We start from the raw sequence: 56,594 nt of genomic DNA on the forward strand, positions 1-56,594 counted from the left end.
GGCGGCGCTGAGCCGCGGCGCGTTTTACAAGTCCAAGGTCACCATGAAGAGCGGAGCCATTTACGTCGCGGTCATTCCTCCGTCGTCCGGGAAGGTGCGGGTCATCAGTCAGTGGTTCTCGCCGTTCAGCATCAACGGATCATGAATTCAGCGCTTCGATCAGCCACCCGCGCAGGATTTCCAGCGCGGCGATCTTCTCCTCCACAACGGTGAGCTTCCGGGCGATGACCCGCGCGCTGTCGGCACAGATGGGCCCGTCGGGGAGGCCCTCACCCCCAGCAGGTTCGTGGCGAGCTGCTCCTCGGCGACCTTCCTGTCGATCGCCGCAAGTGCCGCCCGCGGCGGCGAAGCGCCGCGGCATGGCCCGGCCTATCCCAGTACCGCCACCAGTGATGAGCACGGCCCGGCCGTGAAGGGTGTCTACCATGTGCGGGACGCTGAACCCGGCCCCTGGGGTCAAGGTCAAGTGCGGAGCCCACTCGTACGGGTTTGCGGCTGCGCCAAAATGTGTGCTATGGTCTGAACGTTGCAGTTGTGGTACCCATAAAGACTTGTGCGCACCTGACCTAGCAAGATGTTCAGGTGCGTTTTTTGTTTGCCGGTCATCTCCGGATGGGCTCATCAAAGCGACACAGGGTCCGTAAAGTGCGGATCCCGTATCTGCAACCATCAGAAGGAGATCGATATGGCATCCGGAACCGTGAAGTGGTTCAACTCGGAAAAGGGCTTCGGCTTCATCGCGCAGGACGGCGGCGGCGCCGACGTCTTCGCCCACTACTCCAACATCATCGCCAATGGCGGCTACCGTGAGCTGACCGAGGGCCAGAAGGTGGCCTTCGACGTCGTCCAGGGCCAGAAGGGCCCGCAGGCGGAGAACATCGTTCCCGCCTAGTCACGGCGCATGCCTTAAGCCGGGGCCCGCATCCGCATGGATGCGGGCCCTGACTGCGTTCGGACGCCGTATCGTGCGACAATTGTCCTGGTCAGGCCGCTTCAATCTCCCCCCGTGAGCAGGACGATGGAGAGGGACGGCCATGGACATCAGGCCGCAGGCGGTGGTCATCCCGAAGGAGACCGACCGGCTGGAGCAGGGGAAGTACGGCCCCGTCTACCCGCGCACCCCGGCATGTCACGGGTTCACCGTCATCGCGAAGGTCAAACCCGGCCGGGCCGATGCCATCCGAGAGTACGGCTACACGCTCGCCAAGGCCCTGGAAGGCGATCCGTATCTCCTCGCGCCGCTCAAGCTGCACTACCTGCGCTGGGTCCTCTTCGACGACGACACGCGCTTCATGTACCAGGGGATCTTCGACACCGACTTCGACAAGTACACCGAAGACGCCATCGCGCTGTTCAGCAAGGCGGGCGTGAGTACGGCCTTCGAGAACCTCGAAGGCTTCCCCGAGGACTGGAAGACCAACCCCGAGGCGTTCATCACGTTCGTCCGCGAGCATCACTGCCCGAGCTTCATCGAGTACGGCGAGTATCCGTACGTCACCGCGGATGAGATCAAAAAGGCTCTGCGGATCAAGAGCGCCCTGTCGGAGATGCTCGACCAACTGCAGTGAGAGCCGCCGGCGCCACTCGGAGGCGAGATGAGCGAGTTCAGAACGGCGCGCACCTACAACCAGAACCACGTACCGCGTCCGTACACGCCCGGCCGGCGGCGGTTGAGCATCTACGTCGCATGGAGCTATCCAGCCGAGGCGGGCCGGAACCTGGCCGAGCTGGACAACCGGTTCTCCACGATGACCGAAGTGCGCCGCGTGACCTGGCCGGCCTACGAGGACCGGAAATGGTCGGATCCGCTGCGGTTCCAGCAAGGCATCGCGGGCGGGCTGGAGCTGTTCTTCTGGGGCTGGTTGCCTTTCCAGCAGTTCGTCCAGGAGACCACCGGACATCCCGTGCCCGTGTACCAACGCGTCGACCAGGCCGGATTCCACACCCCTCTGGACGAGCGGGTGCTGGCCGACACCGACACGATGTTCGTGTGGGGGCTGGACCACATGATCACCGGGCAGGACGCCACACCCGGCGAGATCGAGGCGGTGCGTGACTTCCTCACCCGCGAAGGGACCTGCCTGGCCCTGGGGCCGCATCATGACGTCGGCGCGTCGGACGACATGGCGGTGCGCGAGATCGAATATCGGCACCACGGTGACGCGCTGGTGCCCCGCCAGCAACGCTTCGGCAGGTACACCCGATCGCTGATCGCCGGTCTGGGAGTGCCCGTCGAGAACCGCTACGGCCTGCGTCCCGCGGTGACGGAAGGGAAGAAGAGCGCCCCTCTGTCCATCGCCCGGGATCTGGACACCAAGAGGTGGTTGGAGGGCGTGTCCAGCTTCAACTTCCACATGCACCTGCCCCACTACGCCGTGACCACCGACGACCCGAACGTCATCCACGTGCTGGGCAGACAGCCGATCGACCTGTCCAGACCGCATCCCTTCACGGAGGCCGGAAACACCGAGTTCAACATGTTCCTGTGGATGCCGCCCAGCGGTGACCGGGCCGGTGACGTGATCATGGCCGACACCACGATCTTCAGCTCGCTGTTCGGCGTCGACGAAAGCCTGCGCGCCTTCTGGAACAACATCGTCTCGGCCAAGTAGCGCGGGAAGAGCGAAGCAGCCGGAAGAGCGATGCAGCGGGAAAAGCGGAGCAGCGGGAAGGAGGCGAGGTCGCGGTGAGCGAGCGAACCCACGTCAGGCTCGAACTCGACGACATCCAGCGCGGGGTCCTCAGCCCCCGGCCGAGCCCGTACGCGGCCACCTACATCCTGTTCCGCATCGACGACCGCGGGCGCGGGCGCGAGCTGATGCGACGCGTCAGCGCCGTGGTGACCTCGGCCGCCGACACGGTGAGCCCGCTGGGTGAGACCTGGGTCAGTGTCGCGCTCACCTACCACGGCCTCAAGGCGCTCGGAGTGCCGCACGAGTCACTGGAGACGTTCGCCTGGGAGTTCCGGCAGGGCATGGCCGCACGCGCCAAGGCGCTGGGCGACGTCGGCGAGAGCGCCCCCGAGAACTGGGAGGCGCCGCTGGGCACGCCTGAGGTCCACATGGCGCTGGTGGCACTCGCTCCTGACAGTGGGCACCTGGAGGCCGCCATCGACCGCGCCCGACCGGCCTACGACGCCCTCCCCGGTGTGACGGCCATCTGGCGCCAGAACTGCCACGCGTTGCCCACCGAGACCGAACCCTTCGGCTACCGCGACGGCATCAGCCATCCGGCCGTCGAGGGCAGCGGCATCGCCGGATCCAACAGGCTGGAGGTGCCGCTCAAGGCCGGCGAATTCGTGCTCGGCTACCCTGACGAGCTCGGCGGCGTCCAGACGCCGAAGCCCGAGGTGCTCGGCCGCAACGGCACCTACGTGGTCTTCCGCAAGCTCCACCAGCGCGTCGCCCTGTTCCGGCGCTACCTGAAGGACAACGCCACCAGCCCCGAGGACGAGGAGCTCCTGGCAGCCAAGATCATGGGCCGCTGGCGCGGCGGCGCGCCCCTGGCGCTCAGCCCGCTGCACGACGATCCCGTCCTCGGCGCCGACCCGTACCGCAACAACAGCTTCCTGTACGAGCAGGACGATCCGACCGGCTTCACCACTCCCGGCGGCAGCCATATCCGACGGGGCAACCCCCGGGACGCGGCGGTGGCCGGAGTGCCGAGGCTGCACCGGATGATCAGACGCGGCACCGCCTACGGCCCGCTGCTGCCCGAGGGCGTCCTGGAAGACGACGGGGCCGACCGCGGGCTGATGTTCGCCTTCGTCGGGGCGCATCTGGGGCGGCAGTTCGAGTTCGCCCAGTCCGAATGGATGAACGACGGCGTCTTCTTCGGCGCGGGCGACGCGCGGGATCCCGTCATCGGCTCCCGCGACGGCTCCGGCGATTTCACCATCCCCCGGCGTCCCGTACGGCGACGCCTGGTCTCGCTGCCGCAGTTCGTCGTCACGCGCGGCGGCGAATACTGCTTCATGCCGGGACTGACCGCGCTGCGCCGGCTCGGCGACCTCACGGACTGAGCGCGGCGACGCCCGGTATCACCAGCATGACCGTCATGGTCTTCCTGGAGCGGCTCATCTGAACCGGCGGACGCCCCAACCGAGCAGGGCGAAACACCCGCCCCAGCCGCCGATGGCGAGCACGGCGGCGACCGGCCCCCACGCCACGAGGGAGGGCATGAGGACGACGAACACGTACAGGCCCGTGATGAGCGGCGCGAATCTCCCGACGCCCGGCCGGCCGCCGTGTCGCACTGTGGCGACGCCCGCCACCACCAAGCCGAGTCCGGACAGCGGCGTGGCCAATCCGAAGATCGTGCCGGCCACCACCGTCGACGCGAAGGCCATCAGCTCGGCCGGGACGAACGCGGCGACCGCCAGGGCGGTCACCCAGAAGCCGATCCTGGCGACCACGCCGGACGCCGATCGTGCCAGCAGGAAGAACCCGGCCGCCTGGGGCACGTGGATGAGAGACAGGACCACCGTCCACCAGAGCGGGGATCGGCTGTCAAAGCCCAGCGAGGGGATCAGGACCGCGACGAAGCCCGCCACGGCCTGCAGCCCGCCACCGGCGACCAGCCAGGGAGCCGGGCCTTTCATCGGCAGTTGTCGTCTGCCGGCGGGACACTGCTGAACGTGATCGCCTTCCGGAAGCTCAACCTGACCCGAAGAACGAGGCATCCGCGCTGGTCGTAGGCGTCGATGAGGTGCGTCCGGGCTTTGTCATAGAGGTAGGAGAAGCTCATGAGGCACGCGGCAGCGATGATCTTGTTTGGTACGCCTACACAGATCAGCTGAGCCACGGCCTGGGTGGTCCATTCCGTGCCCTCGAGCCTGGTCTTGATCGAAGCGGTTCGTACCCGGCTGAAGTAGTAGGCGCAGGTGGTTCCCGAGCACCTCAGCCCGGACGGCCGGGTTCCGCTCTGGTTCGCCGCACTGACCCGAGACGAGGCCGGTGCCGGCTGAGCCCGGACGTCGGTGCCGAGGAGCGTCAGGACGATGGCGGACGCGATGATCGTGGTGGTGAACATGTGGCGCACGAGACATGCCCTTTCTGGATGAGATTGGATGATGCGGTCTCGACGCTCGGCGTCCGACGACGTGTCCGGCAACGGCCACGGACACTTTCCCGAACGAGCCGTTGAACCCGCAGGTGGCGCCCTATGCTCGGGACGCGAGACATGTCCGGCACCGCCGGACACCTGGTGGAATCCGGGGGCTTGACTGGGGCGAGGTGCTCACGTGCGCGACGATGCGGATCCCCGTCTGCGATTCGCCGAACGGCTCCGGGCGTTGAAGGACGCGACCGAGGTCTCGGTCCGCGATCTGGAGGTCGCCAGTGCCCGAACCCCGCGCCGCCGCGCCGGGCAGCCACCGCTGCGGTTGAAACGCAGCACGATCGCCGGAATGATCAGCAGGACCCGCCCGGTGCGCCCGGAGCAGGAACATGTCGAGGTATTCGTCGACACCTGCCTGCGCATAGTCAGGGGATCCGGCCGGACCCTCCCCGACGAGCTGGGCGAACGCCAGGCCTGGGATGCGGCCTATTGGGAGTTGCTAGGACAGCTGGCCGAAATACGCAGCGGCAGGCGGCTGTCCCGCGAGCCGGCCAAGCGGCTACCGGCGGAAACCGGCGACCGCACGGGGCGACCCGACTCGGCGGGCTCGGCCTCCGAACGCCCGGCAGCCGAGCCGGCGCCGTCGTACGACACCCGGTCACACCCCTCGCCGCCACCCCGCCGGCGCAAGGCCGGTCCCGCGCCGGTGACACCGGATGCGATCGTGGTCGCCAAGGAGGTACTGGCCGGGCTGGTCGGCCAGCAGTGGCGCACGGAGGCGATGCTGCGGTCGCTGGACGACCCCGATCCCATCCCCGTACGCTGGCGACTGACCAGTGACGACCGGCTGATGGATCATCCGGCGAACCTCACCGCGGCCTCGCCGCCACTGACCGCCTCCAGCGACGACATCGCCACCATGATCCGGCACTTCCGCGCGATGCGCCGCCGTCGCCTGGTGATCCTGGGCGGGCCGGGCACCGGCAAGACCACCCTGGCGGTTCAACTACTGCGCGAGCTGCTGGTGACCCGTCAAAGCCATGGGGATGAGCCGGTTCCGGTGCTGCTGCCCGTGGCCGATTGGGACACTGGAACGTTCCCGCTCCTGCAGGATTGGCTGGCGGCGCGGCTGGCGCGAGACTATCCGGCGCTGCGCACCACGAGCCTGAGCTCCGAAGCACCTGCGGCCCTGGCGATGCGCGGACAGATCCTGCCAGTGTTGGACGGCCTGGACGAGCTGCCCACAACCGCCCAGTCCGCCATCATCGCCGCACTCAACCGATCCCTCAGCGGGACCGACCAGCTCATCATGACCAGCCGTACCCTCGAATACCGGAACGCCGTCGAGAGCGCCGGGGACGTGCTCACCTCGGCGGTGGTCATCGAGCCCGACCCCCTGAGCCCCGCCGCGGCCGCCGAATACCTGCGACGTTGCCTGCCCGTCCGGCCAGGACCGGCTTGGGAGCAGATCTTCACCGGCCTGTGCGCCGTCCCCGTCCCTGAGACCGGCCCGATCGGCGCGCTGGCGGAGATCACCGCCACTCCGCTCGGGCTGTGGCTGCTGCGCGCCGGCTACATCACCCCGCACGCCACCCCGGCGGTGCTGCTCGATGCCGCCCGCTTTCCCGATCTCCCCACCCTGCGCGCCCACCTCTTCGACCGGCTCATCCCAGCGCTGATCGACACCCGCCCGCCCAGCGTCCATGAGGCCGACCTGTTCCGGCCGCGCCACCACCATGACCCCGACCAGGTACGGCGCAGGCTCAGCTACCTTGCCCACCACCTCACTCACCCCCGCGACGCTGACGGCGCTCCCCGGACCCGCGACCTGGCCTGGTGGCGGCTGGCCCGCTCCGCTCATGCCGTAACGCGCCCGATCAGGTTCGCCATCGGCCTGATCATCGCGCTCGTGATCGCGATCGCTTCGACGGTCGCGATCGGGCTCACCGAGGGGCTCGAGACAGTTCTGACCGACGGCCTGGCCTATGGGTCGGCGTTCGGCCTCACCGCCGGGCTCGTGGTCGCTTTCGCGACGCGTTCCTGGTCGCTGCAGCCGCCGGGCTTCGCCGCCCTGAGCCTGCGCGGCCGCCGACCCAGACCCGCGTTCAGACCGGTGCGCGGGTTGGTTCTCGGCCTGGCCGCCGGGCTGGCGATGGTGGTCATGATGTGGCTCACTGTCGGTCCCGTCCTTTCCACCCTCGTCGCCGGGGCCGTCTCCGCGCTCGCGGTCGGCCTCGCCTACGGCACCGCGTCCGGGTTCGCCGCCTGGGCGGAGGCCCCGACCCCGGAAGGGCAGGCCAGCACGCCAATGACCAGTTGGCGAGCCGACCGGACGCTCAACCTCGTGCGCGCCGGCACGATCGGCTTCACCGGCGCCCTGACCGGCGGCCTGGCAGGAGGGCTCGGAGCCGGGCTCACCGACACCCCCGCGTTCGGGGTCTCGGTCGGGCTTGTGTACGCGCTCGCCTTCGGTCTCACCGCCGGGCTCGCGGCCGGGCATCACCACGCCTGGATGGCCTACCTGATCGCTACCAGCCGTCTTGCCCTGGCCGGCCGGCTTCCCCGCAAGCTGATGCTGTTCCTGGACGACGCGCACCGCCTCGGCCTGTTGCGCGCGGTCGGCCCGATCTACCAGTTCCGCCACGCCGAACTCCAGGACCATCTGGCCGCCGCTCACCACTCCGAAGGGGAGGAATAGGAGCCGGAGCTGAGCTGCGGAACCTGCGGGCTGAAGGCTCAGTAGCCGGCAGGCGCCGGCCAGTGGCGTTCAACCCCGATCTTGTCCAGTTCCCCGGTGAACTCCGCCAGCAACGCCTCCCGCTCCCTGACCTCCTGCGGTTCCACCCCCCGGCGCAGGCAGTACGCCGCCAGGTGGCCCGCGACCTCACCCACATTCCATTCCACCGGGTGCAGGCGGAAACACCCGTTGGAGATGTGCGTGGTGCCGAGGTTCTTCCCCGCGGGCAGCAGGTTGCGCATCCTGACAGGCAGCAACGCGCCGAGCGGGATCTCGAAGGGCACACTGGCGATGTCGATGTAGTTGTCCCCGCCGGTCGACGGGTGCAGGTCGATGCGATAGGCGCCGACCCCGACGGAGTCATGGTGCCGCACCGTGCCGCGGTCACCGACGATGGCCCTGGCGACGTGGTGCTCGGTGACGGTGGTGACCGCGCGGATGCGCCTCGACTCCCTGACGTAGGCGGACTTCGCCAGCCCGTCGGCGGTGCCGACCACGTCGTGGCGGAGCCGGAGCCCGGGGAAACCGGTGCCGCCGTCAGGACGGGGCGCTTCGGTCTGGAGCCAGTACAGCAAGGACAGCGACAGTTGCTTGGCCTCCCGGTGCGCCAGCGCGGCCGTGTCGGCATCCACCTCGATGATCGGGCGCAGCCAGTAGTCGTTCAGCGGCCAGTTGACCAAGGTGATGTCGGAAGCGGTGAACCCGGGCTCGAACAGGTCGCGGGCGAGGATCCTGCGGAACATCCACAGGTCCTTGTCCCCTGATTGGGCGCTCTGGTCGGCCAGCACCCCGCGGGGGTCACCGGGCGGGTTGGGGTCGAACCAGCGGGCTTCGGGCTCCAGGGTGCGCGGGTCCGGTGCGCTGAAGCCGAGCAGCGGCCCGGGCCAGAAGCCAGGCCGGTAGTCGCGCCAGAATCCGTAGTCCACCGGCCGGTCGATGACGTGGTTCTCGCCCTCGTGGTGGGAGACGGCGAAGCAGTAGGTGATGCCCTGCATGTTCAGCGGCTGGTACTCCTCCGGCGCGTGCGGCTCGTCGTGCTCGCTCCTGGCCTCCGCGCCCGTGACGTACTCCGTCTTCGCCAGCGGCAGCAACTCGCCGGTCTCCGTCGCGTCGAGGACATAGGCGGCGGCGATGGTGTGCGAGTCGCCGGAGCGGGTGTCCAGCAGCGTGACGGCCCGGACGCGGTCGCCGTCCACCTCGACGTCGACGGGGCGGTGTTCCAGGAGGACGCGCAGCCGCCCGGCGGCCAGGTGGGGGGCCAGCATGGCCTTGAGGATCGCCAGGGAGACGCGCGGCTCGTGGCACAACTTGCTGACATATCCGGCACCGGGGTTCAGCTCGCGCCAGCGCCGTGCGCCGCCGGTCATGGGGTACCAGTGCCGGTAGTAGTCGCGGATGGAGCCGCGCACCTCACGATAGGTGGCGGTGGCTCCGTAGCTCTCGATCCACGGATGCTCGTCAGGGGGTACGGCCTGCGCGGTGAGCTGGCCACCGAGCCAGTCCGTCTCTTCGGTGAGGACGACGTCGTGGCCCGCGCGGCAGGCGGCCAGGGCCGCGGCGACGCCGCCGAGCCCACCGCCGACGATGAGGATGTCGGTCATGGGTGGTGCCTTTCCAAGGGGCTAGCGGGGAGGTGCCGCGGTCTCGCCTGGCTCCAGCTCGCAGGCCATGAGCTGGTGCCTGAGGACCGTACGGTCTCCCGCGATGAGTTTCGTGAGCAGCCGGACAGCCGCGGCCCCCATCTCGCGACGGGGTACGGCGAAGCCGGTGAGACCCGCCGCGCGGTCGCGGGGGTCACCGAACGTGGCCAAGGAGAGGTCGTCGGGGAAGCGGAGACCCGCGCGCTCGGCGGCCACCAGGAGGGCGCGGTGGGCGGCGTCGGTGTCGGTGGCCTCGGTGACCATCGCGGTGACACCCTGCTCGCGCCAGGCGCGCAGCCGGTCGGGGGTCAGGTCGGTGCCGTCGGTGCGCACCACCTCGGCCGCCAGCCCGCATTCGTCCATGCCGCGCCGGAAGCCCGCCTCCCTGTCGACGGAGGTGATCGCCTCGTCGGCTTCGCGCACGTACAGGATGCGCTCATGGCCGAGCCCCGCCAGGTGCCGCACCACGGTGGCGCCGGCGGAGACGTAGTCGGCGCCGACGTAGGGCAGGCGGTCGCCGAATTCGTCGTGCCGCCCTATGTAGACGACGGGCAGATCGGTGGCCAGCAGGCGATCCATCTCCGGCACGGGCAGGTGCCTGCCCAGGAACAGGCAGCCGTCGGCCAGCCGTACCCGGTTGAGCACCTGGGCGTGCGGGCGCTCGCCCGTGACGCTGGAGGCGATGAACATCAGCAGGTCGTAGCCCTGCACCGCCGACTCCTCCTCGATGCCCACCAGGAACGGGTAGTAGGCGTGGGACATCTCGGTGGGGAAGGTCGAGGTGAAGGTGTAGAGACCGAGCAGATTGTTCTGCCCGGCCGCCAGGCGGGTGGCGATCGGGTCGGGCATGTACCCGAGTTGCTCGGCGGCCTCCATGACCTTGCGCTGGGTCTCCTCGGCGATGCCCAGGGCGGCGGCGCCGCCACCGAGGATCAGCGACACGGTCGGCTGCGAGACGCCGGCCAGCCGAGCGATGTCCGCCTGACGAGGGCGACCGCTCGATCTCATGACATACCCCCATAGAAATAGTCGATCACGGAGCCTCGATCCCGCCGTCCGGCCTGCGTACCCGCGCGGCCCACCGCTCGTGCAGGTGCGTCTCCGGCTGGTACCGCCTGGCGGCGCCCTCATCGAGGTCGATACCCCAGCCGGGCCGGTCGGAGGGGGTGATGTAGCCGTTGACCGTCCGCAGCGTTCCCGGGAACACCTCGTGCACGGTCTCCGGGTAGACGTGCGCCTCCTGGATCCCGAACGCGGGGCTGGTGACGTCGAGCGTGACGTTGGCCGCGGCGCCCACCGGCGACACGTCCGGCGGCCCGTGCCAGGCCGTCCGCACCCCGGTCAGCTCGCACAACGCGGCGAGCTTGCGCACGGGCGTCAGCCCGCCGACGGCCGAGACGTGCAGGCGCAGGTAGTCGACGCCACCGGAGGTGATGAGACGCGCCGCGTCGGTCACCGAGGAGACCAGCTCGCCGGAGGCGATCGGCATCGGCGCCGCCGCCCGCACCTCGGGCAGCCGGTCGAAGTGCTCGGGCGCGAGCGGATCCTCCAGGAAGAACAGCCGGTACGGCTCCAGCGACCGCGCGAGCACCACTGCCTCCTTCGGCGTGAGCCGGTTGTGCGCGTCGTGCAGCAGGCCGAGCTCCGCACCGAGGACCTCGCGGGCGCGCTCGAACAACCTCGGCGTGGTCCGCAGGTAGTGGCCGACGTCCCAGCCGTCGGGATAGGGGCTGCCCGGATATCCGCCGGGCGTGCCGACGCCGCCGTACGTGCCGAGCCCCGGCCCGCCCGCCTGCAGCCGCACGTAGCGGTAGCCCTGCTCGGCGAGCGCGGCGGCCCGCTCGATCGACTCCTCGATCTCGCCACCGCGAGCCCCGGTGTAGACGGCGGCTGCCGCCCTGACCCGCCCGCCCAGCAGCTCGTACACCGGCACGCCGAAACGTTTGCCCGCGATGTCCCACAACGCCTGGTCGATGCCGGACAGCGCGTTGTTGTGCACCGGCCCGCCCCGCCAGTACGAGGAGTAGTGCAGCATCCGGCCGATGTCCTCGATATCGGCCGGATGCCGGCCGATGACCATGGGCGCGACGTGCTGCTCGATCGCGGCGACCACGGCGTGGAAACGCTGGGTGAAGGTGGCGCAGCCCAGGCCGTACAGACCGGGCTCCGAGGTGTCGACCCGCACGACGACGAGCGGGACCCCGCCCGGGGCGGTGACGATCGTGCGCACACCGGTGATGCGCAGCCCGTCCCTGGCCTGCCACGGCGCCTGCGTCTCCGGCATGATCATGATTGTCGCTCCTCTGGAAACGGATGCGAGGCGGTGAACCCGAGCAGCCGCCTGGCCGGTTCGAGATCGATGGCCACCGTCCTGCCGGGCAACGCCGTGCGGCACGGCACGCCGGGGTGGTGTGTCGCGAGCAACTCCTCGGTGGGAGTCGTCACGAGCGTCTCGGGCGCGGCGACGAAGACGACCGGCGCGCCGTACAGCGGAGCCGTCAGCCCGAGCAGGCAGGCACGCGCGGCGTCGCGCAGGTCGAGGTAGCTCCACACCTCCGATGCCCCGGCCACGGGATCCCTGGCCAGCTGCTCCGCGCGCGCGGCGAGCCTGGCCTGGTCGCCGAGGAAGGGAAAGCGCAGCGCGACGACGGTCATGCCGTGCCGCCGGTGCATCATCGCCGCCGTGGCCTCGTCCACCTGCTTGGACAGCGCGTACGGATCCTCGATCTGCAACGGCACCCGCTCGTCCAGCGGCAGGTACGGCGGGCTCGGGCGCGACCTGGCGAAGGGCAGACCGGTGATCGACAGGCTGCTGGCGATCACGGCCCGCCGTACCCCTTGCTCTCCCGCCTCGTTCAGCACGACGAACGTCGCCAGCGTGTTGGCCGAGAACACCACCTCGGGCGCCCCCATCTCGGGCGAGGCGAGCGCCGCCGTGTGCACGACGGCGTCGGCCCCTTCGAGGGCCGAGCGGACGGCGGCCGGGTCACGGGCGTCGCCCACGACGACCCGCTCCGCCGGCAGCGGGCCGGGATCCTCCGCGACGAGCGCGGTCACGGCGATGTCCCGCGATGCGAGTTCTGTCAGTACGGCGGAGCCGAGGCGGCCGGCCGCACCGGTGACCAGGACCCTCATCCCTTCAGCCCCGTGAAGGCGATGCCCCGGATGATCTGCCGCTGGAACAGCAGGAACACCACGACGGGCGGGATGATCGCGATCAGCATCCCGGCGATGAGCAGGGCCTGGTCCGAGGTGTCCGCCAGCCGGGGCAGGGCCACCGCCAGCGGCTGGCTCTCGGTGTCGGTGAGGGCGATCATGGGCCAGAGGAAGTCCTTCCACGCGTTCATGACAGCCAGCAGTGATACCACGGCCAGGATCGGACGCGACATAGGCAGCACCAGCCGGGTGAAGATCCGCCACGGCCCGGCGCCGTCGAGGCGCGCCGCCTCGAACAGCTCCTTGGGGATACCGTCGAAGAACTGCTTGACCAGCAGGACGTTGAAGGCGTGCGCGCCAGCGGGCAACCACACCGACAGCGGGGTGTTGGCGATGGACAGATCCAGGACGGTCAGGTACAGCGAGACCATCGAGACCGTGCCAGGCAGGAACAACGTCGCCAGGACCGCGCCGTAGACGTACTTGCCGTAGGAGGGCCGCAGGACCGACAGCGCGTAGGCGCCTGTCGTCGCGACGAACAACTGCGTGAACCAGGAGCCGCCGACGAGTATGACAGTGTTCGTCAGGTAGTGGCCGACCTCCAGGGTCGTCCACGCCTCCGACAGGTTCGACCATCGCACGTCCGCCGGCCACAGGGCCAGCGGCCGGCGCAGCGACTCCTGGGTGGAGGAGATCGCGCCCTTGAAGATCCAGTAGATCGGCCCGGCGCCCTCCAGGACCAGGGCCACGATCAGGAGCACCTGGGTGGTGCCCAGTCCGAGGCGCATCCCGCGCCCACGCCTTTCGGTGTCGGAGATCACTCCCCTCACTTCGTCCCCCAGGTTCTGGTCATTCGCAGGTAGACGGCGGACAGCACCGCCAGCACCACGGCCAGGCTCACGCTCAACGCCGCCGCCGTGCCGTAGTCGCCGTTGACGAAGGCGTACCTGTAGATCAACAGCAGCACCGTGACCGTCGAGTCCTCCGGCCCGCCGTCGGTCAGCACGAACGGCTCGGTGAACACCTGGAAGGTGCTGATCACCTGGAGCAGCAGCATGATCAGCAGGATGGGCCGCAGTTGCGGCAGCGTCACGTGCCACAACCTGCGCCACACCGACGCCCCGTCCAGCTCGGCCGCCTCGTACAGCTCGGTGGGCACACCGGACAGCGCGGCCAGGTAGATGAGCACCGCGCCGCCGGCGCCCGCCCAGGTCGCCTCCAGGACCAGGCTCGGCATCGCCATGCCCGTGGACTGCAACCAGGGGTACGGTCCCAGCCCGGCCAGCCCGAGCAACTGGTTGAACAGGCCGGAGTCCGGGTCGTAGAACCACTTCCACATCAGCACGGCCACCACCGGCGGCACCACCACCGGCAGGTACACCAGCACCCGCAGCAACCCGGAGCCGCGCCGCAGCTCCGACATCAGCACCGCCAGGAAGATCGGCAGCGGGAAGCCGATCAGCAGGGCCAGGCCGGTGAACAGCAGCGTGTTGCGCACCGCCATGCCCAGCAGGGGGTCGGCGAGCAGGGTGCGGAAGTTGTCCAGGCCCGCGAACGTCGCCGCCTCGACCAGGTTGGTCCGCTGGAAGCCGAGCACCACGCTACGGATGATCGGCCACCACGAGAACAGGCCGAAGACCAGCACCGTCGGGATGAGGAACAGCGCGGCCGCGACGCCTTTACCCCGGGTCACTGTGCTTTCTCGAGCAGCGGCGCGACTCGCGCCGCCGCCTTGGTCAGCTCGTCGCGCGGGTCGGCGTCCTTGCGGGTCAGCACGGCCTGCACGGCGGTGTCGAGCGCGCCGTACAGGTCCTGGGCGGCGACCGGGGGCTCGACGACGTACTCCAGCTTGTCGGTGTCCTTCACGTAGGGAGCGAAGTTCGACACCGGGATGTTGGCGTGCTTGGCGATCGCGGCGTTCACCGGGCCCGCCACCGACGTGCCGTAGAACGGCAGCGTGGGCAGGGCGACGGCCAGCTTGTCCGCCGCGTTGGCCACGGCCAGTTGCTCGGCGGCCGCCGGGTCGTAGTTGGGCTTGAGGTAGTAGAAGTCGATCCACTTCACCGCGGCGGCTCGCTGCGCGGCTGTGGCTTTGGCGTTGACGGCCGCCACCAGGCCGCCCAGCAGCGTCGCCTTGCCCGCGCCCTGCTGCGGCAGCGCCGCGATGCCGAAGTCGTCCGGCTTGCCGGAGTAGAGGGTGGTGTAGCGGTTGTAGCTGTTCACGGTGCCGATCAGCATGCCGATCTTGCCGGCCGCGAAGTCGCGCTCCGCGTCCTGCTGGGTGCGCAGTTGGTTGGCGCCCATGGAGTCGTCCTGCCACCGCATCGCGGACAGGTGCCGCAGCGCCGCCTCCGCCGGGCCGTCCAGGAGAGAGGACACGTACTTGTCGCCCTCCTGCTTCTCCATCCGCCCGCCGAAGGAGTAGGTCATCGCGGTCAGGATCCAGCCGCCGGTGTTCTTGACCGTCATCTGCGTGTATCCGGTCGCACCCGTCCCGGCGATCTTCTTGGCCGCCGCCCTGACCTCGTCCCACGTGGCCGGTGGCCGGTCCGGGTCGAGCCCCGCCTTGGTGAACAGGGCGCGGTTGTAGACCAGGCCCAGCGCGTACTCGGTGACGGGCAGGCCGTAGACCTTGCCGTCCGCGCCGGTCGCCGGGGCCAGCGCGCGCGGGTCGAAGTCTCCCGCATGCGGCAGGCTCTTGATCTCGGCACTGAGGTCGGCGACCTGGCGCCGGGCGATGAGCCCGGGCGGCTCGGTGAGCGGCACGGTCAGCACCGTCTCCGCGTTGCCGCCGGCCAGCCTGGTCGCGAACGTCCTGGCGTCCCACTGCGTGTCGGTCGGCTTGATCTTGATGGTGGGGTTGGCCTTCTCGAACGCGGCAACCGCGTCGAGGAACTGCTTACGGGTCTTGGCGGCGGTGGTGGGCGGCATGCCCGCCACGGTGATGGCGGTCTTGCCCGAGTCCTCACCCGACGAGCCGGACGAGCAGCCCGCCGTCGCGGCGGCGAGCACGAGCGCCCCCGCCATCCACCTTCTGGAGGCTGATACATCCATGGCTACTCCTCTGGCCTAATGCGGATTAGGTGGCATCTAATCCGCATTAGGAGACGGTGTCAAGGCGTTACCACCAGATTACGTGATGCGCACAAATCACCCTTGACACTCTCGTTCCGGCCGGAGTACACATCTCCCTAATCCGCATTAGGTCGACAGGGAAGAGATCTTCATGTCTGACATCCCCCGACGCCGCTTCCTCGGCGGAGCCGTAGCCGCCGGGCTCGCGGGAGCGTTGCTTCCCACGGCCCCCGCCAAGGCCGACACCCCTTCGATCTCCGCTGACGGCATCACGCTGACCGCCGGTACCGACGGCGGCATCACCGTCCGCGACGGCGGCGGCGTCGAACGGGTCAGGCTCACCGGGTTCATGACCAAGGACTCCGTCACCGGCATCCAGCGCACCACCGGCGGAACGCCGTCGCTCGTCACGCTCCAGGACGGCACGCAGGCCATCCAGGTCGACTACACGCTCCCCGCCGCGGCCGGGGGAATCACCGTCCGCGGCGTCTTCCACGTCGCGCCGCACCGCGCGAAGCTCCGTTGGGAGGTCGGCGGCTCGACCACGCTGATCCCGGCCGGTTTCATGCTCGGCCGCGCCGTCATCGCGCCCTCGGCGCCCGAGTCCTTCGCCGCGTTGACGACATGGAACCGCGATGCCGGGGGCGGGGTGCCGTACGAGAGCAATGCCGGGGTCGTCTACCAGGAGACCTGGGCCGACACCCGCGCCTACTTCCGGCTGGCCACCACCACCCCTGCCTGGACCAACGCCACCTGGATCCACGCGCCGGGCACCGGGACCGCGAGCGCGGCCGTGACGGAGGCCGACCTGGTGCTCGGCTCGATGCGCCCGGCCGCGGGCGGCACCATGGGCGCGGGCCTGCCCCTCGGTGTGGAGGTCTGGACCGACCAGCCCTTCTCCCTCTGGGACGCCGGCGGCCAAACCATGGCCCTGCACGCGGAGGTGGCCAACGGGGGAAGCGCCGCCCGCAGCGTGAAGCTGTCGTGGTGGGCGCGCGACTTCGACGGCAGGACGCTGGCCAAGGGCAGCGTGACCGGCACGGTCGCGGCGGGAGCCGCGTGGACACAGACCTTCACCGTCACCTCGCCACCCCGCGGGATCGTGTTCACCGAGGTGAAGGCCACCGCGGGCACCGACAGCGCGTTCGCCCGCACCAACCTCACCGTCCTGCCGCCGCATACCTATCAGGCAGGGGCCGACAGCATGTTCGGCATCGCCAACTACCCCTGGCTGCTCAAGCCCGACGCCGCCGCCGTCGTGGGACTGATGAAACGCCTGGGCATCCAGCGCGTCCGCATCTCCTACGACGGCGGGCCGGGCCTGCCGCCCGCCACCCTCGACGCGGCGGGGATCCGGCACAACATCGAGCTCGCCGGGATCCCCCTGGGCGGAACCGCCGCCCAGGTCGCCGCCTGGGCCGACACGAACACGCAGAAGGCGATCGGCTCAGGTGCCGGCTACTTCGAGGTCGCCAACGAGGTGAACAAGCCGTGGATGAGCGGCGAGACCGCCGCCGCCTACGTGCGGGACGGCCTACGCCCGGTACGTGACCGGCTCACCGCCGCGGGGGCGCCCACCAAGGTGCTCAACGCCGGTCTGGCCGGCATGGACCACGTCTGGACCAAGAACTTCTACGACGCCGGCGGCTGGGACCTCATCGACGGCTTCGCCTTCCATCCAGGCAGGGGCAACTTCACGCCGGACTACGCGCCGCCTCCTGAGGAGTGGACGCAAGGCGGCAACGGCTCCTACTGGAACTTCCTCGGCGGCCTGCGCAAGGCCCGCGAGACGATCGCGGAGTACGGGCAGAAAGAGTTGTGGATGACCGAGGCCTACGCCTGCACGAAGCCGAACAGCTGGTGGCACGACACCTACCGGCAGGCCGCGGAGAACGTCCTGCTCACCCTGGCACTGGCCATGGCCGAAGGGGTGCGCTGCGTGAACTGGTACCAACTGCACGACAGCGTCCTCGGCAAACCGCAGATGGCCGACCCGGCCAACCCCGAGTACCACTACGGCCTCATGAACCGCGACACCAGCGCCAAGCCGTCCATGCTCGCCTACGCCACCGCCGCGCAGGTGCTGGACCGGGCCACGTTCGTCCGCTGGCTGAAGCCGGCCGACCCCGACCTGAAGGGGCTGCTGTTCAGCACGCCGGACGGACCCGTCTCCATCCTGTGGAGCAGGAAGGACGGCTACCTGCTCAACACCGACCACGCGCCGGGCGCCACGTGGTTCGCCGCGCCGGAACCGTGGGTGGACGGCTGGCCGACCAAGACGGAGCTGAAGGTGGCCGCGGCCGGGAACTCGGTCAGGGAGCTCGACTGCATCGGCAGGGAACGGCGGCTCACCGCCCGCGACGGCAAGGTCAAGGTCCACCTGGACGGCGCCCCGCGCATCTACTACGGCCTGACGGAGACGCCTGACCAACTGCCCTGAGGCCACCATCTTGCCAGGTGGCCCGCCGAGGAATTACGGTCAAGGCCGTTATACTTTCATCGGAGGGCCACATGCGCATCCTCGCCGTTGCGTTAGCCATCGCACTATCCATCACATCTCCGGTCAAGGCCGAAACCGCTGCCGCCGCACCACCGACAGGCTGTGGCTTCCAGAACCTGGGCACTCTGCCGCTCACCGGCGCCACCACCGCGGGCACCGCGCGCGACGGCGACCGCGTCTACTCGGTCACCTCCAGCGCGTCCGGCCCCGCCATGCTCGGGATCAGGAACGCGGCGGACGCCGCCCTGGTCGCCGAGCGGCCGTTGCCGTACGCGCTCGGCTCCTGGGCCGTCACCGTGGCCCCCGATCACTCCGTCTACGTGGGCAGCTACAACAGCGCGGTCGGGGCCATGGGCCGGCTCTTCCGCTACGACCCCGCCACCGACCTGGTCAGCGAGCTGGGCATCGCCGTGCCGGGCGAGACGTTCGTGTGGACCGTGGCCGCCAGCCCCGACGGCTCCGCCGTCTATGGCGGCACCTCGCCCAACGGCCGGCTCTTCCGCTACGACACGGCCACCGGGAAGATCGCGGACCTGGGCAGCCCGGTGCCCGGCGAGCAGTACATACGCGACCTCGCCATCGCCAAGGACGGCACGATCTACGCGGGCATGGGCGCCACGAGCATGAAGGTGGCGGTGCTGAAGCCCGACGGCACCCTGATCAAGGTGATCGACCCGCCGATCGAGGGCAGCGGCTTCGCCTACGACCTCGACGTCGTGGCCGGTCACCTGCTGGTCCGCTTCACCACCTCCACCGGCACGAACCCCATGGGCGTCTACGACCTGGCCAGGAACCGGTGGCGCGACGTGGAGGACGACGTCGACAGCCTCACCGTCGGCGGCGGGGCGCGCGGGCACCAGGTCTACCTGTTCCAGGGCGAGGAACTCGCCGTCTATGACATCAAGCGCAAGAAGACCACCCGGCTCGGCTTCACCGACTTCGGCGGCGGCGCCGCCCGGCCACTGGGCTGGAAGGGCCGCACGCTCGTCGGCACCTCCTCCACCGGCCGCATGTGGCACTACGACCGCAAGAGCGGCCGGGGCAGGTTGTTCGACTCCACGCTGACCGGCCAGCCCGTCTCCATCAGGTCGATGGGGATCGGCCCCGACGGCCGCGTCTACGCGGGCGGCTTCTTCACCGGCGGCCTGGCCGCCTACGACCCCGCGACCGGCGCGTCACAGTTCTGGCCGAACGTCGGCCAGAGCGAGGGCATCGTCACCCACAAGGGCAAGCTCTACCTCGGTGTCTATCCCGGCGCCCGCATCTACGAGTTCGACGGCACCGAACCCCGGCTGCTGCTGGGCCTCGCCGACCAGGAGCAGGACCGGCCGTTCGCCATGGTCTCGGCCGGCGACTGGCTCGCCTTCGGCACGGTGCCCAAGGCCGGCGCGGTCGGCGGCGCGCTCGGACTGCTCGACCCCGCCACCGGCAAGTCGGTGATCAGGCGGAACCTCATCCCCGGCCAGAGCATCATCGGCCTGGCCTATCGCGACGGCGTCCTGTACGGCACGACGTCGGCGTTCGGCGGCATCAGCACCCCTCAGGGCGACGCCGCCCACGCCTTCGCCTACGACATCGCCACCGACACCCTCAAGTGGACCAGCACCCCGGTGCCCGGCGATCTGGCGCTCGGCTCGATCACCTTCGACGGTGACGGCAAGCTCTGGGGGCTCTCGCCGGACACGCTCTTCGAGCTCGATCCGGCCACGGGGCAGGCCCTGCGCACCGTGCAGCACCAGACCTACCCGTGGTCCACCGCCACCCAGGTCTGGGTGGACACCAACATCGAACTGGGCCGCGACGGCCTGCTGTACGGCAAGGTGCAGGGCAAGGCCTACCGGATCGACCGGGCGGCGATGACGCTCACGCTCATCGCCCGCCCGATCTCTATCCTGCTCAAGGCCCCGGACGAGCACATGTACCTGTCACGCTTCGAGAACTTCTACACCTACCGGCTCTGTGGCTGATATTTGAACAGCCGCGGCCCTTCGGCGAAGTAGACGCCTCCGGACCTGTGCACCGCGAGCTGGTGCACAGGTCCCCGCCGCAGTACCTTCCGCTTCCCGGTGACCGGGTTCAGCGCGAACACCTCCGTCCCCGCGTGCGCGCCGTAGAGCAGACCGTCCGCCCGGTTGAGGACCAGGGCCCCGCTCGCGCTCGTACTCGACGAGAGGGTGATCCTGGAGACCACCTTGCGGGCCGCCACGTTCACCCTGAACACCTCGCCGCCCGCGATGCCCCACAGCCGCCCGAGGCGGTCGAAGGTGAGCGCCGGGATGGCCGGCTTGCCCGGTGCGGGGACGATCTCCCACAGCAGCCGGTCTTCCCGTACCGACCAGGCGAACAGCTTGGCCTCGGGCTGGGTGGGCGGGGTGGCCGACTGACCGCTGTAGATCGAGGTGCCGCCGTAGACGACGCCGTCGCGGTAGGCCAGCGACACGATGCTCTGGTCCTTGATCACATTACGCTGGGAGTACTTCAGCGCGCCCTTCCGCGGATCCCACACCGCCAGCACTCCGCCGAGGTTACCGAGGTCGGGCATCGTACCGGCGACCAGGTAGCGGCCCGCCGACACCAGGGCGCGCGGCCTGATCTGCTTGTCGGCCGCGAGGTCGAACAGCCTGGCCGGGTTGGGCTCCAGCCCCGGCTCCGGGCTGGGTGAGTACTCGGTGCTGTTCCACGGCAGCGCGGGGTCGTAGGCGTAGACCCTGGCCTCGGGGTAGGCGCCGACGTACAGCTTGCCGGCGTGCGTCGTCATGGCCTCGCTCTGGGAGAAGGTGTGGAACTCCGCCCGCTCCCCCGTCTTCGGGTCGAGCGCGGCGAACCCGCCGTTGAGGAAGCCGCCGGTGTAGACGCGGCCGTCCGGGCCCTCGGCGATGGCCGTGATGTCGATCGGCTCGCCCTGGATGCCGGTCTGGACGAACGAGCGCGCGCCGGTCTGCGGGTTGTAGCGGAACATCAGCCCCCGCCACAGCAGCCCGACCAGGCTCTTGCCGGGGTAGTCGGGCAGGCCCAGCTCCGCCCAGCCGATGCCCCGGGTGTTCGCCACCCGTCCCGTGAACGGCATGCCGGTCCCGGTCACCGTACGGGTGCGCGGATCGTAGCCCACCAGCTCGCCGGCCTTGACGAAGTAGACGCGGCCCTGATCGTCCGGCGGCGACACGTCGAGGCCGTGGGCCGACTCGAGGGCGTCCGTCCAGGTGCGAGCGGTGATGTCCCAGACGTGCAACGGCCCCGGGAAAGCGCCCCCGAACCTGACGTAGAGGAAGCCTCCGGCGGCGTTGACGTCGTAGGCCCACTTGCCGGCGAGGTCGAGCCCTGGCGGGTCGGGCAGCCGTTCGGCCACGCCCGTGGCGGCGTCCACCTCGAAGACGGCCGCCGGGCCCTCCGTACCCGCGTAGATCTTGCCATTGGTGTACGAGACGCTGCGGACGTAGGCGTGCGTCGGGGACAGCCGGCCGTAGTCGCGGACGCCGCCGGCCGGGTCGTAGCCGAACAGCCGACCGCCCGGTGACGTGCCCCCGTAGACGGTCGCGCCCTCGCCGGCCGCCACTGACCAGATGAAGTTCTCCGACGGCAGGGGGCGGCCCAGGTCGGCGACGCCGCCCTCGCGGGTCCAGCGGTAGAGGCGGCCGTCGCCGTACGTACCGGCGTAGAGGCTGCCGTCCGGCGTCGCGTCCACCGCCCAGGCCCCGGCAGCGCCCGGCAGGTCGAGCCGGCCGCGTTCGTCGCCGGTGGCCGGGTCGACGGCGTTGAGGTGGGCGGGGGTGCCCGAGGAGGCACCCCAGAGCACCGTACGGCCGTCGGGGCCGGGAGCGACGACGCCGCCGAGGAGGAGCACGTCCTGCAGCGGGACACCGAGATCGGTCACCTTGCCCGCCCCACCACCCGCCGGAGCGGGTGACGCGACCGGAGTGGGTGCGAGTGCGTTGACGGGGGCCGCCATACCCAGCAGCGTGGTGACGCTGATCCCCGCCACCACGATTCGTCTTATTAGGGTCATGACCGAAATTTAGGAAACAGCGAGGCTCTCGTCAATGGATCGGCATTACGGTTAGGCCCGTATCATCAGCCAACGAAGACCCGCGAGAACGGCGGGGAGCCGTCCCCGTGGATCGGGGACGGCTCCGCTCAGGTCGTCGGCGGCTATGCCCAGGGCTGGTCGACGGACCAGCTCACGTCGGCGGCCCACGAGGTCGCGCTGTCGAAGGCGTTCGAGCCGCCGTTGCTGGCTATGTAGACGCTGTTGTTGTAGTGGCGGATGAAGCGGCTCGGGAAGTTGTAGGAGGCGAGCGAGGTGCCCTGGCCGCTCTTGCCGGTCTGCGGGCAGAAGGTGGCGTCGGCGGCGAACAGCGAGCTGCCATCGTTGTGCTGCCGGTACAACTGGTAGTTCTGGTGCCGCAGGAAGTCGCCGGGGTAGTTCCTCGACTCGAACGACAGGCACGAGCTGCCGGCCAGACCGCTGCGGACGATCCACGAGGCGTCGCTCTTGTCGAGAGACGAGCTGGACGAGGTGATCACCGAAGTGACGACTTGGTCGTTCTGGTGACGGATGTAGCGGGTCGTGCAGCAGGACGTCGTCGCGCGTAGCGAGATCGACGAGCCGGGGGTGAGCGTTCCGGGCGTGCCGCCGCCGCTCGACGTCGTGTATCCGGCGGCGACGATGTCGGCCTGCACCGCGTTCTCGGTGGCGTCCGACGGATAGCCGGAGGTCATCACGCCTTCGTAGAAGGTACCGGCGGAACTGTTGCTGTTGTCGCCGCCGATCCCGAGGATGATGGCCCCCTCCTTCTTCATCGGGTTGTAGCCCGAGACGTTGGGGCGCGCTCCGTTGTAGTAGGTCGACAGGCTGCCCGACTGCGCGTTGCCGGCGCGGATCGCCCAGTGGTTCGGCTCGCCCTTGATGATGGCGGTCAGGTACCGGTGACTCACGGTCGGGTCGTTGGCGTTGTAACCCGCGTTCACTCCGGAGAACAGGCCGTTCTCGAGGTCGGCCATGACCCAGGGGCCGTTGCCCGTGCCGTAGCCCCAGACCTTGATGTTCCCGAAGTAGATGGCCTCCATGGTGCCGTTGCCGTTGTCCCGGCTGTTGGTCTCGGCGTTGCCGTAGTCGAAGCAGCAGCCGCCGTTGTAGTGCGTGCCGTCGAAGACCGCGTACATCCCCTCGGGCTGGTCGCCCTTCGCGACGCCGTTGGTGCTGTTGTTGCGGTATCCGGTGCCAGGAGCCACGTAGACGCCGTACGCCTTGTGGCCATTGATCATGGTCGGCGCCGCGGTCGCGACCGCGAGGTTGTCATATCCGCCCGCGGCCGGGCCGGAGAACCCGCCGGGAGGCGCCTGGGTGAGGCGGTTACCGCGACCGGACTGGTCGTAAATGATGGTGATGAGGCAGGTCGTACCGGTACAGAACGAATCCTGCGTGGCGGCGTTGGCATATCCGCCCGCGCTCAGGAGGCCGATGTCCCGGGTGGTGTTGTCCGAGGAACGGCGCACCTGGTAAAGCGCGCCGTTGTAGGCGGCATACAGGGCGCGGGTCGTGCTGTGCGCCGCCACGCACGGGGTGCCGCCGGCGGCGTAGATGTCGCACGCGAGCGACGTCGCGGCCTGCGAGGGCGTGGAGATGCCGGTCAGCAGGCCGGCGGCGAGCGCGACGGCCGCACCCGCGGACAGCAGTGCCTTTTTGAGATGCCGGAATCCGGACCGAACAATCATGCTGAACCACTGCCTTTCAGGGGGGCGCCGCGATGCCGGGAGATGCCCCGCCGACCTGCGACATCACGGCAGGGACGGAAAGGAAGTTACTTTGTTAGCGCTAACATTTTTTGTTCTGTACGACCTCCGAGATGCGCTTGGGAGTAACTGGCTCACTATGGAACGGAAGCGTATGTTGCGTCAAGGTTTCAAGGTGGGTGGTGAAAATACCGCGAGACCCGAAAGGCGCGGAGGCGGGAATCGCCTTTTTGGTCTGCACCCATGCGATCCAGGAGCAAGCGGTCACGGCCGCGAGCCCCGTCGCAACAATGTTCGAAAAAAACGCCAGAGAAAGCCATCCCGCTCCGTGCAACGAACGCTGAGAGATTTCATGCGCGGAGCCGGGGATCACGAGATGCGGGTCGATTTCTCAGACGTCCTGAGGAACTTCGCGCCGTTCCACTTGTACGTCTGGCGGACGATCAGATCGGGGCAGCAATTGGCGGCCCGACTGCTGACCACCTTGCCGCGTAGGTGCACCTGAGCCTTCTGGATGGTGACGGTCTGGGATTTGAAGTAGCGGTTCTTGCCCAACGCGCCGATCAGGCGAGGAGCCGAGCGCTTGGCGGCGCCGTCGTAGACGAAGGAGATCACCGGGTTGCCCGACGTGGGGCTCGGGCAGGACGACACGACCACGGTCTCGGGCTTTCCGTCACCCGTGAGGTCGCCCACAGCGGCGACGCGGGCGCGCACGACATACCAGGTGTCCTCCGGCCGCGGCTTGAGGCAGTGCAGCGCCCGCTCCACCACGGGCGCCCAGTCGAACCCGTTCGCGATCTGACCGGTCTTTTCGAGGGCGGCGGCCGTGCTGTCCGCGGTGGCGGTGCCCATGACGAGGAACGGCGCCAGCGAGGTCGCGATGGCGACGGTCCCCGCCCAGCTACGGAGTCTGCGGCTGCTCTTGTGCTCGGCGCGTGAGTTCATGACCAGTCTGATGCGAGGAATGTCGGAGAAGTTCGGCCTCAGGCCTTTCCATTGGCGGCGCACCAGTCGGCCCAGGTGGTTGCACCCTTGCCCAACTGCTTGTTATAGAAGGAGGTCCAGGAGTTCTCGCTCGGACCGGGCTCAGTGGGAGCGGCGTTGAAGAGCGGGTAGGAGGCGTCGACCTCCGCACGCAGCCACGGCTCGATGTCCTGGTAGGACTGCAGCGACCAGCTACGGGCGTGGTAGGTGAGCTGCCCGCGGACGTCGGTCTCCGGCAGGCACATGAACGGCGCCCACGGGCTCGTCCTGGCCCAGCTGATCTTGGTCTTCATCGCGCCGTTGGGGACGGTGCCCGCGACCGTGCGGGCCTCGACCTCGCGGGCGTCGACGTAGAAGTCGAACATCTCCTGGGCCGCGTAGACGCCCTTCACCAGGCCGAACGACTCGCCCAACGCGAGCTTGAAGTCCGTGCGAACCGGGATGTCGCTGGTCCACTCCGTCTCGTCGTACATCTGCCGCAGAGACGGGCCGACATAGGCGGAGGTGACGTTGAACGGGCCGAAGTTCACCGCGTCGTTGTTGATGGGAACGACCGGGTAGGTCCGGAGGTCGATCGGGTTCTTCCATTCCCGCAGGATCTTCGTGGGGTCGGCGGGGTCGGTGTAGAACACGATCTCGCGGGAGAGCTGGTAGAGCTGCGTGGTGCCGGGCACCCGATACAGCCGCCGGATGTTGTAGCCCTCGACGTTGAACAGTTTCTGGCCATGGCGCAGCTGCGGATCGTAGGCGTTGCCCTCGATGTTGGCGTAAACGGCTCCCGAGATCCGGAAGACCATGTCCCGCCCGTCCGGCCGCCCATTGGTCTGTAAGGACAGCAACCCGCTCTTGTCCGTGACCGTCTTGTAGACCGGCCCCGGATATGTCGGGTCATCCGGCTGCTCGCCCGCCGCCGCGCCGGGAACGGCGACACACACCAACAGCGCGGCGAGGGCTGCGGACAAGGTCAAACCACGACGCTTGAACAAGAGTGCTCCTGCGATACAGAAGAGGGATGACAGAGACCACGCTGATCATTTCAGCAACCGAAACCCGTATGCTCGGCGGGGACCGCGCGACGCCCACTGCGTGGACGCGGCGCAGGTACGGGAGGCCGGGTGTCGAACAGCGTGCTGACCCACGAATTCCACGTGGACGTCGCCCCGGAGAAGGTGTTCGAGCACCTCACGGCTCCGGAGAGCTACATCGGCCTGTCCCCCCTCGTGGTCGCCGTCAGCGATGTGGACCGCTCGGAGCCTGGCGTGATCCGGTACACGGCCGTCGAGCGTTTCCGATTCCTGCGGATCTTCACGTACGACAACCCGATCAAAGTGGCCCTCCACACCGACGACCTGTCCCTCTACGGCGAGGTGCGGAGCCCGGGGCGCATTCGCCTGGCCTACCGCTTCGACCTTGAGCCGGACGGCACCGGCACCCGGGTGAGCGACCGGCTCGATCTGACGGCCCCGTGGCTCCTGGCCGGGTTCGCCGCAGGGCAGGCGCGCAATGTCCAGCTCGCCCGCGCTCGGATCCTGGCAGAACGGTTGTCTCACCACCGATGAGGACACTGTCCTCGTGGGTGGCGTGGGCGCCGACACTGTCCGCCCAGGCCCGGTCGACGGCGGGCCGGTCAGGAAGGCGGCTGACCGCCGTCGCCGGGGAGTGATCGCGCGAGGGCGTCGAGGATCACGTTGAGCCCGAACTCGAACTCGTCACCGAAGTCGTAACCGGGCCGGAGGACGTGCTCGGTCGCCATCTCCACGAGGTGCGGATAAGCGCCGTCGGCGAACTGCTCCATGATGGACTCGGTCACCTCGGCCGCCGAGCCCGGGCCTTTGAAGGGCAACGAGGCCTCCTGCAGCGCGAAGCCGTACGTGTAGCTGTCGAGCAGGGTCTGCGCGTGCGCGGTCAGCGGCACCGAGAAGCCGGCCGCGCGCAGCGTGGCGATGGTCGCGTCGAGGTGCCGCAGCGTCGAAGGACCGGGGGTGGCTCGCGACTCGAGCAGGCCGATGGCCCAAGGGTGGCCTCTGAGCACGCGCCGGGTCGAATCGGCCCGGCGCCACATCTCCGCGCGCCAGCCGCCGCCGGGAGACGGCAGGTCGATCTCACCGGCGACGAGGTCGACGATGCTGTCGAGGATCTCGTCCTTGTTGGCGACGTGGTAGTAGACCGACATCGGCTTGACGCCGAGCGCCTGGGTGAGCGAGCGGATCGTCAGCGAGCCGATCCCGCCCGCGTCGGCGACGGCGACGGCTGCCCGCAGCACCCGCTCCCGGGTGAGCGGCACGCGCGGCGCGGCTGTCCTGCTCTTTGGCTCTGACATCTCGCTTCGAGACTCTAGCACTTTCATACTTAGTACGTTATCTTCCCGTACTAAGTATGAAAGTACTAAGTACGAAAGCTTCGACGGACTTCGACAGAGCTTCGACAGAAGGGAAAGGCCATGTCAGCGCGTACCATCGGCCGGATCGTGGGGGCCTGCTACCTGCTCGCGTTCGTCGTCTACCTCGCGGGCGGCGCTCTGGTCGACGCCGCCTCGGACGGCGCCGACCTGCTGTCCGGCGTTCTCGCCGCCAAGACGACGCTGTCGGCGGGAGCCCTGCTGATGCTGGCCAACTCCGTCTTCGACATCGCCAACGGCTTATTGATCTTCAACCTGCTGAGGACGCGCCGCCCGTTCGCCGCCACCGCGTACCTGACGATCAGGACGATCGAGGTGGTGGTGCTGGCCGTCGGGGTCCTCTTCCTGCTACTGCTGATACCGCTCGCCCAGGAGTACGCGGCCGGCGGCCGCGCCTCGGTCTTCCCCGCACTGGCGCGGGTCGCCGAGCAGGGGAACTACTACGCCTTCCACCTCGGGATGCTCGCGGTCTGCGCCGCCATGGTGGTGTTCTGCCGCGCGATGCTGCGCGAGCGGCTGGTGCCCGCGTTCCTGGCGGTGTGGGGGCTGGTCGGGTACGCGCTCTTCATGGCCGGCACGATCGCCGAACTCCTCGGCTACAAGATCGCCCTGACGACGTCGATCCCCGGCGGTCTTTTCGAGGTCGCCCTGGGGATCCTGCTCATCGTGAAGGGATTTCCCGCCAAGCCGGAGCCCGACCACGCGAAAGCGACGCAGCCCGCACTGGCGGACGCCTCCTGAAGAGGCTGCGGAGGGTATCGACGAGAGCGGCCCCTCACCGTGTTTCACCGGTGAGGGGCCGCTCTGGCAGGACGAGATCTGAACTAAGCGAAAGTACGATTTTCGCTCTGACTCGCGGAAGGCGGGTTCAGATCGTCTCTACCCAGGTATTGGTCCAGGTGTTCCGCCCGACGATACCGTCGACCATGAGAGCATGCTCTTTCTGGAATTGGCGGCAGATTTCTTCGCTTTGTGGCCCGTAACTCCCGTCGACCGTGATGGGCCAGCCGCGCATGTTTATCTCTTCCTGCCACAGCCGCACTTCAGCGCCGTTCATGATCGGCGGCTGCTTGAGGTCGTGACCGGGGTACGGCGGAGCCACCGCGCTCGGGGCCGTCCACGTCTTGTTCCACGTCGTCTCGTCGACGATGCCGGTGACCTGCAGGTTCTTCTCGGTCTGGAAGTTCTTGCAGAGGCGCTCGCTCTCCGTTCCATAGATCCCGTCTACTTTGATGTGCCAGCCGCGGTCCTGCATCCGCTGCTGCCATTTCTTTACGGCTTCGCCCTGCTGCGGTTTCTTGATGATGCCGGGGAATGGCGGTGCCTGCAAAGTCGGCGTAACGGTCACGAGTTCGTCCTCCGTCGTGTCGTCGGCAGGGCGGGCTTTCTGGGGCAGGTCATGGCCCACTAATTCGTCGCCCTAATCCACGTTAACGGCAGGTGGATACCCAGCACCCTCGGCGATACTCTGGGGAAGCAGACGATTTAACTCGTTCTGGAAAATGTCGATACGCCCTGTTGACACCAGCCCCTTGATTGATCAGGCCGGAGTCACGGTGCGGCACCGGCACCGCCCGCACAGCGTGGACGTCAACAGCACCGGACGGCGTCCGGTCACCGGGCCGCTGCTTCAAGGCGGGACCGACACCATCACCACCAAGGCGATGACCGACCAGTCGCCGCGACGCTGTGCCGTACCGGCTCGGCTCGGCGATGGGCTACCGCCCCACCCCATGCCTGATCGTCCTGGCCACCTACCGGCCTGCGGCGAGGCACGGCGGTCGACCTCGCTTAGGGTAATGCCATGCCCAAGGTGTTGATCACGGGAATGTCGGGGACTGGCAAATCGACTGTTCTTCGAATCCTGGGCTCACGGGGGCACCGGATTGTGGATACGGACTACGGCCGGTGGAGCCACGAGATCACGCTGCCAGATGGGTCGTCGGACTGGGTATGGCGCGAGGAGGCCGTGACTGACCTGCTCACCGGGCACAAGAAGGACGGCTTGTTCGTGGCCGGCTGTATGAGCAATCAGGGGAAGTTCTACCAGCGGTTCGACCACATCGTGCTGCTGAGCGCGCCCGCTGAGGTGATGTTGGCCCGGGTCATGGCGCGGACCGACAATCCCTATGGCAAGCGGCCGGAGGAACGAGAAGCCATCCTGGAGAACCTTCGCGTTGTCGAGCCGCTGCTGCGAACTACCGCGACCATGGAGATCGACACGTCCGCTCCGGTAGAGCAGGTCGTCCGGCAGCTTGAGGGGCTTGCCTCGCCGTAGGGCCGTGGTGCCATCCGTGGGCTCAAATGGCCGCGGCCCGAGTGGCGAGCCACGCGCAAGAACGGCCCCTAAGCCACACGCGATCTCGTACGCCCACCCCATGAGCGCCCTTGTCCGTCGTTGAGGTCCTCCTTCCGGCCGACCGGCACGAACCAGGAGACGCCTGATGGCGTAGGAATCCATCCGGCTCTATATGCGAGGCCATCGATCCGCTTCGCTCTACATGCAGCGCCAGTCCCAGTCCCAGTCATGGGAGTCGTACACCTCGACAATGACTCGGCGTCCGCCGGCAGGTCCCTCGTCTTCGAAGAACAGGGAGATCATCGCCTTTTCCTCGGCGCCCGTGATCGATGCGCTGCCATAGTGGCGATGGATCTCCTGCGGCGTCAGCGCAGTCTGCAGCGTGATCCTTACGCGATAGTCGCAGTAGGCTCCGCTCCCCTTGGCCAGGTTCTTCCCGAAGGTCACGTCACGATCCATCGGGAAGACGTCTCCGGTACGTGGCGGAAGAGGATAGGCGAGGACACGCTCGTACAAGGCTTCGAGGCGGGCGTTGTCCCGCCACACGGGCATCATGACCAAGACGAACACCGCGGCAATCAGCGCGAACACAGCCGTCAGGGGGATCCACAGACCTCGTCTCATGAGATCGCACCATAAGGCCCCTTCATCAAGCGGAGGAACCAAGAGGAAGTCCAGTTGCCTCCGCTGCCACCGGGATACGGACCTGCGAGTGTTGGCTCTGAGCACGGCCGGTACGATTCCCGCCCGGACGAGACAGCCGATGTCGATGACACGGACATGCCTGGCAAGGTCAATGCGAGCTGGTTCCGGATGGCAACTGAATACGGGCTCATCAACGATGACCGTGAGTTCCTGCTCTCAGAGTGCGGTTCGCGAGCCTATGCCCGTGATGTCGTAGTGTGATCGTATGGATTTGTAGCGTTACCGCCGGTCGGCGGGTCCGGTCGTGCTGTGATGGTCGAGTGACTGAGCGCAAGCCGTACCCCAGTGACTTATCCGACGCGCAGTGGGCGGTGATCGAACCGGTACTCACCGCGTGGAAGGCCGCCCATCCGTCCGTCAGCGGCCACGAGGGCAACTACGAGTTACGCCAGATCGTCAACGCCATCCGCTACCAGGGACGGACCGGCGTCCAATGGGACTATCTCCCGCACGACCTGCCGCCCAAGAGCGCGACGTACTACTACTTCGGCAAGTGGCGTGACGACGGCACCGACAAGACCATCCACGACCTGCTGCGCTGGCATCTGCGCGAGAAGAAGAAGCGATTAGCCGACCCGAGCCTGGTCGTGCTGGACACCCAGAGCGTCCACGTCGCGGCCGGGGTCCCCGCCTCCACCACCGGAAAAGACGCCGCCAAGCGCGTGCCGGGCAGGAAACGCGGCCTGGCGGTAGACGTGCTGGGCCTGGTCATCGCCGTGGTCATGCTGGCCGCCTCGGTCCACGAGAACACCGCCGGGATCGCCCTGCTGGACCGGGTCGCCGCCAGCACGCAGGGAACCGTGACCAAGGCGCTGGTCGACCAGGGGTTCAAGAACACGGTCGTCGCGCATGGCGCCGACCTGGGGATCGACGTGGAGATCGTCGAACGTAGCCCCGCCGGCAAGGGATTCATCCCCCAGCCCAAGAGATGGGTCGTCGAGCAGACGTACGGCATTTTGATGTTCCACCGCCGTCTGGTCCGCAACTACGAGCACCTTCCGGCCAGTTCCGAATCACGGGTGTATTGGGCGATGACGGATGTGATGTCCCGCCGTCTGACCCGTGGTACGGCCCCGTCATGGCGGTGGACATGACCGGGCCCGACGTGCGCCAGTCCGACCCCGGCGCCTGGCTCCTGGACCGGATCGACGCCCGCGAGCACTCCCTGACCTGCCAGATCGAGCAGATCCAGGCGGAGATCGACACTCTCACCGCGCGTCTGGGCGAACTCAGCGAGCAGGTTGAGCACCTGCGGATCAGCCGCAAGACTCTCATCTCCCTCGCCGACGAAGATTCTGCGCCGGCCGACCCGCCGCCGGTTGTCCCCGATCATCCCGCCTACCAGCAGATTCTCGCCGTCTTCGGCGAGGCCGGTGGCTCCCTGCGCGCCCGTGACCTGGCCCTGGCCATGGACCTGCCCCTCAGCCAGAACAACATCCAGAACGTCCGCGCCAAGCTCAAACGCCTGGCCGACCGCGGCATCCTCGTCGAGACCGAGCCGGGATTGTTCACCCAGCCTCGCCCATAGCCCGAGCGGCGAGCCTTCGACCGGCCGACCTATCCCAACCCCACCGACGAAAGGGACATCAGCTCGCGGAACGCACTCTCAGTCTGCTACGCGAGATACTACGAAACGGACGATGGGTACGATGACCTCGCGTGGGTTCAGGTACGCCTCCTCGATGACTGGGATTTCGTCGCGAGTGAAGTAGATATGCTGCGAAGCGGGATGGCAGGGCTGTTCACCACACGCTTCGTGCCGGAGTTCACGGTGGCGTCCCTGGACGGGCGGACGATGATGAACACCACTGCCTGAGGCAACGGCACCGTCAGCACCATCGCGATACGCGCCCACAACGACTCTGCGCAGAGCGCGCGTTGATCCCAAAGAGGGCCTAGAGCCGGCGCGCCAAGCAGGAGAACGTCCCAACCAAGACGAGGGTGTTGTTCGGCAGCTCGTCGATCACCAGTCGTCGGTGATGAGGTGCTTGGGCGGAGCCGTAATCTTGACGGGTTTCCCCCATCCTCGGTAAATGATGTTCATCGTCATGGTCTCGGCGTCACCGCCCTCCGACGGGGCGAACCTCATGATGGCGTGGAAACGTCGCGGCAGGTTGTCCGGGCCCACCCAGAGTTTCCAGATGATCGGCCCGCTCCATACACCATCCTCCTTTGCGGTCCCGAAGGTTATCCCTGCCTGCCTCTCGCCCAGCGCGGGAACCGTCACCGTGCCGCTGTGGAGGGTCGTCTTCACTCCCTCGAAAGTTCCGCCATCGGCGCTGGTCGCATCGTGAGAGGCGACCTGTTTGAGGAAGCCCGGGTTGATCCCGTTGATCAGGTCCTCTCCCCAAATGACCCCGGGGAAATTCCGCCCGTAGGTCCATTTCCCCACTGTCGACGGCGACTTCCAGACGTACTTGCCGTCCTTGGAACGCACGTAGGCCTGTGAGTAGAACTCCCGGCCGATGCTGATTTCCCGGGAACGGCCTGTCCCCCCTACCTCCTGGGAGATCGTCGTGGTGTCGGCGGCGTACACGCCTGAAGCCCTGAAGCGGTACGCACCGGACGCCTTGATGTCCCAGGTGGCCGGGGGCCCGCCGCGTCGCTTGACGGAGAAGCGCACACTGCTCTTCGTCGCGAACTGCTTCTTGATCGCTTTGACGACGGAGTCGAGAGACTTCGATTCGGAAGTCGCGTGCACGGCGCCGCCGGGAATCGCGACGCTCAGCAGACCGGCCACCACGAGCACGACGCTCATGCGTTTCATGCGCGGATCATCACAGATGATGATCTCTATCTCATCACGGCAAGTCCCTGGCCCAGCACCGTCATCTGGCTGCGGCAGCGGCGCGCAGGATGTGGACCGCTTCGTCGCGATCTCGTGGTGGTCCGAAGACTCCGTCGCCGGCGAGTCGCATCGCGCCGTACCCGACCCGGCGCACGCGCTGTGCGCCGAGGACGAAGGACCCTCCGAGGTCAGGGGTGGATCTGGGAGCCATAGCCGAGGTCCAGGCGGATTGATTCGAGGATGATGAACGCGGTGCTGGCGGTGAAGACGTCGCCGGCGGCGAGGACGCCGGTGTACTTCTTGATGACCGGTGCTGCGGCGTGGTCGGCCGCGGCGTCGAGGTAGGTCCTGACTCCGGCCCAGGTGTTGTTGCCGTACTTCGTGAAGTACGGTGCCGGGTCGACCGTTGCCAGGGCGGTGCGGACGCCGGCGACGATGTCCGTGACGTACTGCTGGTGCACGGCCATGTCGTCGCGGGTGCCGAGCCGGCCCATGTGGCCGCCGATGTAGTGCTTCCACGGGTAGGACAGAGCCTTGGCCCGCGCGGCGATGGATCCGGGGACGTCCTCGTTCAGGTTGAAGCCGTAGAACGGCACCCAGCCGGGCAGGGCGACGTCGACGAGCATGAGCATGTCGTGGCCGGGCAGGCGAATGTAGATGTTGTCCGGGGTGTGGTTGGTGCCGTGCCAGGCCAGCTCGATGCGCTCGCCACCGACGCGGAGCGTCTTGTGGTCGTCGAAGGTGAGATGTCGCGCTCGACGCCCTCGACCGGACGGGTGGCGGTGAGAGTCCCGGCTGCCGCCTACGGCGGGTTGATCAGGTCGCGGAGCTGGTGGCGGCTGTGCCAGCTGGATGCGGGCGCTGGATGACGTGGCGGCGCTGGAAGCCGACACCGTGATCGCCGGCCACCGCAACCCCTCGGCCGTCGACGACGACGCCCGCCGCCAGCTCGGCGAGTGCCGCCGCTACCTCGCCGATTTCGAGGCGGCGCTGCAACGTAGCTCCGCCCCTGCCGAGCTCATCGACCGGATGATGGCGTCTTACCCGGACCTGGCGAACCCCTACACACTCTGGTTCGCGGCCCATGACCTGCTCAGGCCGCTGTAAGGTCGCCGATGACGCCGCGGAGCCCAGATCCGGTAGCCGCCGGGAACGCCACTGGCGACGCCTCCTCCGCTGATCTTTCTGCCAGGACTGCCAAAAGCGGCCACATATTCCATCGGCGTAGATGATCCGTTAGAGTTTCGCAAACGTTTGCTATAGATCATGGAGTCGAGGAGACATCTCCCCCAACGATCTGACCCCCGCACGGGTATTGCAATTCAACCCGGAGATCTGGGTCAGCGCGGGGAGAGGCGTCTGGGAGGCCGCTGATGATGCGGCCCTGGGCGTGGACGCGTTCTGCCTGGCGATGGATGAACGGCCCTTCGGTCAGGACGATCTGGGCCGGGCGCTGTTCGAGGGCGATCCCGAGGCGGGCCTGCCGGGGTTGGCCGGAATACGTGACGACCTGCTGAAAGACCTGGTCGTGGCGGTGAACCTGCTACGCGGGATGGCAGCCGGGCTGGTCGTCACCGGGGGCACATACGCCACAGCCGAGGGGGCGAACACCGGGATCCCGCGCGCGCAGCCGTACCCGGGATGGCTGACGGATCCGGAGGAGTACAAACCCAAGCTGGGCCCGCACGGCCTACCGACGACCACGCCACCGCCTGACCTCGTGAGCCGGGCGCTCTGGTTCCTCGAGTCCGTAGGAGTCGGGGCCGCGTGGCCGGATGGCGATCTCGACGGTGTGGCGCGACTGCGGGATGCCGCGACGGCGCTGGGACGCGTGCTCGGCGATGTTCAGGAGCAGATCGCCGGGCAGGCCAGGCGGGCGACCGGGGCCGGGGCCGGGCCGGCAACGGCCGCGTTCGGACGGGCCGCGCTGATGGTCCACGGCGAGAAGGGGCAGTTGGCGGACCTCCGGCGGCGGTGCGAGCATCTCGCCTACTGCGGCCAGATCGCCTATGACGCGATCGTCAAGGCCAGATGGCGATTCGTGGCATCCGCCGCGTTCGTGCTGGCACTGATGCTCCTCGCGAAGCTACTGGCCCCCCGCCTCGGCCCATTACTCGACGCCGCGGTGAAAAGGCTGCTCCGAACGGAGGGCCTGGCACTGCGGATCACCTTGCTGATCATCCGTCAGGCCGCGCTGGGCGCGATGTACTCCGGCGGGCTGAGCGCGATCGATCAGTTGTTCACCACCGGCACCATCGATGCGGCGGGGTTGCTTCGGGGTACGGTGCACGGAGCGCTCGCCGGCGGGTTGATGGCCGGTGCGCACGGCGCGCTGCCGGCGTTACTGCGCCGGGGCGGACCCGCGCTCACCGGCTTGGCCGAGGCCATGGAGTCGGCCACATGGGAGCGGGCATTCTCCCGGATCCTGGTCGGCGGGGCGGTGAGTACAACCGTGCTGGCGACCGCGGGATGGGCCGGCGGTGCCGGCTGGAATTGGAAGCACGCCGCTGAGATGGGATTCGGCATGGCCGTTCTCAGCACCGGCGCGGCAATCGCCGCCCGAAGCTGGCCTGCCCCAGCCTATGCGAGTCTGACCGGCAAAGCCTGGAAGCAGAGTCCGGCCAAGCGGTGGCATGACGTCAAGTGGGCCTCGGGGATGCTCCTGATCACCGGTCCTGCGATCGCCGTCTTCGCGCTCGCAAAGTTCGTCGAGGACAGAAAGAATCCCTTCTTCTTCCAGAAACGGATCGGCCAGTTCGGCCATGAGTTATGGCTGGCCAAGGGCCGTTCGATGAAGACAACCGACGGCAAGGACAGCAGCTCCGGCGCATCAGACAAGCGGCGCACGAAGGTCGGCGGATTTTGGGCGAAGAGCAGTCTGGACGAGTTCATCCAACTGGCTTACAACGTTATCTACAAGAGCAACATGTCGGTCGTGAACGACCGACCGCTGTTGGAGGTCGACAGACAGAAAACAATAAGTGCCCTCGGCCCCATCCTGGGCCCGGTCTGGGACGAAAAGGATCTGGCTGGGAAGCCCGGGCTGTTCGGTCGCTTCCCCAACAAGGTCCTCGAGCTCAATCTCAAGGCGATGACCAACGCCTACTACGTTCAGCGAGGCCACCAGGGTATCTGGCATGACAAAACCGCGAGCCTGGCTTCGGACCGGAAGATTTTTTGGGATTCCATTTTCGCCTACTGGAAGCGCATCTCCTAGTCTCGACCTTTCGTGCGCCCAGCAGAAAGGAAAGAGAAGCCGTGACGTAGCGGCTGACCTTCTTTTCACAAGGCCACCAAAGGACAAGGTGGTTCCCAGAAGGTTGACGAATCGGCAGCTTGCCACCCTGTACGGCGGCATGCTGGATCGCAGGCTCTTCGTAAGCGCCCTGGCCAGGTCGCCCTGCACGGCCCTGCTACGGTTGAACGGCAGTATGATCACGGCCCGTGGCAGCGATGTCGGTCTTGCTTAACCTACGTATATGCGGCGCTTGTGCGGGATCGTGCTGGCAGTCATCGGGATGATGAGCGTTACGAGTTGCTCGCCTCCCACAGGCGGGTGGTCCGGCGTCAGTATCGACGCGCAGGGGCATCCCATCATCGTCTTGGCATGGTGCGAGGGAGCGGATCCTGAACGTGTGAGCATCTCCCACCACGAGGACGCCTCGGGCGCCTTGGATTCGGCGCCAGGCCCTTCGTCATCCGCAACGGTCGCGGATGATGTGGACTTTATCGCACCGCCTCTCAATGGGCAGAGCGCAGCTGTCCGGCTGGATACACCAGAAGACGGTTGGACGGTAGAGCCGAAACCGTTCGCGCTCCGCCCGGGGGTGCTCTATTCGGCGATCGGCTATCAGAACCAGGGTGGCTCCTCCAGCCAAGTCAATATCCGCGACGTCAGCTTCAGGGCGGCTGACTTCGCCAAGCTCAAGCCGGGCCAGGTCCTCATCCAGCAGGGGGAAAGCGTTCCGCCGAAGACTCCAGAGGCCAACGGAGTGGACTCAGAGATCGTCTTTGTGGACAAGGTGATCTCCCGGGAGGACTTCGACCGCGAGGGCCAGAATTGGGCCAACTGCGAATGATCACCCTCGTGCAGCATCACGGAGGCGATCTCGGACAGTCGGTAAGTTCTGTGTCACAGCTGGGGATGGGCCAAAGGCTCCGGCCACGAACACGTGTTCCCGCGCTCTCGAGTGGAGTGACGTACGTCACGTCGCGTCATTTCACGTCTCAGCGATCCGCGGTGTCCTGAGGGCATGACCGAACACAACACAGCCCACAAGGTCGTGGTCATCGGCGGCGGTTACGCCGGAACGCTCGCGGCCAACCGCCTGCGGATGCGCGCCGACGTCGACATCACTCTGGTCAATCCGCGCCCGGAGTTCGTCGAACGCATCCGGCTGCACCAGTTCGTGGCCCGTACCGGCGAGGCCACGATCGACTACGGCACGCTGCTCGGCGAGGGCATCCAGCTGGTCGTCGACAGCGTCACGCGCATCGACACCGCCGCCCGCACCGTGCGGTTGGCGTCGGGCAGCGCGCTGGACTACGACTACGTCATCTACGCGGTCGGCAGCACCGCGGAGTCGATCTCGTCCGCGCCCGTCCTGCCGAGGGCTCCGATCTCGGCGCGGACGCCGTACTCATCCGTCCCGACGGACATGTCGCCTGGGTCACCCGCGCCGGCGAGCAGCCAGACCTGGACGCGCTCCGGACCGCCCTCACGACGTGGCTCGGCCCGGCCGGCCTTCACCGCCCCACGGCAACCTCGGATTAAGTCAGGCACTGGCGACGACCTGGCCGGACCATAACGGATACCAGCAACAGAAGGAGAAACGCTTTGCCCTCTGGCGACGGTTGCTTAGGGCACCACGACGAGCTTCCCGGTGGCTTGGTCGTTCTCCATGTACCGGTGGGCCGCGACGATGTCGTCCAGGCCGAAGACACGGTCGACGTTGGGTCGATAGACGCCGGCCTCGACCTCGTGGACGATCCGCTGCAGTACGGTCGTGCCCGCGCTGCCCTTGAAGTCGTCGCTGTGGAAAGCCGTGAGCTTGGTTCCGGACGGGATCATCGCTATCGGCTCGAAGTCCGGGATCGCCCATCCGCTGAGGGAGCCCGACACGCACACCGTCCCGCCACGACGGACCAGGCGCAGCGAGTCCACCGCCGTGCGCGCCCCGACAAGATCCAGAACATGGTCCGGCCCCTCGGGCCAGACCGCGTGCACGCTCGCCGCCAGCGATCCCCCGGCGTCGACGAGCACATGGTCGACGCCGGCCGCGGTCAACGCGTCGGCCTTGCCTTGCCGCCGGGTCGTGGCCGCGGTCTCGACACCGTAACCGGCCGCGATCGACGCGGCCGCCATCCCCACCGACGACGTCCCGCCACGGATCAGCAACCGCCCCTGACCACCCGGTACGACCCCCAACGCGTCCAGCGATCCCTGCGCGGTCAGGTACGTCTCAGGTAGCGCGGCCAAGACGTCCCAGGGCAACGTGGTGGTGACCGGCATCAGCAGCGAGTTCGGCAGCAACGCGTACTCCGCATAACCGCCGTCGAACTCCCGGCCCATCTCACCCATCACCGCCGCGACGGTCGTCCCGTCCGGCAACTCGGGATCGGTCGAGGCTGCCACGATTCCCACACATTCGATGCCGAGCACCCGCGGGAACGTCACGTTCGGGGAATGCCCCTGGCGGGTCCTCAGCTCCGACCGGTTCAAGCCCGTGCCCTTCACCCGCACCAGACTCCAGCCCTCCCGAACCGCCGGCACCGGCAGCTCCCGGATCTCCAGCACCTCCGGGCCACCCGCCCTGACACAGACCGCCGCTCGCATGGTCATACTCATCTCGCACCACCTCGGGAACATGGGTTGTCGCGACACCGAACATCTCATCGCGCACGCATCCACTGTCGCGAGAAAGCGCTGTGACCGGCCACCGGTAGAATGCCAAGTTATGCCCGTTGGCCGCCAACCTGCCCGGCCCGATCCGACATCACATCTATGGCCGTCCGGAGGCGTACATCTATGGCCATCGGGGGGAACCAGCTCGGCGGATTCTCATTCACGTGGACATCTGGTGTACGCGGCCCATGGCGTCCTGTCCGTGCACACCGAACGTGGCACATCGATCGTGCCGGCCAATCGAGTCGCATGGACTCCCGCCGGGTTCACGCACTACCACCGGGCTCACAGCCACACCGATATGCGGATCCTCTTCCTACCGGCGTCCCTGGCCCGGCTCGTACCCGGCCATCCTGCCGTGTTCACGGTCTCCGACCTCGCCCGCGAAATCGTGCTCGCCCTCACGGGCCCACGCAACTACGACCGCGCCGCGGGCGACCACGACCGGGCCAGGAGCGCTCGCCTCCGTCGAGTCCTCGTCGACGAACTCCACGAAGCACGCGAGCAGCCACTGCACCTGCCGGAACCGCACGATGACCGGTTGCAAGCCATTGCCCGGATGATGTACGAGCAGCCCGGAGACAACACCTCACTGGCCGAACTCGGGCAGACGATCGGAGCCAGCGCCCGCACTCTCAGCCGGCTGTTCCACAACGAACTCCGCATGACCTTCTATGAATGGCGCACACAACTACGCATCTACCACGCACTCGTCCTTCTCGCTGACGGCCACGACACGACCCACGTCGCCCACGCCTGCGGCTGGGCGAATCCCAGCAGCTTCATCTCAGCCTTCACCAACATCATCGGCACCACCCCGGGCCGCTACCGATCCGGCCGGCACCGCCCCACCACCCCTGCTACGAAACAGTGATGACCACCTTGCCCCGAGCGTGTCCCTTGTCGAGGTAGCGGATGGCGTCCGGAACGGCGCTGAGCGCGTACGTCCGGTCGATGACCGGAGCGATCTTCCCGGCTTCGGCGTGCTTGCGCAGCAGGTCGAGATCGTCGCCACTCGCCTTCGCCACGATCGGCGCCAGCCGCTGACCGATCAGCGGGGAGAGCACGAGCAGCTTGAGCGGACCGAGCAAGGGGCGGATCCACATCCCCTTGAGCGGCCCGCCGACGGCCACGAACACGCCGTTCGGGGTGAGCAGCCGCCTGATCACGGGCAGGGGGTGGTTGCCGACCATGTCGATCATCAGGTCGTAGCGGCGTCCCGTCCCGGTGATGTCGTCGCGGGTGTAGTCCACGACGTGGTCGGCGCCGATCGAGCGGACCATGTCCACGTTGTGGGTGCCGCACACGCCGGTCACCTCGGCGCCGTACACCTTGGCGAGCTGCACCGTGAACGTGCCCGCACCTCCCCCGGCGCCGTTGACGAGCACCTTGTGCCCAGGCATGATGCGGCCCTTGTCGCGCAATGCCTGAACAGCGCTGAGCGCCGACACCGGCATGGCCGCCGCCTCCTCGAAAGAGAGGTTGGCCGGCTTCTTGGCAACCATCCCGTCCTGGGGGAGGCTGGCGTACTCGGCGAACGCCGCACTGCGCGCGGTGGGCGCCATGCCACGACCGCCGTAGACCTCGTCTCCCGGCCGGAACCTGGTGACGTTCCGGCCCACGGCCTCGACGCAGCCCGCCATCTCGCCGCCCAGGCCGATCGGCCTGGGCCGGGGCAGACCGCACAGCAGGCGCATGAAGTACGGCGTGCCCGTCATGGTGCGAACATCGAGCGGGCTGACGGCGGCCGCCTTCACCCTGACCAGCACGTCGTCATCGCCGACAGCGGGCATGTCGACGTCCTCCAGGCTCAGAACATCGGGCGAACCATACCGGTTGAAGCGGATTGCCTTCATGACCTCTCCTGCGCGCGCCACCTGCCGTACGGGCGGGGCGCCGACGAAGCTGACCTCGACGCGCTGTATCACCGGCTCCTCGGACATGCTCGTCACGGTAGGCAGCGGGGCCGGGCCGCCGATATCACGGAGATTCGTGATTCGGGAGTAGTGTCCAGGTCAACCATGGCCAGACCGCCGCGCCTCTCGGGCAACCTGCCGGCCGAAGCGACCAGCTTCGTGGGCCGCCGCCACGAGCTGGCAGACGTCAGGAGGAAACTCTCCGAGGCGCGCCTGGTCAGCCTCGTCGGGCCGGGCGGGGTCGGCAAGACGCGCCTGGCGATCAGGATGGCGGCCGATCTCGGCCGCGGGTTCCCGGACGGGGCATGGCTGGTGGAGCTGGCCGAGGTACGGGATCCGGCCCGGGTCGGCGACGCCGTGCTGACGACCCTGGACTTACGGGACCAGGCGGCGACCGAGCCCCTGGCCCGGCTGCTGTCCTACCTGCGCGACAAGAGGCTGCTGCTGGTGGTGGACAACTGTGAGCACCTGGTCGAAGCGGCCGCCCGGCTCGTGACCGAGGTGCTGAAGGCCGCGCCGGGCGTCCGGGTGATGGTCACCAGCCGCGAGCCGCTGTCGGCGCCGGGCGAGCACGTGGTCCCCGTACCGCCGCTCGAACTGCCCGTGGCTCACACGGCTCTCGCGCGGCTCCGGCAGAACGAGGCGGTCGCGCTGTTCGTGGAACGGGCCGCGGCGGGATCGGGCGCGTTCGAGCTGACCGCGGCGAACCAGGCGGCCGTGGTCGATCTGTGCCGCCGGCTCGACGGCCTGCCCCTGGCGATCGAACTGGCGGCCGTCAGGACCCGGGTGCTCACCGCCGGGCAGATCCTCGATCGCCTGACCGACCGGTTCGGGCTGCTCGTCGGGGGTGGCCGGGCCGCGCTGCCGCGCCATCAGACATTGCGTACGACCATCGATTGGAGCCACGACCTGCTGGCGGCGGGCGAGCAGACGTTGTTGCGGCGGTTGTGCGTGTTCGCGGGCAGGTTCACGCTCGAAGACATCGAGTACGTCTGCGATTCCGCGGACGCGTTGGACCTTCTGTCTTCGCTCGTCGACAAATCCCTGGTGATGAAGGAGGACGCCGGAGATCTCGCCTGCTATCGGCTGCACGAGACGATGCGCGAATACGCCGTTCTCAAGCTGCGGGCGGCCGGTGAGGAAGAGGCCGTCGAACGGCGATTCGCCGACTACTACAGAACGAGGTGCCTGCGTTCCACGGCCGAGGCCCGATTCCGGCTTGTCGAGTGGCTCGAATGGATGAACCTGGAGATCGACAACGTCCGATCGGTTCTCCGGCGATCCCTGGACCAGGAGGATTTCTCCGGCGGCATTGCCCTCGCCGTCTCCCTCGGCTGGTACTGGATGACGCGGGCGACCAATGAAGGCGTTCGGTGGCTCGACGAGCTGATCGCGTCCGGAGGCGGTGATGCGCAGGGACACTTCATGCGCGGGTTCCTGGCCGTGCTGCAGTCCGATCCGGTAACCGCCGGATCGGCGCTCGAAAAGGCGGTGGCGGCGGCCCGGGAGCCGAGTCTGCGGTCACAATCGCTCTCTCTGGCCTCGATGGCCGCGAACATGACCGGCGATCGCGAATCCGCCAAGCGCCTGCTCGGCGAGGCCCGCGCGGCGTGCGACGACCTCCCGGCCACGCTGATGTCGTTGCAGGCCCAGTCGCTCAACGGACTGTTCGACGGCGATCTCGACAGCGTGAGATCCGCGTCGTCACAAGGCGTGCGGATCAGCCGGGAAATCGGCGACCTCTACAGCCTCGACATGATGCTGTTCAACCACGGCTCCGTCATGCTGATGGCCGGTGATCTCGGCGAATCCAAGCCACTGTTCACGGAGGCACTGCGAATCGCCCAGCGGATCGACGACCGGGTGGCGCAGTATTGCCTGCTCGACGCCTTGGGGTGCCATGCCGCCGACTCGGGCGCGGCGCGGCTCGCGGCGCGACTGCTGGGGGCGGCGGAAACCGTGCGCACGGGCGCGGGCGCGGACATCCTGCCCTTTCTCCTCCCACTCGTCACCCGGGCCGAACAATCGGCGGCCGCGGAACTCGGGCCCGCCAGATTCGAGGCCGAATTCGAGGCGGGAAAACGCTTGAGCCGGGCCGCCGCCATCGGGCTGGCACTCGGCGAATCGCCCCAGGTCGCCGCCTCCGCCTCCGCCTCCGCCGACGTGGCGCCGCTCGGGAAGCGGGAGGCAGAGGTCGCGCGACTGGTCACGGACGGCCTGAGCAACAAGCAGATCGGGGCCCGGCTTTTCATTTCCGAGCACACTGTGGACAGCCATGTTCGCCATATTCTGAACAAGCTCGGGTTCAAGTCGCGTACTCAGATTGCCGCCTGGATGGCATCGTCCGACCAGTAAAAGACGAAGCTTCCCCGAACTGGCGGAGATGCACGTACACCACTCCCATGGACGCAACCCGCGCCGGAACTCCGCGACCTTTCTCGGCACTCCTTTCCGTCACCGCACCAGCTAGGCCGGGAGGGAGAAGCCCTCGGGTGGAGAGCCTTCGGCGAACGACATCCGCACCCGAGTCGCGCTCTTCCGCATCTCCCGGGCCCGCCGGTATTCGGGAGAGTCGTACCACTCCCTTATCCGGTCCATGTCGGGGAACTCGATGACCAGCAGGCGGGAGAAATCCCAGGCGCCCTCGACCGGCTCGGGTGTGGGGCCTGCCACAAGGTAACGCCCGCCGTGGCTGAGGATGGACGGCTGGGCCACGGCGGCGTAGGCCAGGCTGGCCTCTTGGTCGAGCACGTCGGCTCCGACAATGACGTAAGCGGGCATGGTTCCCTACCTTCTTGGACACGGCGTGTACTTTTGATACGCCGAAACCTAATGTACTCCTGTAACCTAGGTCAACATGAGCACGGACGCTGTGATGAGCCGCCGGGAACGCCTGCGGGCGGAGACGAGCCATGAGATCAAGGCCATCGCGGTGCGGCAGATGGCCGACGGAGGGCCAGGGGCGATCTCGCTGCGCGGCATCGCCCGCGAGATGGGAATGACCCCACGTGCGATCTACAGCTATTTCCCCACCCGAGACGACCTGATCACGGCACTGATCAGCGAGATCGCCGCCTCGCTCGCCGAGTCATTGGAAACCGCCAGCAACGCCGTGCCCGACACCGATCCCGGCGGCAAGCTGATGGCCTGGGGCCAAGCCCTGAGGGAATGGGCGCTGGCTCACCCGGAGAGCTTCCGGCTCTTCTACGGCCAGCCCATCCCTGGCTATCAGCCCCCCGAGGACGGACCGGTGGACCGGACAGCGCGCCGAGTGTGCCGCGACCTCACCCGCCTGGTAGCCATCGCATGGCCCCACGCCCGGCACCACCAGCCCGAGGACGCCTCCTGGTCCGATCTTCACCCGGACTATGTCGCGAAGATCCAGGCAGACCTCCCGGATGTGCCACCTGCCGCGGCAGCGCTCGCGCTGCGGGTCTGGGGCCGCATGCACGGCCTGGTGGCCCTGGAGATCGACGGTCACATCCATCCCGTCGCAGGCAACCCAGCCGCGCTGCACCGCGCTGAAATGCTTGACCTGGTCAGGTCACTGGGCCTGGCCTAGCGCCGCCAGCCGACGGCGGATATGAACCAGCTCTACCGGGATGACACACGCATCGTTCCGCCTCGCCATGCTTCTCGCCACGGCAAGTGAGCACTGTGTTGCGACGACTCCTCGAATGCGCCTTATCGCCTGTTCAGAGGCACTTTCACGTGAGAGCCGACGAGGGAAATCGTGCGAGGCGGCGTTGCTGTACAGCTCTCCTCGCTTGGCACCCAACAACAATCCAGTGTGCATTTCCGCGTTCCTGGTGAACCGCCTCACACGAAGATCAGCCACCTTTCCCTTCGGTGAGTTAGCACTGCCGCAGGAAGCGGCCCTCCCTCTCGTCGGGGCTGAGGAAGCCGTAACCCACCCCGCTCTCAGCGAACAATGAGGGCCCTTCACAACGTGGGGTGTAGTTGGGGACCGAAATGCGCCGGGGCGCCCGTCAGGGATCGGCGCCGGCTCGATGCTGGCGGCGGGCGTGATGCCGGATGGGCCGTCGGCGATGATGTCGGCGTGGAGTATGTATCCAGAATGCCCGGTCCGCCGCTGGACGGGCTGATCGACGACCTCTACTACCTGGAGGGCGCCCCGCCGTACTCCCGGTTGATGCTGCCGGCGGCGCCCGCGCCATTGCTCATCGTCAACCTCGGGGCGCCGTTTCTCATCCGCGCAGGCACCGACGTAGACGCCGTGGAGTACGCCGACGGCTGCGCGGTCACCACGCCCACGCGTGCGTGGGAGTTCAGCTACCCAACCCCGACCCGGTCCGTGGGCGTCCACTTCAGGCCGTGGGGCCTGGCACCGTTCCTTCCGATGCCCGCGGCCGAGTTGTGCGACCGGCCTGCGACGGTGGAGCAAATCTGGGGCCAGCCCGCTATCGCTGAATTGCGACACCGACTGACCTTGGCGGAGGCACCGCACGAAATGCTGATGTTGCTCGAGGAGGAACTGGTGCGACGGCTGCGGGTGATCGACGGCCTTGACCTGGTCCGCCAAATGAGCAGCGCCGTTGCGGCGACAGGCGGGACAGTGCCGATCAGCGACATCGGTGTGGCGGCCCGCGCCAGCAGCACGTATTTGGCGAAGCGGTTCAAGGCCGTAGTCGGTGTCACGCCAAAACGGCTGGCTCGCAGCTACCGCTTCAGCTCCGCCGTGTTGGCGCTCGACGTCGCTGCACCGATCGACTGGGGAGACGTTGCCGCTGGCGCGGGCTACTTCGACCAGGCCCACTTCGTGCGCGAGTTCCGGGAGTTCACCGGGCTCACGCCGACCCGGTACGCCGAAGTCCGGCGGCGATTCCTGCGCGATCATCCCGACCACGTCCTGGACGGCTGGCCGCTCCCGGCCGATTGATTTCGTACAAGAGCGACAGCTCACGTCGCACAAGACTTGGGACTCCAAACAGAGGAGGAATCCATGGGGAAAGTGGTCATGAACGCGTCGGTTTCGGTGGATGGTTACATCGCGGCTGAGAACGACGACCCCGGTCCGATCTTCGAGTGGCTGGTCAGCGGTGACGTGCCGTTGGACGACAGTGGCGTTCTGAAGGTGTCGCAGGCTTCGTTCGACTACGTCCGGCCGTACTGGGACGAGGTCGGGGTGACCATTTCCGGCCGTCACGCCTTCGACATCACCGACGGCTGGGATGGGACGCCTCCGAGTGGGATCGACCATGTGGTCGTGGTGAGTCACCGTGGTGCGCCCGAGGGCTGGGACCTCCAGGCGCCGTTCCACTTTGTCGACGGCATCGAGGCGGCCGTGGCCAAGGCGCGGGAGCTTGCGGGTGACCGCACTGTCGAGTTCGCTGCTGGCGACGTCGGCGGCCAGGCGCTCGCCGCAGGTTGGGTCGACGAGGTACGCATGGACGTCGCACCCGTCGTGCTCGGGTCCGGTAAGCGTTACTTCGGCTCCGTCGACGCGCAGCACCTGCTGGAAGGCCCAGACGTAGTTGTTCAGGGCAACCGGGTGCTTCACCTGCGCTATCGGGTGCGCCGTTGACCGATCTGAGTGGGTAGGCGAAGAAGACCGCTGCGACTGTGACACGAGATCGGGCGTCCGGCTGCGTTTGTGCATCGCTGCCCCGGGACGGAAGTCGTGGTCTTCCAGATTGGCACACCTCGACTTGTCTGACGCTACCTTTGCCTGCCCTGACCTGACCAAGTTCTGCCAGCTCGATGAGCTCGGTCTGGCCGTCACCGGCCAACGACTCAGGCCCGACCGTGCGGTGCTGGCATGCCGGGTCGTCGAGCCGGACCAGTGGTGCCGTCGCTGTGGTTGCGAAGGCGTACCGCGCGACACCGTGACCCGGGAGCTGGCCCACGAGCCGCTGGGCTGGCGGCCGACGACGCTCGTGGTGACCGTGCGCCGCTACCGGTGTACCGCTTGCGGTCACGTGTGGCGCCAGGACACCAGCCTCGCGGCTGAGCCGCGAACGAAGCTGTCGCGTCGCGGGCTGCGGTGGGCACTCAAGGCGATCGTGTGCCAGCACCTGACCGTGGCCCGAGTCGCCGAGGGACTCGGCGTCGCGTGGACCACTGCCAACGACGCTGTCCTGGCCGAAGGCAAGCGGGTGCTGATCAACGACGAGAACCGCTTCGACGGTGTCAACGCGCTCGGGGTAGACGAGCACGTGTGGCGCCACACCCGCCGCGGCGACAAGTTCGTCACCGTGATCGTCGATCTCACCGCCGTCCGTGATGGCACAGGTCCCGCCCGGCTGCTCGACATGGTTGAGGGCCGCTCCAAGCACGCGTTCAAGTCCTGGCTCGCCGACCGCGACGAGGCCTGGCGCGACGCCGTGGACGTGGTCGCGATGGACGGCTTCACCGGCTTCAAGACTCTCGCCGGTGGCGGCGTCGGCTGTCCGCACGAAGGGCGGAATCCGGCCCGGTTGCACGATGAGCGCGTTCTCCCTGCCTTCCGCGTTCCACGACTCCTCGGATTCGTTGTCCATGAACAGGTAAGCCATCCGAATCTGCCGGCCGGGCAACGGAACTGCCCGATGAACCCCATGAGACGCTCGTGCCGCCAGCAGAGCGGCCACTGCGGTTCCTCCAACCAGACGGGCTGACCACCGAGTTTGGTCCAGTACTCGTCGATCGCCTCGTCAGCGTGAGAGAAAATTATCTTGTACGCGAGGTCATCACCGTCGATCACCGAGTCATCCTATGGCGACACTCCGACCTGGCTGACTATAGAAGTGCCGGCTGACATCCGATGGAAGGGGAGTTCGTCGGCGTCACTAAGTTCAGGATCGCGGCGTCACCTTCAAGAGGGAATGCCTGCCGAATTGCTGGCGGTCGCACCAGGCGCAGGAGCGTTGGACTCCAGTACCGGCTCGTCCTGCAGTTTGTCGGATGGGACTGCCAGACTCCGCATATGCATGATCTCGTTCATTCGGCGAACACCATTGCAGCCGGTCCACCCGGCGCGGTGAGACGCTCCGCGGACACGCGTTCCGATCGCAGTCGTGGCAGGCGGCCCACATGAGCGCATTTGAGCAATACAGCCTCCAGCCCAGTTCAGAGGCATGGGACCCTGCGTGGATCGCGCGCGGCGAGCTTCGCGGTCAGCGGTTCGAATTGCCCACCGGAGTGTCGAGCGTGACCTTCGATCGGGCACGGCTGGTGAACGTGGACTTCTCCGGAACGCGGTTCGCCGAGTTCACCGTTCACGGCAGCGAATTCGAGGAATGCGACTTCACCAACGCTATCTTCGAGCAACTGTCGATGGGCACGACCTGCGTGCGAGGGACATGGGACGGTGCCGGCTGGCCGCAGTCAGTCTTTCGCGGTAGCGTGTTCCGGCGCACCCGCTTCGCGCCCTCCACGTTCTTCGGCAACGTCCGCTTCGAGAGGTGCACTTTCGACCGGTCTCGACTGAGAGACCAGACGTCCACCTTCGAAGCAGAGTTCGTCGACTGCGTCTTCCTCGGTCGCGTGCGGAACATCAACTTCTGGGGGCGTTGTGCGAGCTCCTGTTCACCCAGGCCGGAATACGGCTCACGTGGTTCCATCCGTGCGGGTTCAGTACTTCCAACGCAACGAACCCTTTGCGCCAGACGAAGTCGTCGGCCGAGCCCTGCCAGCGCTCCACCACCTCCCGGGCACGCGTCTCGAACTCGTCAAGCGAGGCGCCATGGGATGGGCCGGGCGAGGGTTGAGGAACCCCACCGGAGGACAGGAGCAGCATCAGGGACAGACACGCGATCACTTTTCGCACGAGACCTCCTCCACTCCATGATCAGCTAACGCCCGACGCCTCTGCTTGGCTTTCCGGGCTTTACGATCTCTCCTGGAGACGCACTCGGCCAGCCCTCTCATCCGGTGCCAAGGACCGACGAAGTCGGTCCTTGGCAGCGATCGCCCTAGCCACCAACGGCGGGTACCGACGTGAGCGATCCCTACCTTTTTCGTGGGTCGTCCTGGATATCTCGCCGCAGCGTGCCGAACAGGGCTTGCCTTCCTGGAAATGGCCATCTCTGCCAGCCCTAACCCGAAAATACGAGAGCGGACGCAAGGACTACCCCCGCCCGCCTTCATCGAGGGCTATCACCACTTGGGATCACCGGCCTGCACCGGATTGTTACAAGAAATCCCTTATATCGCCAACACCACTCTCTTACTCTTTTCCCTGCCATATCCCCCAAGCAAGGATGCTAATGAAGCTCTTCTTCGCAGGCCTCGTGGCAACGGCCGCGGCCGTGTGCGCGGTGGCCGTACCTGCTCAGGCGGCATCCGTCGCATCCGTGCAGGCCGCTCCAGTAGACCCGGTGAAAGCCCTGAAAGCCCAGCTGGCCCCAGGCAAAGGCGTAAAGATCACCGAAGCAAGCGGCATCACCCTCGATTTCACCGCCGACGACCGGACTATGCAGGTACGGGTGAGCACCCACACGGTCGGCACCCTGGCTTTCGGCAAAGGCAACGCAGCAGCTGCCGACCTCCGTGTCCGCATGTCTTCACGCCAGAAAGGGCCCAACCCTCCCTACCGGGTCATCGCTGAGGGCAGAAACGCCTACGTGACCAACTCCGGCATCGCCAAGGCGCTGCCTTCCGGTCGTTCCTGGATCCAGTCGAGGGCCAGTGGGCACGAAAACGCTCTCCTCGACGTGGGCGTCACTCCAGCGGAACTGCAGTTCATGCTGGACAACGCATCAGAAGTAGCGACTGGCCAATATGAGGGCACCGCCACACTCGCTGACTTCCGGCACGACAAGTCCGCTGGGAAAGGCGACGTCGAGTTCCACCTGTACTTCGATGAACACAACCTGCTCACCCGCACGGTCGTCGACACGACGGCCTACCCGGACGACGACAGCGCGGCCTATGACCAGATGCTCTTCCACACCGATACCAAGTATTCGGGCTGGGGCGCCAAGGTGAAGATCGCTGCACCGGCGGCCAGCAAGGTCATCAGCGAGAAGAAACTCAACGCGAAGACCCGCAAGGCCGTCATAAAGGCTGGCTATCCGGAGAGCGGCCCCTTCTAACCTGCGCCAAGAAGGAATCGACGTCGGCGGGCAAACCTGTGTACATGTTTGCTTGACGGCGTTGACCGGCCCGGAACATCTCCAGCGCGCGGCGTTCGAGGGGGTCGCGCTGCCGGCGGTTGTGCCGCAGTACCAGCCCATCGACTTGCCGGTGGATGGCGGCGAAGCCGCCGCCGACGCCGATGGCTCGCAGTTGCTTGGGGTCCCCCAGGAGCGCACAAAGGGACGCTGATCGCCGGGCTCGTCCAGCTGACGGCGGGCGGCGCCCGTCGGCGGCCGCCTCCGAATACCCCACCCTGGTCGCCGCCCGCGTCATCGCAGCCCTCGGCGGAGCGATCTTCGGCCCCGCCGGATCCCTCATCGTCCCCGAATGCAGGAAGCAGGCCCTCGCCACCGTGTTGGGCGTCGTGTTCATGAGTCTCTTCCTGGTCTGACGATGAACGGCTCGCGGGGTCGTAGGCTCGATGCAGCGCTGCCCGCGAGCCGGTTCAGGTGGCTGTGATCGGAACTTGCAGCGGGTAAAGTTCCGATCACCAATCAGTCGCCTCGTCGGGGAAGCCGTCGCCGTTGGCGTCGGGGGCCCGGGGCGCTCTCGGCGCCGGTCATGGTGCAGCCATACTTCTCGGCATAGCCGTGCGGGTACACGCCTCGGGATTGGATCACCACCAAGGGGTGGAGGCGGCCGCAGAGTTGCCACAATCTGTGATGGGAAGTGCGACATAGCAGGCCCGGAAAGCGCGGGTCGAGCTGCTACTCGTGGGGTAACCGGCGGTGTAGTTACGTTCGCCGGCACGATAGTACGAGTATCCGTCTGCGACACGGTCGCCGGTGATGTCGACTTCGAAGCGGATGTAGTCCAAAGGCGAGTAACCGAGTATGCGTCCCCATCCGTACTGCGTACCGTTGCACGAACCGTAACGGATCTGGACCGTGCGGCCGTTAACGGATATCGGGCCCGGCGCCGTCTGGATATTGGAGCAGATGCTGGGGTCTTCCAGCCATGGTGCATCGGCGTGCGCGGTTCCCATGGCGAAAATGGATAAGGGCAGAGTTAACGCAGCAACCCCTGCTAGACGGCGTATCCTCTGGATTTTGAACATGCCTCATCGCTCCTTTGTAGAGTACTGAAATTTTTGCGAAGACGACTTGCTTGCCGGATTTCGATCACGGATCTGGCACGTCCTTCCCAGCCGTCGCCGCTACAGAGGTAGCCGGTCACGCTGGGCTTCACGGACCCGTGAGGAGTTGACGAGCGCGTCGGTCCCTGTCCATGTCGCGCGCGTCAGGTGCTGAAGGTCTGGCAGCCCAGTCGGTCGGGCCTGGCATTCCCCGGCAGTGGCCTGCCGTGACCTGGGCCGTGCTCGCAGACGGGACGGCGGCCCCTCGCCGCGCCCGACAACGCTGCTACGGCCGCGGTGAGCGTACGGCGACTGCTGGGGTTCCCGAAGTCAGCCTCGCTTTCCTCTGCTGGGGGTGGTGCTCGGTTGTTTTCTGCCGCCAGCCGTGGAATTGCTGGTCACTTGCAGCATGGCAGCCCGGTCGCCGGACAGTCGACGCTGTTCAGGCACCGTCGAAAGTTGCTGCTTGGCAGGGTTTGATCTCTATTAGGCGAGCGGGGTCTTCGCGGTGAGCGCTGCGCCGAGGGGGGTCAACGTGTGGATCACGGTATTGCGGTGGCGCCGGGTGACGATCAGTCGGGCGTCGCGCAGAACGGAGGCGTGCTGGCTGGCGGAGGCCATGGAGGTGCCGGTGCGACGGCTGAGTTCGGTGGTGGTGCATCCCTCGTTGATGGCGCGCAGGACGGCCGCTCGCGTGGTTCCCAGCAGCGCCGCGAGTGGCCGATCGGCCGATGGCGCACCGGAGTCGGCAGGGGTGATGCCGAGCCTGTGGGCGACGGGGTAGACCAGCACGGGGAGAAGTTCGGGGTCGGCGAGGGTGACCGGGGTGCGCCAGCAGAAGAACGAGGGCACCAGCAGCAGTCCGCCGCCGTTGAGATATAGGTCTTGATCGATGGGATAGTCCGCCTCCAGGATGGGAGGACGCCATCGCAGGGCAGGCCCGATGCCGTTCAGCAGGCCGTCGAGACCGTCGTTCAGAAACGCGTGTGACCCGCGGGCACGCTCGGCCGCGAACTCGCTCTGGATCACATCCCAGAACGGTGCGATCAACGTCTGGTAGAAGGTGTAGAAGGCCGAGCGGACGCCTCGGGCGGTCTCCGCGTCGCCGGTCGCCCAGCGATGGCACCAGCCAGGCAATGCCTTGACCGCGGCCAGGGTCGCGAGTTCGTCGCGGAGGCGGCCGCGAGGTGTGGACAGCAGAGTGTCGATGCCCTCCTCCACCGATGAGGTTCCCTCTGCGGGGGTCAGGAAGTCGGGGAAATATCTCGCGTCGGGTGCCAGCGTCACCACCAGGCGCGCCCAGGTGCCGAGGTGCCTGTGCGCATAGCGGCGCCAGCTTCGAAACGTCACCATGCCCTCGCGGTTCTGCAGCAGGTGGGCGCTGAGGGTGATCTCCCACATCGGGTCAGGGCCGCCTGCCATGCGCGTGCGACGTAAATCTTCAGAGGTGAAGTGGATTCGCAGCACTCTTTACCCCGGAGAGTTGGATGATCTTGCCGACCGTTCCACGCCGAGTTTCGTCAACAACCCGCCCATGAAACATGGGCGTAGGCCACGGATCGAGCTCGGTCGGTGCGCTTATTCCTTGGCTTCGCCGCACTGGAAGCTCTCGAGGCAACGACTCCACGTTGCGCCACTTCCACTAGGCATGTCAGAGCTGTACTAAAATCGAAATTAGTCAATACGTCCGCCAATTGCAATAACTGTCGATAGCTCGGCTTGTCCCGGGTCGATGGTGGGCGGGATGATCAGGCTTCCACCTCAATCACTTACGGAGCTCAGACTCTGCGCGGCGATCATCCCGGAGTCGGAGCGCCCCCGCCGGAGGCTGGTTTGTCGGGTTGTCTCGCTACAGTCAGCGCGTGACTGATCAGAGCGCGTTGGAGCGGCTTATCGCTCTTGTGCCCCCGCCGCCGAACCCGAAGTTCGCTTTGGGAAGCTGGGAGGAGTTGTTCGCCGAGTTGGACACGAAGTTGCCGGCGGACTATGTGGCGCTCATTGACGCCTACGGATCGATTGCGTTCTCCGAGTGGTTGGGAGTGGGGGATCCCCGGCGGGACAAATGGGGAGCGACCATGGTCACCGATGCCCGGGAGACGGGCGATCTTTATCGCTCTTTCAGGTCACAGTCGCCGGAGGAGTACCCGTTCGCGGCCTGGCCGGAGCCTGGCGGCTTCCTGCCGTGGGGAGGCTCCATCGATGGTGACTATCTGGGCTGGCTGACCGAGGGTGACCCTGAACTGTGGCCGGTGGCGGTCTGGCCGCGCCATTCAGATGATCATCGGATTATCAATTTGACCATGACAGAAGTTCTAGCGGGCTGGTTCTCGGGTGATCTCGTCGGTGGTGACCTACTCGATCTGGCTCCAGTGGACTGTCAGCCTTGGTAGTGCAGGTCGTGGTTGCAGCTTGCAGGAGGTGACAGAAGCGGTAGGCCGCTCGGCTGACTGGCTGTTGCGGCGGTGCGCCGCCAAGGTCGGCGGGCTCCGCTGGACCGGTGGGGGCGTGGTACGACTACGGCCCGGGTCGCCGCCGGCCGGAACCGGCCCCCGGCCGCACGCCCGGGCGGCGGTCGGCAGAGGGCCGGGTTCGGCGGCGCGGCGCGCCGCCGTCTTGATCCCAATGAAAACAATTCGGCAAGCTCGGCAAGGGACCCGTGTCGACTGGTCGCGTGACTCTGGTGGTGGTTAGAGGGGGTCGGTTTCGCCGAGGAGGAGGGCGGAGCCGATGTGTTGCCAGTTCCAGAGGCGTTCGGGGCCGTGCTGGATGACGAGGCTGACGGAGTCGAGGGTGAGTTCGCGGGCTGGGAGGCTGGGGGCCTCGTACCACGCGAGCTGCCGACGACGCCACCGGCGGCCTCGCCGACCAGGACGTCCTGGTCGGCGAGGCCCGCGTGAAAGCGGTTTGACACCCGGCAGGCGCCGGGGGTGGTTACCGAGACCCCGTCGCAGCCAGGGCGAATCGATTGTGAAAAGTTCACCCATCGTTGAACCGGGTCGGCGGCTACATCGTTTCGAAGATCAGCCAAACGCGGACAGCAAGCTCACGTCGACTCAGCGGGAGACTTCCAGTGACACTGCGTCTGAATCGCTCTGCTCTCGTCGATCTTCCTTCTGCGGATCGGATCCTGTTCCAGAGTTTCGGCGCCGGCCCGGAGGCCGCCCCGGCGTTCGACCGCATTCACCATGCCTTCGAGGCCCACGCCAAGGCCGCGCCGACCGCGATCGCCGTCACTCATCTCGGCGAGAGCATGACCTACCTGGAACTCGACCGCCACGCCGACCGCCTCGCCGCGTCGCTCGCCCACCGTGGCGTGCGTCCCGGCGACCGCGTCGGCCTGTTCATGACACGGTCGATCTCGATGGTCGTGGGCATCCTCGCGATCTTGAAGGTCGGCGCGGCCTACGTGCCGCAGGATGTCCGGATCACCCCGGCCGTCCACCTGCGCCACATTGTCGACACAGCCTCCGTCAAGGTGATCCTGACCTCCTCTGATTCGGCGCCGAGGATCCCCGCCAGCGATCGTCACGAGGTCATCGCGGTGGACGAGGTCCCTCGCTCGGGCGAGTGGTCCTCGCGAGTCCCGGGCGGGTCGGGCGACGTGGCGGTGGTCATCTTCACCTCTGGGACGACCGGCCATCCCAACGGTGTCAACGTGACCCACGCCAACCTGTGCAACATCCTGCTGAACGAGCCGGGCTCCCTGGGAATCGGCCCTGGCACCAGGGTGGCCCAGATCCTCAACATCGCCTTCGACATGGCGGTTTGGGAGATCCTCGGAGCCCTGTCGCACGGCGCCACGCTCGTCATCCGCGGCGACGACATCGAGGAGACCGTGCGCGACGTCGACGTCGTCATCGCCACCCCGGGAATCTTGGGCTCCCTCGACGCCTCTCGGTGCCGCAACGTCAAGGTGGTCGCGGTCGCGGGCGAGCGCTGCCCCCGGCATCTGGCGGACACCTGGTCTCGCTTCAGCGCCTTCCACAACGCGTGCGGACCCACCGAGGTCACCATCGTCAACACGATTCAGCGCTACGATCCGCGGCGCCGCGTCCTGACCATCGGCAGACCGCTGCCCAACACCACGGTCTACATCCTCGACCAGAACGGCAGGCCATGCCCGATCGGCGAGATCGGCGAGATGTGGGCGGGCGGCGCTTGCGTGACTGCGGGCTACGTTGGAAACGACGTCGTGACCATGCAGAGATACCGGCCCGATCCCTTCCGTGGCGGCGGCCACATGATGTTCCGCACTCGCGACCTGGGCCGCTGGACACCGGACGGTGAGCTGGAACACCACGGCCGCACCGACGACCAGGTGAAAGTCAGAGGCTTCCGGGTCGAACTGGACGCGGTCACCGGCGCACTGGAGCTGACCGCGGACTGCGCCCGCGCCACCACGGTCCTGCGCGAGGGCGAGCTGATCGGCTTCGTCAGCCCGGCGAGCGTGGACGTCGAGGCGGCGAGGAAGTCCGTCGAGCAGTCGCTGCCGTACTATTGCGTGCCCTCCCGCGTCGTGGCCGTGGACGAGTTGCCGATGACCGACCGCGGCAAGGTCGACAAGAACGCCCTGCCCGACCTGATCGACGTGGTCGCATGACGGTCGTGCGCTCCTTGTCGGATGCGCTCGAACTGCCTCCGCCGCGCTCGGCGATCAGGATCCTCGGCAGTGGCCGGCGCTGCATGCACTACAACCGGCTCGCCGCCGTCGTGCTGGCCGTCAACACGGGGTTCCTCGTCCACGCGATCACCGCCGACTGGTGGGCCGACCCGAGCACCCTGTCCCTCCTGGTGGTCGCCAATGTCACCCTGGCCGTGCTGATCCGCCAGCAGTACGTCATCAACCTGCTCTTTCGCGTGGCCACCGATGCCCCCGTCCGCTGGCCGCTGGCGATCCGCCGCATTCTGGGCAAGGTCTACCATTTCGGTGGACTACACGTCGGCGGGACGGTCGCGGCCACCCTGTGGTTCGCCTTCCTCGCCGGGGTGATGACTGTGCGCCCCGCCGGGGTCTCCGCAGGACTGCTCACGCTCACGTACGCGATCCTGGCGCTGCTGGTCGCGATGGTGGTCTTCGCGCTGCCCTCGCTGCGGGCGCGGCTCCACAACATGTTCGAGGTCGTGCACCGGTTCGGCGGCTGGACGGTGCTCGCCCTGTTCTGGGCGCATGCGCTGCTGACCACGGCCCACCAGGCGACGTTCTGGGCGCTCACGGCCATCACCCTCAGCGTCGCGCTGCCGTGGCTGCGCCTGCGGCGCGTGCCTGTCCGGATCTCCAGGCCGTCGTCGCACGTGGCCCTGCTCGGGTTCGACTACGGCGTCACGCCGTTCGCGGGCTCGTCGACCACCGTGAGCCGTAACCCGCTGCTTGAGTGGCACTCCTTCGCCAATGTGCCCACCCCCGGCAGGAACGGCTTCCGGCTCACCGTCTCGCGGGCCGGCGACTGGACGGGGTCGCTGATCGACGACGGCCCCTCTCACCTGTGGGTCAAGGGCATACCGACGGCCGGCGTCGGCAACATCGACAAGCTGTTCGCGCGCGTCGTCTGG

52 protein-coding genes and 4 pseudogenes (2 of these 56 running past the window's edge) are annotated in these 56,594 nt (G+C 67.5%); 30 read left to right on the top strand and 26 right to left on the bottom strand.

What is annotated here, in order from left to right; all coding sequences use genetic code 11:
* Positions 1-145, top strand: partial view of a hypothetical protein gene (locus AB0F17_RS24365; RefSeq protein WP_358026599.1) — the final stretch only. The gene continues 911 nt to the left of window position 1, outside the view; the window shows 145 of its 1,056 coding nt (coding positions 912-1,056); the start codon falls outside the window, past its left edge; the stop codon is at positions 143-145.
* On the opposite strand, the gene AB0F17_RS24370 is transcribed toward AB0F17_RS24365, so the two are convergent.
* A complete protein-coding gene (locus tag AB0F17_RS24370) occupies positions 140-427 on the bottom strand; it encodes a hypothetical protein (protein WP_358026602.1) in 288 nt (95 codons plus the stop codon). The two genes, AB0F17_RS24365 and AB0F17_RS24370, sit on opposite strands and share 6 nt — an antisense overlap.
* A gap of 258 nt (positions 428-685) precedes the next feature.
* On the opposite strand from AB0F17_RS24370, the gene AB0F17_RS24375 reads away from it, so the two are divergent.
* The 4 genes from AB0F17_RS24375 to AB0F17_RS24390 all read left to right on the top strand — a co-directional run bounded on the left by AB0F17_RS24375 (position 686) and on the right by AB0F17_RS24390 (position 4,021).
* Complete coding sequence (locus AB0F17_RS24375; protein ID WP_214643218.1) at positions 686-892, top strand: cold-shock protein; 207 nt, start codon at positions 686-688, stop codon at positions 890-892.
* A gap of 142 nt (positions 893-1,034) precedes the next feature.
* Positions 1,035-1,568, top strand: a complete 534-nt coding sequence (locus AB0F17_RS24380) for a hypothetical protein (protein WP_358026605.1) — start codon at positions 1,035-1,037, stop codon at positions 1,566-1,568.
* Between the two features lie 27 nt (positions 1,569-1,595).
* Positions 1,596-2,612: a hypothetical protein gene (locus AB0F17_RS24385; RefSeq protein ID WP_358026608.1), complete on the top strand. Its 1,017-nt coding sequence runs from the start codon at positions 1,596-1,598 to the stop codon at positions 2,610-2,612.
* Between the two features lie 74 nt (positions 2,613-2,686).
* Positions 2,687-4,021, top strand: a complete 1,335-nt coding sequence (locus AB0F17_RS24390; RefSeq protein WP_358026611.1) for a peroxidase — start codon at positions 2,687-2,689, stop codon at positions 4,019-4,021.
* Positions 4,022-4,075: 54 nt separating this feature from the next.
* On the opposite strand, the gene AB0F17_RS24395 is transcribed toward AB0F17_RS24390, so the two are convergent.
* Both AB0F17_RS24395 and AB0F17_RS24400 read right to left on the bottom strand, forming a co-directional pair.
* Positions 4,076-4,600, bottom strand: coding sequence for a hypothetical protein (locus tag AB0F17_RS24395; protein ID WP_358026614.1), 525 nt, complete (start codon positions 4,598-4,600; stop codon positions 4,076-4,078).
* Entirely contained in the window at positions 4,597-5,031 is a 435-nt protein-coding gene (locus AB0F17_RS24400; RefSeq protein WP_358026617.1) for a hypothetical protein, read from the bottom strand. The genes AB0F17_RS24395 and AB0F17_RS24400 overlap by 4 nt, the downstream gene beginning before the upstream one ends.
* A 211-nt stretch (positions 5,032-5,242) precedes the next feature.
* On the opposite strand from AB0F17_RS24400, the gene AB0F17_RS24405 reads away from it, so the two are divergent.
* Positions 5,243-7,756 (top strand): NACHT domain-containing protein, encoded by a 2,514-nt coding sequence (locus tag AB0F17_RS24405; protein WP_358026619.1) that lies wholly within the window; start codon positions 5,243-5,245, stop codon positions 7,754-7,756.
* A gap of 38 nt (positions 7,757-7,794) precedes the next feature.
* Here AB0F17_RS24405 and AB0F17_RS24410 read toward each other — a convergent pair whose 3' ends face one another.
* From AB0F17_RS24410 to AB0F17_RS24440, 7 genes are read right to left on the bottom strand one after another with little or no spacing between them, the layout of a single operon-like run.
* Positions 7,795-9,396 carry an FAD-dependent oxidoreductase gene (locus AB0F17_RS24410; protein WP_358026622.1) on the bottom strand — a complete coding sequence of 534 codons (1,602 nt, stop codon included), beginning with the start codon at positions 9,394-9,396 and terminating at the stop codon, positions 7,795-7,797.
* Positions 9,397-9,417: 21 nt separating this feature from the next.
* Entirely contained in the window at positions 9,418-10,443 is a 1,026-nt protein-coding gene (locus AB0F17_RS24415) for a LacI family DNA-binding transcriptional regulator (protein ID WP_358026625.1), read from the bottom strand.
* A gap of 25 nt (positions 10,444-10,468) precedes the next feature.
* Positions 10,469-11,725, bottom strand: coding sequence for an enolase C-terminal domain-like protein (locus AB0F17_RS24420; RefSeq protein WP_358026628.1), 1,257 nt, complete (start codon positions 11,723-11,725; stop codon positions 10,469-10,471).
* Positions 11,722-12,570, bottom strand: coding sequence for an NAD(P)-dependent oxidoreductase (locus tag AB0F17_RS24425; RefSeq protein ID WP_358026631.1), 849 nt, complete (start codon positions 12,568-12,570; stop codon positions 11,722-11,724). The genes AB0F17_RS24420 and AB0F17_RS24425 overlap by 4 nt, the downstream gene beginning before the upstream one ends.
* Positions 12,567-13,379: a carbohydrate ABC transporter permease gene (locus AB0F17_RS24430; RefSeq protein WP_358026634.1), complete on the bottom strand. Its 813-nt coding sequence runs from the start codon at positions 13,377-13,379 to the stop codon at positions 12,567-12,569. Before AB0F17_RS24430 ends, AB0F17_RS24425 begins: the two co-directional genes overlap by 4 nt.
* Positions 13,380-13,417: 38 nt before the next feature.
* Positions 13,418-14,284, bottom strand: a complete 867-nt coding sequence (locus AB0F17_RS24435) for a sugar ABC transporter permease (RefSeq protein WP_358026636.1) — start codon at positions 14,282-14,284, stop codon at positions 13,418-13,420.
* The gene (locus AB0F17_RS24440; RefSeq protein WP_358026639.1) at positions 14,281-15,645 is read right to left on the bottom strand and encodes an extracellular solute-binding protein; all 1,365 of its coding nucleotides are present in this window, start codon (positions 15,643-15,645) and stop codon (positions 14,281-14,283) included. Before AB0F17_RS24440 ends, AB0F17_RS24435 begins: the two co-directional genes overlap by 4 nt.
* 172 nt (positions 15,646-15,817) lie before the next feature.
* Here AB0F17_RS24440 and AB0F17_RS24445 point away from each other — a divergent pair, with 172 nt between their 5' ends.
* Together AB0F17_RS24445 and AB0F17_RS24450 are read left to right on the top strand one after the other, a co-directional pair.
* Complete coding sequence (locus AB0F17_RS24445; RefSeq protein ID WP_358026641.1) at positions 15,818-18,106, top strand: hypothetical protein; 2,289 nt, start codon at positions 15,818-15,820, stop codon at positions 18,104-18,106.
* A gap of 71 nt (positions 18,107-18,177) precedes the next feature.
* Positions 18,178-20,133: a hypothetical protein gene (locus AB0F17_RS24450; RefSeq protein ID WP_358026644.1), complete on the top strand. Its 1,956-nt coding sequence runs from the start codon at positions 18,178-18,180 to the stop codon at positions 20,131-20,133.
* On the opposite strand, the gene AB0F17_RS24455 is transcribed toward AB0F17_RS24450, so the two are convergent.
* The 4 genes from AB0F17_RS24455 to AB0F17_RS24470 all read right to left on the bottom strand — a co-directional run bounded on the left by AB0F17_RS24455 (position 20,115) and on the right by AB0F17_RS24470 (position 25,866).
* Positions 20,115-22,169, bottom strand: a complete 2,055-nt coding sequence (locus AB0F17_RS24455; protein ID WP_358026647.1) for a hypothetical protein — start codon at positions 22,167-22,169, stop codon at positions 20,115-20,117. The genes AB0F17_RS24450 and AB0F17_RS24455 overlap by 19 nt on opposite strands.
* A 143-nt stretch (positions 22,170-22,312) precedes the next feature.
* A complete protein-coding gene (locus AB0F17_RS24460; protein WP_358026650.1) occupies positions 22,313-23,878 on the bottom strand; it encodes an alpha-L-arabinofuranosidase B in 1,566 nt (521 codons plus the stop codon).
* A gap of 387 nt (positions 23,879-24,265) precedes the next feature.
* Positions 24,266-24,841: a hypothetical protein gene (locus AB0F17_RS24465; RefSeq protein WP_358026653.1), complete on the bottom strand. Its 576-nt coding sequence runs from the start codon at positions 24,839-24,841 to the stop codon at positions 24,266-24,268.
* 38 nt (positions 24,842-24,879) lie between these two features.
* A complete protein-coding gene (locus AB0F17_RS24470) occupies positions 24,880-25,866 on the bottom strand; it encodes a DUF1838 family protein (protein WP_358026656.1) in 987 nt (328 codons plus the stop codon).
* A gap of 129 nt (positions 25,867-25,995) precedes the next feature.
* Here AB0F17_RS24470 and AB0F17_RS24475 point away from each other — a divergent pair, with 129 nt between their 5' ends.
* On the top strand, positions 25,996-26,439 hold the full coding sequence (locus AB0F17_RS24475) for an SRPBCC family protein (RefSeq protein ID WP_358026659.1): 444 nt from the start codon (positions 25,996-25,998) through the stop codon (positions 26,437-26,439).
* 68 nt (positions 26,440-26,507) lie between these two features.
* On the opposite strand, the gene AB0F17_RS24480 is transcribed toward AB0F17_RS24475, so the two are convergent.
* Positions 26,508-27,200 carry a TetR/AcrR family transcriptional regulator C-terminal domain-containing protein gene (locus AB0F17_RS24480; RefSeq protein WP_358026662.1) on the bottom strand — a complete coding sequence of 231 codons (693 nt, stop codon included), beginning with the start codon at positions 27,198-27,200 and terminating at the stop codon, positions 26,508-26,510.
* Positions 27,201-27,320: 120 nt separating this feature from the next.
* Here AB0F17_RS24480 and AB0F17_RS24485 point away from each other — a divergent pair, with 120 nt between their 5' ends.
* A complete protein-coding gene (locus AB0F17_RS24485) occupies positions 27,321-28,019 on the top strand; it encodes a DUF4386 domain-containing protein (protein ID WP_358026665.1) in 699 nt (232 codons plus the stop codon).
* A 127-nt stretch (positions 28,020-28,146) separates the two neighbouring features.
* On the opposite strand, the gene AB0F17_RS24490 is transcribed toward AB0F17_RS24485, so the two are convergent.
* Positions 28,147-28,686 carry a peptidoglycan-binding protein gene (locus AB0F17_RS24490; protein WP_358026668.1) on the bottom strand — a complete coding sequence of 180 codons (540 nt, stop codon included), beginning with the start codon at positions 28,684-28,686 and terminating at the stop codon, positions 28,147-28,149.
* Between the two features lie 396 nt (positions 28,687-29,082).
* On the opposite strand from AB0F17_RS24490, the gene AB0F17_RS24495 reads away from it, so the two are divergent.
* Positions 29,083-29,556, top strand: coding sequence for an AAA family ATPase (locus tag AB0F17_RS24495; RefSeq protein ID WP_358026670.1), 474 nt, complete (start codon positions 29,083-29,085; stop codon positions 29,554-29,556).
* A gap of 219 nt (positions 29,557-29,775) precedes the next feature.
* Here AB0F17_RS24495 and AB0F17_RS24500 read toward each other — a convergent pair whose 3' ends face one another.
* Complete coding sequence (locus AB0F17_RS24500) at positions 29,776-30,201, bottom strand: hypothetical protein (protein ID WP_358026672.1); 426 nt, start codon at positions 30,199-30,201, stop codon at positions 29,776-29,778.
* A gap of 341 nt (positions 30,202-30,542) precedes the next feature.
* Here AB0F17_RS24500 and AB0F17_RS24505 point away from each other — a divergent pair, with 341 nt between their 5' ends.
* Together AB0F17_RS24505 and AB0F17_RS24510 are read left to right on the top strand one after the other, a co-directional pair.
* Positions 30,543-31,376: an IS5 family transposase gene (locus AB0F17_RS24505; RefSeq protein WP_358026674.1), complete on the top strand. Its 834-nt coding sequence runs from the start codon at positions 30,543-30,545 to the stop codon at positions 31,374-31,376.
* The gene (locus AB0F17_RS24510) at positions 31,361-31,810 is read left to right on the top strand and encodes a hypothetical protein (RefSeq protein WP_358026677.1); all 450 of its coding nucleotides are present in this window, start codon (positions 31,361-31,363) and stop codon (positions 31,808-31,810) included. Before AB0F17_RS24505 ends, AB0F17_RS24510 begins: the two co-directional genes overlap by 16 nt.
* Positions 31,811-32,245: 435 nt before the next feature.
* On the opposite strand, the gene AB0F17_RS24515 is transcribed toward AB0F17_RS24510, so the two are convergent.
* The gene (locus AB0F17_RS24515; RefSeq protein WP_358026679.1) at positions 32,246-33,049 is read right to left on the bottom strand and encodes a hypothetical protein; all 804 of its coding nucleotides are present in this window, start codon (positions 33,047-33,049) and stop codon (positions 32,246-32,248) included.
* Between the two features lie 209 nt (positions 33,050-33,258).
* Positions 33,259-33,963, bottom strand: coding sequence for a hypothetical protein (locus AB0F17_RS24520; RefSeq protein WP_358026682.1), 705 nt, complete (start codon positions 33,961-33,963; stop codon positions 33,259-33,261).
* Between AB0F17_RS24520 and AB0F17_RS24525 the strand changes: the two genes are divergently transcribed.
* The 5 genes and pseudogenes from AB0F17_RS24525 to AB0F17_RS24545 form a co-directional block, all read left to right on the top strand.
* The gene (locus AB0F17_RS24525) at positions 33,941-34,177 is read left to right on the top strand and encodes a hypothetical protein (protein ID WP_358026684.1); all 237 of its coding nucleotides are present in this window, start codon (positions 33,941-33,943) and stop codon (positions 34,175-34,177) included. The two genes, AB0F17_RS24520 and AB0F17_RS24525, sit on opposite strands and share 23 nt — an antisense overlap.
* Before the next feature lie 208 nt (positions 34,178-34,385).
* Positions 34,386-36,287, top strand: coding sequence for a sugar transferase (locus tag AB0F17_RS24530; RefSeq protein WP_358026687.1), 1,902 nt, complete (start codon positions 34,386-34,388; stop codon positions 36,285-36,287).
* Between the two features lie 418 nt (positions 36,288-36,705).
* Complete coding sequence (locus AB0F17_RS24535) at positions 36,706-37,149, top strand: hypothetical protein (protein WP_358026689.1); 444 nt, start codon at positions 36,706-36,708, stop codon at positions 37,147-37,149.
* A gap of 174 nt (positions 37,150-37,323) precedes the next feature.
* Positions 37,324-37,644 (top strand): annotated as a pseudogene (locus AB0F17_RS24540) (FAD-dependent oxidoreductase); the annotation flags it as partial.
* Positions 37,608-37,844: pseudogene (locus AB0F17_RS24545) on the top strand (hypothetical protein); the annotation flags it as partial. The pseudogenes AB0F17_RS24540 and AB0F17_RS24545, both read left to right, overlap by 37 nt.
* An 84-nt stretch (positions 37,845-37,928) precedes the next feature.
* On the opposite strand, the gene AB0F17_RS24550 reads toward AB0F17_RS24545, so the two are convergent.
* Positions 37,929-38,918 carry a zinc-binding dehydrogenase gene (locus tag AB0F17_RS24550; protein WP_358026692.1) on the bottom strand — a complete coding sequence of 330 codons (990 nt, stop codon included), beginning with the start codon at positions 38,916-38,918 and terminating at the stop codon, positions 37,929-37,931.
* A 232-nt stretch (positions 38,919-39,150) separates the two neighbouring features.
* Here AB0F17_RS24550 and AB0F17_RS24555 point away from each other — a divergent pair, with 232 nt between their 5' ends.
* On the top strand, positions 39,151-39,849 hold the full coding sequence (locus AB0F17_RS24555) for an AraC family transcriptional regulator (protein WP_358026694.1): 699 nt from the start codon (positions 39,151-39,153) through the stop codon (positions 39,847-39,849).
* Here AB0F17_RS24555 and AB0F17_RS24560 read toward each other — a convergent pair.
* Complete coding sequence (locus AB0F17_RS24560; RefSeq protein ID WP_358026696.1) at positions 39,836-40,918, bottom strand: NAD(P)-dependent alcohol dehydrogenase; 1,083 nt, start codon at positions 40,916-40,918, stop codon at positions 39,836-39,838. The two genes, AB0F17_RS24555 and AB0F17_RS24560, sit on opposite strands and share 14 nt — an antisense overlap.
* Positions 40,919-40,996: 78 nt before the next feature.
* Here AB0F17_RS24560 and AB0F17_RS24565 point away from each other — a divergent pair, with 78 nt between their 5' ends.
* Entirely contained in the window at positions 40,997-43,246 is a 2,250-nt protein-coding gene (locus tag AB0F17_RS24565) for a LuxR C-terminal-related transcriptional regulator (RefSeq protein ID WP_358026699.1), read from the top strand.
* Between the two features lie 111 nt (positions 43,247-43,357).
* Here the strand turns inward: AB0F17_RS24565 and AB0F17_RS24570 are convergent, their stop codons facing one another.
* Positions 43,358-43,672, bottom strand: a complete 315-nt coding sequence (locus AB0F17_RS24570; RefSeq protein WP_358026701.1) for a DUF1330 domain-containing protein — start codon at positions 43,670-43,672, stop codon at positions 43,358-43,360.
* Positions 43,673-43,748: 76 nt separating this feature from the next.
* Here AB0F17_RS24570 and AB0F17_RS24575 point away from each other — a divergent pair, with 76 nt between their 5' ends.
* From AB0F17_RS24575 to AB0F17_RS24595, 5 genes and pseudogenes are all read left to right on the top strand, one after another.
* Complete coding sequence (locus AB0F17_RS24575) at positions 43,749-44,453, top strand: TetR/AcrR family transcriptional regulator (RefSeq protein ID WP_358026703.1); 705 nt, start codon at positions 43,749-43,751, stop codon at positions 44,451-44,453.
* A 516-nt stretch (positions 44,454-44,969) separates the two neighbouring features.
* Positions 44,970-45,791 carry a helix-turn-helix domain-containing protein gene (locus AB0F17_RS24580; RefSeq protein WP_358026706.1) on the top strand — a complete coding sequence of 274 codons (822 nt, stop codon included), beginning with the start codon at positions 44,970-44,972 and terminating at the stop codon, positions 45,789-45,791.
* A gap of 63 nt (positions 45,792-45,854) precedes the next feature.
* The gene (locus AB0F17_RS24585) at positions 45,855-46,436 is read left to right on the top strand and encodes a dihydrofolate reductase family protein (protein ID WP_328624473.1); all 582 of its coding nucleotides are present in this window, start codon (positions 45,855-45,857) and stop codon (positions 46,434-46,436) included.
* Positions 46,437-46,560: 124 nt separating this feature from the next.
* Positions 46,561-47,277 (top strand): annotated as a pseudogene (locus tag AB0F17_RS24590) (transposase); the annotation flags it as partial.
* A gap of 646 nt (positions 47,278-47,923) precedes the next feature.
* Positions 47,924-48,148, top strand: a pseudogene (locus AB0F17_RS24595) (pentapeptide repeat-containing protein); the annotation flags it as partial.
* Positions 48,149-48,386: 238 nt separating this feature from the next.
* On the opposite strand, the gene AB0F17_RS24600 reads toward AB0F17_RS24595, so the two are convergent.
* Complete coding sequence (locus tag AB0F17_RS24600; RefSeq protein ID WP_358027082.1) at positions 48,387-48,659, bottom strand: hypothetical protein; 273 nt, start codon at positions 48,657-48,659, stop codon at positions 48,387-48,389.
* 439 nt (positions 48,660-49,098) lie between these two features.
* Between AB0F17_RS24600 and AB0F17_RS24605 the strand changes: the two genes are divergently transcribed.
* Positions 49,099-49,926 (top strand): hypothetical protein, encoded by an 828-nt coding sequence (locus AB0F17_RS24605; protein ID WP_358026709.1) that lies wholly within the window; start codon positions 49,099-49,101, stop codon positions 49,924-49,926.
* On the opposite strand, the gene AB0F17_RS24610 is transcribed toward AB0F17_RS24605, so the two are convergent.
* From AB0F17_RS24610 to AB0F17_RS24620, 3 genes are all read right to left on the bottom strand, one after another.
* Positions 49,889-50,647 carry an AAA family ATPase gene (locus AB0F17_RS24610; protein WP_358026711.1) on the bottom strand — a complete coding sequence of 253 codons (759 nt, stop codon included), beginning with the start codon at positions 50,645-50,647 and terminating at the stop codon, positions 49,889-49,891. The two genes, AB0F17_RS24605 and AB0F17_RS24610, sit on opposite strands and share 38 nt — an antisense overlap.
* On the bottom strand, positions 50,586-51,026 hold the full coding sequence (locus AB0F17_RS24615) for a hypothetical protein (protein ID WP_358026714.1): 441 nt from the start codon (positions 51,024-51,026) through the stop codon (positions 50,586-50,588). Before AB0F17_RS24615 ends, AB0F17_RS24610 begins: the two co-directional genes overlap by 62 nt.
* A gap of 504 nt (positions 51,027-51,530) precedes the next feature.
* Positions 51,531-52,466, bottom strand: coding sequence for a winged helix-turn-helix domain-containing protein (locus AB0F17_RS24620; RefSeq protein WP_358026717.1), 936 nt, complete (start codon positions 52,464-52,466; stop codon positions 51,531-51,533).
* A gap of 440 nt (positions 52,467-52,906) precedes the next feature.
* On the opposite strand from AB0F17_RS24620, the gene AB0F17_RS24625 reads away from it, so the two are divergent.
* The 4 genes from AB0F17_RS24625 to AB0F17_RS24640 all read left to right on the top strand — a co-directional run.
* Positions 52,907-53,434 carry an SMI1/KNR4 family protein gene (locus AB0F17_RS24625; protein WP_358026720.1) on the top strand — a complete coding sequence of 176 codons (528 nt, stop codon included), beginning with the start codon at positions 52,907-52,909 and terminating at the stop codon, positions 53,432-53,434.
* A gap of 339 nt (positions 53,435-53,773) precedes the next feature.
* Positions 53,774-53,941 (top strand): hypothetical protein, encoded by a 168-nt coding sequence (locus AB0F17_RS24630; protein ID WP_358026722.1) that lies wholly within the window; start codon positions 53,774-53,776, stop codon positions 53,939-53,941.
* Positions 53,942-54,114: 173 nt separating this feature from the next.
* On the top strand, positions 54,115-55,644 hold the full coding sequence (locus AB0F17_RS24635) for an amino acid adenylation domain-containing protein (protein WP_358026724.1): 1,530 nt from the start codon (positions 54,115-54,117) through the stop codon (positions 55,642-55,644).
* Positions 55,641-56,594, top strand: partial view of a hypothetical protein gene (locus AB0F17_RS24640; RefSeq protein ID WP_358026726.1) — the 5' portion only. 327 nt of this gene lie beyond the right edge of the window; the window shows 954 of its 1,281 coding nt (coding positions 1-954); its start codon is at positions 55,641-55,643; its stop codon lies beyond the right edge, outside the window. The genes AB0F17_RS24635 and AB0F17_RS24640 overlap by 4 nt, the downstream gene beginning before the upstream one ends.

This window comes from Nonomuraea sp. NPDC026600 (genome assembly GCF_040638335.1).
Classification (GTDB): domain Bacteria; phylum Actinomycetota; class Actinomycetes; order Streptosporangiales; family Streptosporangiaceae; genus Nonomuraea.

Bases quoted from the DNA above. Each gene is read 5' to 3' on its own strand.
- AB0F17_RS24370 (WP_358026602.1), bottom strand. From the start codon at position 427: ATGGTAGACACCCTTCACGGCCGGGCCGTGCTCATCACTGGTGGCGGT.
- AB0F17_RS24375 (WP_214643218.1), top strand. From the start codon at position 686: ATGGCATCCGGAACCGTGAAGTGGTTCAACTCGGAAAAGGGCTTCGGC.
- AB0F17_RS24380 (WP_358026605.1), top strand. From the start codon at position 1,035: ATGGACATCAGGCCGCAGGCGGTGGTCATCCCGAAGGAGACCGACCGG.
- AB0F17_RS24385 (WP_358026608.1), top strand. From the start codon at position 1,596: ATGAGCGAGTTCAGAACGGCGCGCACCTACAACCAGAACCACGTACCG.
- AB0F17_RS24395 (WP_358026614.1), bottom strand. From the start codon at position 4,600: ATGAAAGGCCCGGCTCCCTGGCTGGTCGCCGGTGGCGGGCTGCAGGCC.
- AB0F17_RS24400 (WP_358026617.1), bottom strand. From the start codon at position 5,031: ATGTTCACCACCACGATCATCGCGTCCGCCATCGTCCTGACGCTCCTC.
- AB0F17_RS24410 (WP_358026622.1), bottom strand. From the start codon at position 9,396: ATGACCGACATCCTCATCGTCGGCGGTGGGCTCGGCGGCGTCGCCGCG.
- AB0F17_RS24415 (WP_358026625.1), bottom strand. From the start codon at position 10,443: ATGAGATCGAGCGGTCGCCCTCGTCAGGCGGACATCGCTCGGCTGGCC.
- AB0F17_RS24420 (WP_358026628.1), bottom strand. From the start codon at position 11,725: ATGATCATGCCGGAGACGCAGGCGCCGTGGCAGGCCAGGGACGGGCTG.
- AB0F17_RS24425 (WP_358026631.1), bottom strand. From the start codon at position 12,570: ATGAGGGTCCTGGTCACCGGTGCGGCCGGCCGCCTCGGCTCCGCCGTA.
- AB0F17_RS24430 (WP_358026634.1), bottom strand. From the start codon at position 13,379: ATGCGCCTCGGACTGGGCACCACCCAGGTGCTCCTGATCGTGGCCCTG.
- AB0F17_RS24440 (WP_358026639.1), bottom strand. From the start codon at position 15,645: ATGGATGTATCAGCCTCCAGAAGGTGGATGGCGGGGGCGCTCGTGCTC.
- AB0F17_RS24445 (WP_358026641.1), top strand. From the start codon at position 15,818: ATGTCTGACATCCCCCGACGCCGCTTCCTCGGCGGAGCCGTAGCCGCC.
- AB0F17_RS24450 (WP_358026644.1), top strand. From the start codon at position 18,178: ATGCGCATCCTCGCCGTTGCGTTAGCCATCGCACTATCCATCACATCT.
- AB0F17_RS24455 (WP_358026647.1), bottom strand. From the start codon at position 22,169: ATGACCCTAATAAGACGAATCGTGGTGGCGGGGATCAGCGTCACCACG.
- AB0F17_RS24460 (WP_358026650.1), bottom strand. From the start codon at position 23,878: ATGATTGTTCGGTCCGGATTCCGGCATCTCAAAAAGGCACTGCTGTCC.
- AB0F17_RS24465 (WP_358026653.1), bottom strand. From the start codon at position 24,841: ATGAACTCACGCGCCGAGCACAAGAGCAGCCGCAGACTCCGTAGCTGG.
- AB0F17_RS24480 (WP_358026662.1), bottom strand. From the start codon at position 27,200: ATGTCAGAGCCAAAGAGCAGGACAGCCGCGCCGCGCGTGCCGCTCACC.
- AB0F17_RS24485 (WP_358026665.1), top strand. From the start codon at position 27,321: ATGTCAGCGCGTACCATCGGCCGGATCGTGGGGGCCTGCTACCTGCTC.
- AB0F17_RS24495 (WP_358026670.1), top strand. From the start codon at position 29,083: ATGCCCAAGGTGTTGATCACGGGAATGTCGGGGACTGGCAAATCGACT.
- AB0F17_RS24500 (WP_358026672.1), bottom strand. From the start codon at position 30,201: ATGAGACGAGGTCTGTGGATCCCCCTGACGGCTGTGTTCGCGCTGATT.
- AB0F17_RS24510 (WP_358026677.1), top strand. From the start codon at position 31,361: ATGGCGGTGGACATGACCGGGCCCGACGTGCGCCAGTCCGACCCCGGC.
- AB0F17_RS24515 (WP_358026679.1), bottom strand. From the start codon at position 33,049: ATGAAACGCATGAGCGTCGTGCTCGTGGTGGCCGGTCTGCTGAGCGTC.
- AB0F17_RS24550 (WP_358026692.1), bottom strand. From the start codon at position 38,918: ATGAGTATGACCATGCGAGCGGCGGTCTGTGTCAGGGCGGGTGGCCCG.
- AB0F17_RS24560 (WP_358026696.1), bottom strand. From the start codon at position 40,918: ATGTCCGAGGAGCCGGTGATACAGCGCGTCGAGGTCAGCTTCGTCGGC.
- AB0F17_RS24565 (WP_358026699.1), top strand. From the start codon at position 40,997: ATGGCCAGACCGCCGCGCCTCTCGGGCAACCTGCCGGCCGAAGCGACC.
- AB0F17_RS24570 (WP_358026701.1), bottom strand. From the start codon at position 43,672: ATGCCCGCTTACGTCATTGTCGGAGCCGACGTGCTCGACCAAGAGGCC.
- AB0F17_RS24575 (WP_358026703.1), top strand. From the start codon at position 43,749: ATGAGCACGGACGCTGTGATGAGCCGCCGGGAACGCCTGCGGGCGGAG.
- AB0F17_RS24580 (WP_358026706.1), top strand. From the start codon at position 44,970: ATGCCCGGTCCGCCGCTGGACGGGCTGATCGACGACCTCTACTACCTG.
- AB0F17_RS24585 (WP_328624473.1), top strand. From the start codon at position 45,855: ATGGGGAAAGTGGTCATGAACGCGTCGGTTTCGGTGGATGGTTACATC.
- AB0F17_RS24605 (WP_358026709.1), top strand. From the start codon at position 49,099: ATGAAGCTCTTCTTCGCAGGCCTCGTGGCAACGGCCGCGGCCGTGTGC.
- AB0F17_RS24610 (WP_358026711.1), bottom strand. From the start codon at position 50,647: ATGTCGCACTTCCCATCACAGATTGTGGCAACTCTGCGGCCGCCTCCA.
- AB0F17_RS24615 (WP_358026714.1), bottom strand. From the start codon at position 51,026: ATGTTCAAAATCCAGAGGATACGCCGTCTAGCAGGGGTTGCTGCGTTA.
- AB0F17_RS24620 (WP_358026717.1), bottom strand. From the start codon at position 52,466: ATGGCAGGCGGCCCTGACCCGATGTGGGAGATCACCCTCAGCGCCCAC.